This is a genomic window from Gemmobacter caeni, from assembly GCF_003054195.1.
GTDB lineage: Bacteria > Pseudomonadota > Alphaproteobacteria > Rhodobacterales > Rhodobacteraceae > Gemmobacter > Gemmobacter caeni.
In genome coordinates this window covers 1-54,873 of sequence record NZ_QBKP01000022.1, presented here as the reverse complement: position 1 = coordinate 54,873, position 54,873 = coordinate 1, and the positions used below count along the sequence as shown (strand labels likewise).

At 64.8% G+C, this 54,873-nt stretch carries 54 protein-coding genes, 1 tRNA gene and 1 other RNA gene (1 of these 56 only partly in view); 23 read left to right on the top strand and 33 right to left on the bottom strand.

The genetic code is table 11. From position 1 onward, the window contains the following. Both exbB and C8N34_RS22520 read right to left on the bottom strand, forming a co-directional pair. A protein-coding gene (gene exbB, locus C8N34_RS22525) for a tonB-system energizer ExbB (RefSeq protein WP_108130585.1) crosses the window boundary here: on the bottom strand, positions 1 to 204 show its 5' end (the start). Its footprint begins 708 nt before the window's first position; 204 of the gene's 912 nt are visible here — the first part of the coding sequence; its start codon is at positions 202 to 204; the stop codon falls past the left edge of the window. Next, complete coding sequence (locus C8N34_RS22520; RefSeq protein WP_211317740.1) at positions 198 to 2,243, bottom strand: TonB-dependent receptor domain-containing protein; 2,046 nt, start codon at positions 2,241 to 2,243, stop codon at positions 198 to 200. Before C8N34_RS22520 ends, exbB begins: the two co-directional genes overlap by 7 nt. 285 nt (positions 2,244 to 2,528) lie before the next feature. On the opposite strand from C8N34_RS22520, the gene C8N34_RS22515 reads away from it, so the two are divergent. Genes C8N34_RS22515 through C8N34_RS22500 form a run of 4 tightly spaced genes read left to right on the top strand, consistent with a single transcriptional unit; the run spans position 2,529 to position 6,262 of the window. After that, positions 2,529 to 3,584: a hemin-degrading factor gene (locus C8N34_RS22515; protein ID WP_108130583.1), complete on the top strand. Its 1,056-nt coding sequence runs from the start codon at positions 2,529 to 2,531 to the stop codon at positions 3,582 to 3,584. Then, a complete protein-coding gene (locus C8N34_RS22510) occupies positions 3,581 to 4,417 on the top strand; it encodes a heme/hemin ABC transporter substrate-binding protein (RefSeq protein WP_108130582.1) in 837 nt (278 codons plus the stop codon). The genes C8N34_RS22515 and C8N34_RS22510 overlap by 4 nt, the downstream gene beginning before the upstream one ends. A 2-nt stretch (positions 4,418 to 4,419) precedes the next feature. After that, positions 4,420 to 5,478, top strand: a complete 1,059-nt coding sequence (locus tag C8N34_RS22505) for a FecCD family ABC transporter permease (protein ID WP_108130581.1) — start codon at positions 4,420 to 4,422, stop codon at positions 5,476 to 5,478. A gap of 1 nt (position 5,479) precedes the next feature. After that, positions 5,480 to 6,262 (top strand): heme ABC transporter ATP-binding protein, encoded by a 783-nt coding sequence (locus C8N34_RS22500; protein ID WP_108130580.1) that lies wholly within the window; start codon positions 5,480 to 5,482, stop codon positions 6,260 to 6,262. 15 nt (positions 6,263 to 6,277) lie between these two features. On the opposite strand, the gene C8N34_RS22495 is transcribed toward C8N34_RS22500, so the two are convergent. From C8N34_RS22495 to C8N34_RS26495, 6 genes are all read right to left on the bottom strand, one after another. Further along, entirely contained in the window at positions 6,278 to 6,736 is a 459-nt protein-coding gene (locus C8N34_RS22495; RefSeq protein WP_054304223.1) for an Lrp/AsnC family transcriptional regulator, read from the bottom strand. A 5-nt stretch (positions 6,737 to 6,741) separates the two neighbouring features. Further along, positions 6,742 to 7,461, bottom strand: a complete 720-nt coding sequence (locus tag C8N34_RS22490; RefSeq protein ID WP_054304224.1) for a sulfate/molybdate ABC transporter ATP-binding protein — start codon at positions 7,459 to 7,461, stop codon at positions 6,742 to 6,744. Between the two features lie 10 nt (positions 7,462 to 7,471). Continuing rightward, the gene (cysW, locus tag C8N34_RS22485) at positions 7,472 to 8,335 is read right to left on the bottom strand and encodes a sulfate ABC transporter permease subunit CysW (protein ID WP_108130579.1); all 864 of its coding nucleotides are present in this window, start codon (positions 8,333 to 8,335) and stop codon (positions 7,472 to 7,474) included. Further along, a complete protein-coding gene (gene cysT, locus C8N34_RS22480) occupies positions 8,328 to 9,164 on the bottom strand; it encodes a sulfate ABC transporter permease subunit CysT (protein ID WP_054304226.1) in 837 nt (278 codons plus the stop codon). The genes cysW and cysT overlap by 8 nt, the downstream gene beginning before the upstream one ends. 7 nt (positions 9,165 to 9,171) lie before the next feature. After that, on the bottom strand, positions 9,172 to 10,293 hold the full coding sequence (locus C8N34_RS22475; RefSeq protein ID WP_108130578.1) for a sulfate ABC transporter substrate-binding protein: 1,122 nt from the start codon (positions 10,291 to 10,293) through the stop codon (positions 9,172 to 9,174). Positions 10,294 to 10,530: 237 nt separating this feature from the next. Continuing rightward, positions 10,531 to 10,701, bottom strand: a complete 171-nt coding sequence (locus C8N34_RS26495) for a hypothetical protein (protein ID WP_158640786.1) — start codon at positions 10,699 to 10,701, stop codon at positions 10,531 to 10,533. A 179-nt stretch (positions 10,702 to 10,880) separates the two neighbouring features. Between C8N34_RS26495 and C8N34_RS22470 the strand changes: the two genes are divergently transcribed. Beyond that, positions 10,881 to 11,771 (top strand): cation diffusion facilitator family transporter, encoded by an 891-nt coding sequence (locus C8N34_RS22470; RefSeq protein ID WP_108130577.1) that lies wholly within the window; start codon positions 10,881 to 10,883, stop codon positions 11,769 to 11,771. A gap of 130 nt (positions 11,772 to 11,901) precedes the next feature. Here C8N34_RS22470 and C8N34_RS22465 read toward each other — a convergent pair whose 3' ends face one another. Continuing rightward, positions 11,902 to 12,786: a LysR family transcriptional regulator gene (locus C8N34_RS22465; RefSeq protein WP_108130576.1), complete on the bottom strand. Its 885-nt coding sequence runs from the start codon at positions 12,784 to 12,786 to the stop codon at positions 11,902 to 11,904. A 95-nt stretch (positions 12,787 to 12,881) separates the two neighbouring features. Between C8N34_RS22465 and C8N34_RS26490 the strand changes: the two genes are divergently transcribed. Further along, the gene (locus C8N34_RS26490) at positions 12,882 to 13,031 is read left to right on the top strand and encodes a hypothetical protein (protein WP_158640787.1); all 150 of its coding nucleotides are present in this window, start codon (positions 12,882 to 12,884) and stop codon (positions 13,029 to 13,031) included. A gap of 84 nt (positions 13,032 to 13,115) precedes the next feature. On the opposite strand, the gene ccoP is transcribed toward C8N34_RS26490, so the two are convergent. Genes ccoP through ccoN form a run of 4 tightly spaced genes read right to left on the bottom strand, consistent with a single transcriptional unit; the run spans position 13,116 to position 16,560 of the window. Further along, positions 13,116 to 13,997: a cytochrome-c oxidase, cbb3-type subunit III gene (ccoP, locus tag C8N34_RS22460; protein WP_054304230.1), complete on the bottom strand. Its 882-nt coding sequence runs from the start codon at positions 13,995 to 13,997 to the stop codon at positions 13,116 to 13,118. Positions 13,998 to 14,000: 3 nt separating this feature from the next. Then, positions 14,001 to 14,207: a cbb3-type cytochrome c oxidase subunit 3 gene (locus tag C8N34_RS22455; RefSeq protein ID WP_108130575.1), complete on the bottom strand. Its 207-nt coding sequence runs from the start codon at positions 14,205 to 14,207 to the stop codon at positions 14,001 to 14,003. A 10-nt stretch (positions 14,208 to 14,217) separates the two neighbouring features. Further along, entirely contained in the window at positions 14,218 to 14,943 is a 726-nt protein-coding gene (ccoO, locus tag C8N34_RS22450; RefSeq protein ID WP_054304232.1) for a cytochrome-c oxidase, cbb3-type subunit II, read from the bottom strand. 12 nt (positions 14,944 to 14,955) lie between these two features. Next, on the bottom strand, positions 14,956 to 16,560 hold the full coding sequence (ccoN, locus tag C8N34_RS22445; RefSeq protein WP_054304265.1) for a cytochrome-c oxidase, cbb3-type subunit I: 1,605 nt from the start codon (positions 16,558 to 16,560) through the stop codon (positions 14,956 to 14,958). A 208-nt stretch (positions 16,561 to 16,768) separates the two neighbouring features. Between ccoN and C8N34_RS22440 the strand changes: the two genes are divergently transcribed. Then, a complete protein-coding gene (locus C8N34_RS22440; protein ID WP_108130574.1) occupies positions 16,769 to 17,614 on the top strand; it encodes a universal stress protein in 846 nt (281 codons plus the stop codon). Between the two features lie 39 nt (positions 17,615 to 17,653). Here C8N34_RS22440 and catB read toward each other — a convergent pair whose 3' ends face one another. Next, the gene (gene catB, locus C8N34_RS22435; RefSeq protein WP_108130573.1) at positions 17,654 to 18,289 is read right to left on the bottom strand and encodes a type B chloramphenicol O-acetyltransferase; all 636 of its coding nucleotides are present in this window, start codon (positions 18,287 to 18,289) and stop codon (positions 17,654 to 17,656) included. A 192-nt stretch (positions 18,290 to 18,481) separates the two neighbouring features. Continuing rightward, the gene (fnrL, locus tag C8N34_RS22430; protein WP_054304235.1) at positions 18,482 to 19,228 is read right to left on the bottom strand and encodes a transcriptional regulator FnrL; all 747 of its coding nucleotides are present in this window, start codon (positions 19,226 to 19,228) and stop codon (positions 18,482 to 18,484) included. 63 nt (positions 19,229 to 19,291) lie between these two features. On the opposite strand from fnrL, the gene hemN reads away from it, so the two are divergent. Further along, a complete protein-coding gene (gene hemN, locus C8N34_RS22425; protein WP_108130572.1) occupies positions 19,292 to 20,647 on the top strand; it encodes an oxygen-independent coproporphyrinogen III oxidase in 1,356 nt (451 codons plus the stop codon). Positions 20,648 to 20,864: 217 nt separating this feature from the next. Continuing rightward, on the top strand, positions 20,865 to 21,017 hold the full coding sequence (locus tag C8N34_RS26485; protein ID WP_158640788.1) for a hypothetical protein: 153 nt from the start codon (positions 20,865 to 20,867) through the stop codon (positions 21,015 to 21,017). 26 nt (positions 21,018 to 21,043) lie between these two features. On the opposite strand, the gene C8N34_RS22420 is transcribed toward C8N34_RS26485, so the two are convergent. The 6 genes from C8N34_RS22420 to C8N34_RS22395 all read right to left on the bottom strand — a co-directional run bounded on the left by C8N34_RS22420 (position 21,044) and on the right by C8N34_RS22395 (position 28,748). Beyond that, positions 21,044 to 22,270 carry a glycosyltransferase family 4 protein gene (locus tag C8N34_RS22420; protein WP_108130571.1) on the bottom strand — a complete coding sequence of 409 codons (1,227 nt, stop codon included), beginning with the start codon at positions 22,268 to 22,270 and terminating at the stop codon, positions 21,044 to 21,046. A gap of 11 nt (positions 22,271 to 22,281) precedes the next feature. Further along, entirely contained in the window at positions 22,282 to 23,865 is a 1,584-nt protein-coding gene (locus C8N34_RS22415; protein ID WP_108130570.1) for an ABC transporter ATP-binding protein, read from the bottom strand. Continuing rightward, positions 23,862 to 24,968, bottom strand: coding sequence for an ABC transporter permease (locus C8N34_RS22410; RefSeq protein ID WP_108130569.1), 1,107 nt, complete (start codon positions 24,966 to 24,968; stop codon positions 23,862 to 23,864). The genes C8N34_RS22415 and C8N34_RS22410 overlap by 4 nt, the downstream gene beginning before the upstream one ends. Positions 24,969 to 24,970: 2 nt before the next feature. After that, positions 24,971 to 26,137: a microcin C ABC transporter permease YejB gene (locus C8N34_RS22405; RefSeq protein WP_054304240.1), complete on the bottom strand. Its 1,167-nt coding sequence runs from the start codon at positions 26,135 to 26,137 to the stop codon at positions 24,971 to 24,973. 1 nt (position 26,138) lies between these two features. After that, a complete protein-coding gene (locus tag C8N34_RS22400; RefSeq protein ID WP_108130568.1) occupies positions 26,139 to 28,046 on the bottom strand; it encodes an extracellular solute-binding protein in 1,908 nt (635 codons plus the stop codon). Between the two features lie 174 nt (positions 28,047 to 28,220). Further along, the gene (locus tag C8N34_RS22395; protein WP_054304242.1) at positions 28,221 to 28,748 is read right to left on the bottom strand and encodes a c-type cytochrome; all 528 of its coding nucleotides are present in this window, start codon (positions 28,746 to 28,748) and stop codon (positions 28,221 to 28,223) included. Positions 28,749 to 28,881: 133 nt separating this feature from the next. On the opposite strand from C8N34_RS22395, the gene C8N34_RS22390 reads away from it, so the two are divergent. Further along, a complete protein-coding gene (locus C8N34_RS22390) occupies positions 28,882 to 29,712 on the top strand; it encodes a prephenate dehydratase (RefSeq protein ID WP_054304243.1) in 831 nt (276 codons plus the stop codon). 36 nt (positions 29,713 to 29,748) lie between these two features. Here the strand turns inward: C8N34_RS22390 and C8N34_RS22385 are convergent, their stop codons facing one another. Both C8N34_RS22385 and nudC read right to left on the bottom strand, forming a co-directional pair. Continuing rightward, positions 29,749 to 30,216 carry a hypothetical protein gene (locus C8N34_RS22385; RefSeq protein WP_054304244.1) on the bottom strand — a complete coding sequence of 156 codons (468 nt, stop codon included), beginning with the start codon at positions 30,214 to 30,216 and terminating at the stop codon, positions 29,749 to 29,751. Between the two features lie 63 nt (positions 30,217 to 30,279). Continuing rightward, the gene (gene nudC, locus C8N34_RS22380) at positions 30,280 to 31,230 is read right to left on the bottom strand and encodes an NAD(+) diphosphatase (protein ID WP_108130567.1); all 951 of its coding nucleotides are present in this window, start codon (positions 31,228 to 31,230) and stop codon (positions 30,280 to 30,282) included. 214 nt (positions 31,231 to 31,444) lie between these two features. Here nudC and C8N34_RS22375 point away from each other — a divergent pair, with 214 nt between their 5' ends. From C8N34_RS22375 to ffs, 4 genes are all read left to right on the top strand, one after another. After that, on the top strand, positions 31,445 to 33,334 hold the full coding sequence (locus tag C8N34_RS22375) for a bifunctional 2',3'-cyclic-nucleotide 2'-phosphodiesterase/3'-nucleotidase (RefSeq protein WP_108130566.1): 1,890 nt from the start codon (positions 31,445 to 31,447) through the stop codon (positions 33,332 to 33,334). Positions 33,335 to 33,379: 45 nt separating this feature from the next. Continuing rightward, positions 33,380 to 34,006, top strand: coding sequence for an HAD family hydrolase (locus C8N34_RS22370; protein WP_054304247.1), 627 nt, complete (start codon positions 33,380 to 33,382; stop codon positions 34,004 to 34,006). A gap of 1 nt (position 34,007) precedes the next feature. After that, a complete protein-coding gene (locus C8N34_RS22365; RefSeq protein ID WP_108130565.1) occupies positions 34,008 to 34,958 on the top strand; it encodes an alpha/beta hydrolase family protein in 951 nt (316 codons plus the stop codon). Positions 34,959 to 35,004: 46 nt separating this feature from the next. Then, positions 35,005 to 35,101: signal recognition particle sRNA small type (gene ffs, locus C8N34_RS22360), an RNA gene on the top strand. A 387-nt stretch (positions 35,102 to 35,488) separates the two neighbouring features. Here ffs and C8N34_RS22355 read toward each other — a convergent pair. The 3 genes from C8N34_RS22355 to C8N34_RS22345 form a co-directional block, all read right to left on the bottom strand. After that, entirely contained in the window at positions 35,489 to 36,613 is a 1,125-nt protein-coding gene (locus C8N34_RS22355) for a site-specific DNA-methyltransferase (RefSeq protein WP_054304249.1), read from the bottom strand. Between the two features lie 87 nt (positions 36,614 to 36,700). After that, entirely contained in the window at positions 36,701 to 37,339 is a 639-nt protein-coding gene (locus C8N34_RS22350) for a ribonuclease HII (protein WP_108130564.1), read from the bottom strand. Between the two features lie 3 nt (positions 37,340 to 37,342). Next, positions 37,343 to 37,522 (bottom strand): hypothetical protein, encoded by a 180-nt coding sequence (locus C8N34_RS22345; RefSeq protein ID WP_054304251.1) that lies wholly within the window; start codon positions 37,520 to 37,522, stop codon positions 37,343 to 37,345. A gap of 201 nt (positions 37,523 to 37,723) precedes the next feature. On the opposite strand from C8N34_RS22345, the gene C8N34_RS22340 reads away from it, so the two are divergent. The 5 genes from C8N34_RS22340 (at position 37,724) to trxA (ending at position 41,692) form a co-directional block, all read left to right on the top strand. After that, positions 37,724 to 38,002: a hypothetical protein gene (locus C8N34_RS22340; RefSeq protein ID WP_054304252.1), complete on the top strand. Its 279-nt coding sequence runs from the start codon at positions 37,724 to 37,726 to the stop codon at positions 38,000 to 38,002. After that, entirely contained in the window at positions 37,974 to 38,678 is a 705-nt protein-coding gene (locus tag C8N34_RS22335) for a response regulator transcription factor (protein WP_054304253.1), read from the top strand. Before C8N34_RS22340 ends, C8N34_RS22335 begins: the two co-directional genes overlap by 29 nt. Positions 38,679 to 38,785: 107 nt before the next feature. Then, complete coding sequence (locus tag C8N34_RS22330) at positions 38,786 to 40,111, top strand: mechanosensitive ion channel family protein (RefSeq protein ID WP_054304254.1); 1,326 nt, start codon at positions 38,786 to 38,788, stop codon at positions 40,109 to 40,111. Beyond that, complete coding sequence (locus C8N34_RS22325; RefSeq protein ID WP_108130563.1) at positions 40,108 to 41,277, top strand: TIGR03862 family flavoprotein; 1,170 nt, start codon at positions 40,108 to 40,110, stop codon at positions 41,275 to 41,277. Before C8N34_RS22330 ends, C8N34_RS22325 begins: the two co-directional genes overlap by 4 nt. Before the next feature lie 88 nt (positions 41,278 to 41,365). Further along, the gene (gene trxA / locus C8N34_RS22320) at positions 41,366 to 41,692 is read left to right on the top strand and encodes a thioredoxin (protein ID WP_054304256.1); all 327 of its coding nucleotides are present in this window, start codon (positions 41,366 to 41,368) and stop codon (positions 41,690 to 41,692) included. Positions 41,693 to 41,751: 59 nt separating this feature from the next. Here the strand turns inward: trxA and C8N34_RS22315 are convergent, their stop codons facing one another. The 5 genes from C8N34_RS22315 to C8N34_RS22295 form a co-directional block, all read right to left on the bottom strand. Next, entirely contained in the window at positions 41,752 to 42,666 is a 915-nt protein-coding gene (locus tag C8N34_RS22315) for a hypothetical protein (RefSeq protein WP_170120572.1), read from the bottom strand. Then, positions 42,632 to 43,348 (bottom strand): 3'(2'),5'-bisphosphate nucleotidase CysQ, encoded by a 717-nt coding sequence (locus C8N34_RS22310; protein WP_108130589.1) that lies wholly within the window; start codon positions 43,346 to 43,348, stop codon positions 42,632 to 42,634. The genes C8N34_RS22315 and C8N34_RS22310 overlap by 35 nt, the downstream gene beginning before the upstream one ends. 52 nt (positions 43,349 to 43,400) lie before the next feature. After that, complete coding sequence (locus tag C8N34_RS22305; RefSeq protein WP_108130561.1) at positions 43,401 to 44,741, bottom strand: TldD/PmbA family protein; 1,341 nt, start codon at positions 44,739 to 44,741, stop codon at positions 43,401 to 43,403. A gap of 56 nt (positions 44,742 to 44,797) precedes the next feature. Further along, positions 44,798 to 46,330 carry a M24 family metallopeptidase gene (locus tag C8N34_RS22300; protein WP_108130560.1) on the bottom strand — a complete coding sequence of 511 codons (1,533 nt, stop codon included), beginning with the start codon at positions 46,328 to 46,330 and terminating at the stop codon, positions 44,798 to 44,800. Between the two features lie 66 nt (positions 46,331 to 46,396). Next, on the bottom strand, positions 46,397 to 47,908 hold the full coding sequence (locus tag C8N34_RS22295; protein ID WP_158640789.1) for a DUF2125 domain-containing protein: 1,512 nt from the start codon (positions 47,906 to 47,908) through the stop codon (positions 46,397 to 46,399). Between the two features lie 117 nt (positions 47,909 to 48,025). Between C8N34_RS22295 and C8N34_RS22290 the strand changes: the two genes are divergently transcribed. Together C8N34_RS22290 and C8N34_RS22285 are read left to right on the top strand one after the other, a co-directional pair. After that, positions 48,026 to 48,778, top strand: a complete 753-nt coding sequence (locus tag C8N34_RS22290; protein ID WP_054304260.1) for an SDR family oxidoreductase — start codon at positions 48,026 to 48,028, stop codon at positions 48,776 to 48,778. Further along, a complete protein-coding gene (locus tag C8N34_RS22285) occupies positions 48,775 to 49,398 on the top strand; it encodes an enoyl-CoA hydratase/isomerase family protein (protein ID WP_108130558.1) in 624 nt (207 codons plus the stop codon). The genes C8N34_RS22290 and C8N34_RS22285 overlap by 4 nt, the downstream gene beginning before the upstream one ends. Positions 49,399 to 49,416: 18 nt before the next feature. On the opposite strand, the gene C8N34_RS22280 is transcribed toward C8N34_RS22285, so the two are convergent. Continuing rightward, the gene (locus tag C8N34_RS22280) at positions 49,417 to 51,900 is read right to left on the bottom strand and encodes a DEAD/DEAH box helicase (RefSeq protein ID WP_108130557.1); all 2,484 of its coding nucleotides are present in this window, start codon (positions 51,898 to 51,900) and stop codon (positions 49,417 to 49,419) included. Positions 51,901 to 52,547: 647 nt separating this feature from the next. On the opposite strand from C8N34_RS22280, the gene C8N34_RS22275 reads away from it, so the two are divergent. Further along, positions 52,548 to 53,090, top strand: a complete 543-nt coding sequence (locus C8N34_RS22275) for a peptidoglycan-binding protein (RefSeq protein ID WP_054304263.1) — start codon at positions 52,548 to 52,550, stop codon at positions 53,088 to 53,090. Between the two features lie 19 nt (positions 53,091 to 53,109). Here the strand turns inward: C8N34_RS22275 and C8N34_RS22270 are convergent, their stop codons facing one another. After that, positions 53,110 to 54,144 (bottom strand): LacI family DNA-binding transcriptional regulator, encoded by a 1,035-nt coding sequence (locus C8N34_RS22270; RefSeq protein WP_054304264.1) that lies wholly within the window; start codon positions 54,142 to 54,144, stop codon positions 53,110 to 53,112. A 261-nt stretch (positions 54,145 to 54,405) separates the two neighbouring features. On the opposite strand from C8N34_RS22270, the gene C8N34_RS22265 reads away from it, so the two are divergent. Next, a tRNA-Arg gene (locus C8N34_RS22265) sits at positions 54,406 to 54,482 on the top strand. Positions 54,483 to 54,873: the final 391 nt, after the last annotated feature.

Below are 54,873 nucleotides of genomic sequence, written 5' to 3'. Positions count from 1 at the left end.
AACGGCGGCGGTATCCGGCGCCGGGGCGGCCGCAGCCCCGGCACCGGGTTCGGCCTGCGGCAACCCTGCCCGGTCCAGAGGATCGGACAAGGGGGCCACGGGCTGCGCCGGTGGCTCTGCCAGCCCCGAGCCAAGGGGAGACGTCTGCCCGAAAGCAGGGCCCGCCAGAAGCGCCAGAACCAGCAGAAGCCGCGCGGTTACCATGTGAACGCCTTGCTGATCGACAGTTTCGCGTTCCGTCCCGGCGCCGCATCCAGCGACAGGTTGTTGCGATAGCTTTGGTCGAACACGTTCTCGACCGCGAAGTTCACATCCATCCCGGCAAGGACACCGCTGTCCGGCGTCCAGGTGACGAAGATGTCATGCGTGTCATAGGCCCCGGCCGAGGTGGTGGCGGAAGAGGTGGTGATCCCGTCGAAGTAGTAGCCGCGCCAGCCAAGCACCAGATTGTGCTCGGGCAGTTTGGCACCCAGCGTCAGCGCAACATTTTCGGCAGGCGTGTCGGCCAGAGTCAGACCAGTCGCCGAATCCTTCGATTTCACATGGCTCCAGGCCAGGCTCCCGAACCAGCGCTCCGCGTCATAGGCCGCCTCCAGTTCGGCGCCCCAGATCTTTGCCGCCGCGATATTGCGGTAATACGGTGTTCCGGGGGTGGAATCACGCGCGATAAGGTTGGTCAGGTCATTGTGGAAGGCGGTGGCTTTCAGTTGCAGGCTGTCGCCCTCTGACAGCAGGTTCTGGCGCTGGAAGGTGAAGCCCAGCTCCACCGTCTCGGCCTCTTCCTTGTCCAGGTTCAGACTCGGAGTTTCCCCGGCGGAATAGCTGTAAAGCTCGTCCAGCGTCGGCATCCGCTCGGTCCGGGCCCAGGTGCCGAAGACGCCCCATTGTTCATTGATCTCGTAAAGCACCGAAAGCTTGGGTGAGACGGCGGTATCGTCCGCGGCACTTGCCCCCGCCGCAACCGAGGCCGCCGACGGCGTGCGCTGGCCGAAATCGGCGCGCAGGCCCGGCATGATGGTCAGGCGGTCGTTCCAGGTGAATTCACCCTGCACATAGACGCCGGTCTTGCGGTCTGTACCTTCGGGGTGGAAGCCCAGCGCGCCGACCGACGAGGTGGCGACGCGCTTCTGTTCCGACACCTGGACGCCGAAAGTGACGAAGTTGTCCCAGTTGCCCGCCGAAAGCTCGGCGGTGTTTTCCACCCGCAGCGTCGTGGTCTGATAGGCGAAATCACTGTCACACAGCACCTGCATCGTGCCCGGCGCACACATGAACCCGAACGAGAAGTTGCGCTTCTTCGCCGTGGTATCGGTGTAGGAAAGCTGCACCGTCAGATCGAGGAACGGGTTGTCGGCAAAACCGTGATGCCAGGTCAGCGTGGCGGTATCGTCGATGGTGTGCACATCGGCGGTGCCAAAGCCCGCCATCGCCGCGCCGCCGGTCTGCGCCACCGCCGTATCGTCAAGATCGCTGTCGGTGCGCGAGAAAGACAGGGTGACGCTTTGCTCATCGCCCTCGCCGAGGTTGAACTTGCCTTTCACAAGGCCCGACATCGCCTCGTGTTCGGTGCCTTGCAGCGCATTGCCAGCACCGTCCTTCATCTGCCCGCCGCGCGAGCTGTTCAGCGCGCCAAGAAATTCGGCATTGCCGCGCCGGGTGGCCCAGATCAACCCCAGCCGCGAGCTGTCACCGTTGGAGCCATAGCCCGCCTTGAAGCGCAGGGCATTGTTTTCCTCTGCCGTCAGGAAATCCGACGCATCCTTGGTGGTGAAGGACACCACGCCACCGATCGTGCCCGAGCCATAAAGCGTGGACGAGGCCGGGCCGCGCAGCACTTCGACGCGCTTGAACAGTTCCGGGTCGCCGAAGAACGAGCCCATGCGATACTGTTCAAAGAATTTCGGGGCACCATCCACGACGACCTTGATCCGCTCTTCCGAAGCGGTCTGTTCGGTATTGCCGATACCGCGGATGTTGAACGACTGCCCCATGGGCCGGGCCGAAGCCCCGGTGGCCTGCACCCCCGGCACCCCCTTGAACAGGTCACCCACACTCAGGGGCTGGGCGCGGTCGATGTCCTGCTGTTCGATCACGCTGACGGCCTGCGGGGTGTCGATGGCCACTTTCGCCGTGCCGGTGCCAAGAATAATGCGGCCAAGCATCTGGAAGAAACCGCCCGCCTCGGTGGCATCCTGTGCGGCGACGGGTTGGGCGGTCAGCGCCATCGCGGTGGCGGCGGTCATGAGAAGTGCGCGTCTTGCGCGGGTGTGAATAGGCATGGCTGTCCCTTCGGTGACATTCTTGTTTTTGAAGGGCTGGCCGTGGTCGTTTCCACTGCTGGCGGCGCAGGGTCGGAAAATCCGACTTGATCTGTCAGTTTTTGGCTTCTAGAAATGCCGAGTGTAATTGTCAAGTATCCTCTTCCGGCTGCCTGACACCAAATCGCGCCCCAGCCCGGCCCTTGGGTTTCACCCGGCCTCCGCCAGACATGCGCCCCGTCCAGATTCGCATGACGAAAGGATGCCGCCATGGCCGACGGCCAGACACTGCCTCTTGATGCCCCCGCCATCCGTGCCCTGCGCGCGGAATCTCCCAAGACCCGCGCCCGCGATTTCGCGGCGGCGCACGGTCTGACCGAAGCGGCGCTGGTCGCTGCCCATATCGGCCATGGCACGGTCGCCATTGATGCGACGCCCGACCGGCTGTTCCCGCTGATCCGCGATCTGGGCGATGTGCTGGCGCTGACGCGGAACGAAAGTTGCGTGCATGAACGGCGCGGCACCTACAGCGACTATCGTGGCGGCCCGCATGCTGCCATGGTGCTGGACCCGGAAATCGACATGCGGATCTTCCCCTCGCACTGGCTGCATGGTTTCGCGGTCGAGGAAACCGCCGCGGATGGCACGGTCAAGCGCAGCCTTCAGGTCTTTGATGCGGCAGGCGATGCGGTTCACAAGGTGCATCTGAAGCCTGAATCGGATGCGGCGGCCTTTGCCCGTCTGGTCGATGCGCTGCGCCTGCCCGATCAACAGGCCGAGCGGAGCTATGAGGCCCGCAAGCCGGTGGAACCGGCGAAATCCGCCCCCGACCGCGCCGCTGCCCTGCGCGCCGACTGGGACCGCATGACCGACACCCACCAGTTTCTGAAACTGGTCAAGGCACAGAAGATGAATCGTCTGGGCGCCTATCGCGTGGCCGGGGCGCCTTATGCCGTGGCGCTGGAGCCGCGTGCGGTGACGGAAACGCTGACCCGCGCCGCAGAAGAACGCGTGCCGGTGATGATCTTCGTGGGCAACATGGGCTGCATCCAGATCCATGGCGGCCCGATCGAACGGGTGGTGCCGATGGGGCCGTGGATCAACGTCATGGACCCGCGCTTCAACCTGCATCTGCGCAGCGACCATATCGCCGAGGTCTGGTGCGTGAACAAGCCCACCCGCACCGGCGCCGCGATCAGCATCGAGGCTTTTGACGCCGAAGGCGGGCTGATCCTGCAAATCTTTGGCTATCGCAAGGATACCCCGGCAGATGCGTGGAACGCGCTGGCCCATTCGCTGCCGCGCCTGGAAGCGGTGCCGGCATGAAGGCTCTGACGCTGTCTGCACTGCTTCTGGCCAGCCCCGCGCTGGCCGGGGGCGAGCGGGTCATCACGCTTGGCGGCTCCGTCACGGAAATCGCCGTGGCGCTGGGCGCGCAGGACCGGCTGGTGGCGCGCGACACCACCTCGAACTTCCCGCCCGAGATCGAGGCTTTGCCCGATGTCGGCTACATCCGCGCGCTGTCAGCCGAAGGGGTGCTGTCGCTCGACCCTGACCTGATCGTGGCCGAAGGTGATGCCGGGCCGCAGCAGGCGGTGGATGTGCTGAAGGCGGCGGGTGCGCCCTTCGTGCTCGTGCCCGAAGACCCCACGCCGCAGGGGATAGCCGACAAGATCACCGCCGTCGCCGCCGCGCTGGACATGCCCGAGGCCGGTGCTGCGCTCGCGGCACAGGTGCAGGACGGGCTGGCCGCCGCCGAAGCCCGCGCCGCCGCCGTGACCGACCGCAAGCGTGTGCTGTTCATCCTGTCGCTGCAAGGCGGGCGGATCATGGCGGGTGGTGAAGGCACCGAAGCGGAGGGTATCATCCGTCTCGCGGGCGGTGAAAATGCCGCGACCGGATTTCAGGGCTACAAGCAGATCGCGGACGAGGCTGTCCTGACCGCCGCGCCCGATCTGATCCTGATGATGGCGCGCGAGGGGGATCTGTCCATCGCCGATGCCGATATCCTGGCCCATCCCGCGCTGGCCGAAACCCCGGCCGCGCGCAATGGGGCGCTGGTACGGATGGAAGGGATGCTGCTTCTGGGCTTCGGTCCCCGCACGCCCGAGGCAGCCCGCGCACTGTATGACGCGCTGTACGGCCAGGCAGGGGGCTGAGGATGGTGGCCCTCTCCCCCGTCGCCCATGGCCTCGCCCGTCCTGACCCGCGCCGCGTTACCTTGCTGCTGGCGCTTGGCACGCTGTTGCTGGCCCTGTTGTCGCTGGGCACCGGCGCGGCGGGGCTTGGCCCGACCGAGCTTCTGTCGGCGCTGACCGGCGAAGGGCTGGACCGGCGCGCGCAGGTGATCCTGTGGGACATCCGGCTGCCGCGTCTGGCGCTGGGATTGATGGTTGGCGCCGCGCTGGCGGTGTCAGGCGCGCTGATGCAGGGGCTGTTCCGCAATCCGCTGGCCGATCCGGGTATCGTCGGCGTCGGCGCGGGCGCGGGGCTGGGGGCGGTGCTGGCCATCGTGCTGGGCGGGCTGTTGCCCGCCGGGGTCGCCGCCTTTGTCGGCGCGCATCTGGTGCCGCTGGCGGCCTTTCTGGGCGGCTGGGTCGCCACGCTGCTGCTTTACCGCGTCGCCACGCGCGGCGGGCGCACCTCGGTTGCCACCATGCTGCTGGCCGGGATCGCGCTGGGGGCGCTGGCAGGCGCGCTGACCGGCATCCTCGTCTATCTGGCTGACGACCGGCAATTGCGCGATCTGACCTTCTGGGGCATGGGTTCGCTCGCCGGGGCAAGCTGGCCCCGCATCGGCGCCAGCCTGCCGCTGATCCTGCCGGTTCTGGTGCTGTCGCCGCTGCTCGCACGCGGGCTGAACGCGCTGGCACTGGGCGAGGCGCAGGCTGCCCATATGGGCATTGCCGTCGAGCGGGTGAAGCGCTTCGCCATCCTTGGCGTCGCCGCAGCGGCGGGCGCGGCGGTCGCGGTGGCGGGCGGCATCGGCTTTGTCGGCATCGTGGTGCCGCATCTGCTGCGCCTGCTGGGCGGGCCGGATCACCGCCATATCCTGCCACAGGCCGCGCTGCTGGGCGGCGGGCTGCTGGTCGGCGCCGATATGATCGCGCGCAGCCTCGTGGCCCCGGCCGAACTGCCCATCGGCATCGTGACGGCCTGCCTCGGCGCGCCGGTCTTCCTGTGGATTTTGCTGCGCCGCAAGGGCGGGATGGGGTTGTAGGATGCTGGAAACCCAAGACCTTCATGTCACGCTGGGACGGCGCGAGATCCTGCGCGGGCTGGACTTCACCGCCAGCCCCGGAACCGTTACCGCCATCATCGGGCCGAACGGATCGGGCAAAACCACCCTTCTGCGTGCCCTGACCGGCGAGGTACCCTATCGCGGGCGTGTAAACCTGAACGGGCATGACATCGCCCGCACACCGGGACCAAGGCTGGCCGGGTTCCGCGCCGTTCTGGCGCAGGAAACCCATGTCGCCTTTCCCTTCACCGCAGCCGAGATCGTGCGGCTGGGGCTGGAGGCCGGGATCGGTGCGCATGACCCGACCCTGCCCGAGCGCCTGCTGACCGAAGTCGACCTGCCCGGCTATGGCCCCCGCCCCTATCACGACCTGTCAGGGGGCGAACAGGCGCGGGTGCAACTGGCCCGCGTTCTGGCGCAGGCCCGCCAGCCGGTCACGCCGTCAGGCCCCGGCTGGCTGATGCTGGACGAACCCGTCGCCAGCCTCGACATCGCGCATCAGCTTCTGGTGATGCGGCTGGCGCAGCGGTTTGCCCGCGCGGGCGGCGGGGTGATCATGGTGCTACATGACCTCAACCTGACAGCCATGGTGGCGGACCGGGTACTGCTGATGGCGGGCGGGAGGCTGGCTGCACAGGGCGCCCCGGCAGAGGTTCTGGCCGATACGGTGCTGCAAACCGCCTTTGGCTGCGCCATCCGCGCCAATACCGCACCGGCAGAGGGGCCATGGGTCTTGCCGCAATCGGTGCTGACCGGAGCCTGACCCCGCGACGCGCAGTCAGGCCTCCGGGATCGGCAGCACGTCTCGGCGGCGCAATGTCTCCATCACAAAGCGGGAAATGATGGCGCGCAGGCGGACGGTCTGCGTCAGTTCCTGGTAGAAACGATCAAAGGCCGCCATATCAGGCACCACGACACGCAGCATGTAATCCATCGACCCGCCCAGACGATGAACCTCCATCACCTCGGGACGGGGATCGAGGGCGGCCAGAAACTCTGCCCGCCATTCATCACTGTGTTCGATGGCGGCAATTTCGACAAAGACCGTCAGCCCCAGCCCGACGCGCGCCGGATCGACCAATGCGACCCGGCCCGTGATGATGCCTGCCGCCTCCAGCTTCTGCACCCGTTTCCAGCAGGGGGTCTGTGACAGACCAACCTGATGGGCAAGCCGGGCCAGCGACTGGCTCGCGTCGCGCTGCAGTTCGGTCAGGATCTGGCGGTCGATCCGGTCCATCGCGGTCAGGCGGCGATGAAATCGCGGACGAAGGCTGTGGCGGGACGGGCACGGATATCCTGTGGTCGCCCGACCTGTTCGATCCGGCCCATCGACATGACGACGACCAGATCGGCCAGCTCCATCGCCTCTTCCTGATCATGCGTCACGAAGACCGAAGTCAGCCCCGTCGCATCGTGAATGTCGCGCAGTCCCTGTCGAAGTTCCTTGCGAACCCGCGCGTCCAGTGCCCCGAAAGGTTCGTCCAGCAACAACATGCGCGGCTCGATGGCCAGCGCACGGGCCAGCGCCACCCGCTGCCGCTGCCCGCCCGACAGTTGCGCAGGATAGCGCGCAGCGATGTCAGGCAACTGAATCAGGTCGAGCAGGCGTTGCACCCGGCGTGCGATTTCCGCCGCGGGGGGCCGCGTGGCACGGGGACGGGCCTTCAGGCCATAGGCGATATTCTCGAACACCGTCATGTGCCGGAACAGCGCGTAGGACTGGAACACGAACCCGGCCCGCCGCTCCTGCACTGTCAGCCCGGTGGCATCCTCGCCGTCAAACAGAACCCGACCGGAATTGGGGTATTCCAGCCCCCCCAGAATGCGCAGCAGGGTAGTCTTGCCCGATCCCGAAGGCCCGAGCAGCGCCACCAGCGCCCCCGAGGGGATGGACAGGCTGACCGGATGCAGCGCGGCGGTGGTGCCGAAGCTTTTGGCGATTTCGTCGATCTCGATATGCATGGCAGCCTCCTCAATGGCGGTGGGTTGCGGCGATCTGGTCGGCGTGGCGCCGCTCCAGCACGGTCTTGGCCAGCAGCGTGACCAGGGCGAGCAGTGTCAGCACGGCGGCAAGCGAGAAAGCCGCGACCGAAAGATATTCGTTGTAAAGCATCTCGATGGTGATCGGCATGGTCGCTGTCTGGCCCCGGATCTTGCCCGACACCACGGCCACCGCGCCAAACTCGCCCATGGCGCGGGCGTTGCACAGCAGCACGCCATACAGCAGCGCCCAGCGGATGTTGGGCAGCGTCACGGTGCGGAAGAGGTGCCAGCCACCCGCCCCCAGAGTCAGCGCCGCCTCCTCCTCGGCCCGGCCCTGCTCGATCATCACCGGGATCAGTTCGCGCGCGATGAAGGGGAAAGTGATGAACACGGTCGCCAGAACAATGCCCGGCAGTGCGAAGACGATGGGGAAACCCTGCGCCACCAGCCAGCCACCCAGCAGCGAATTGGCGCCGAACATCAGCACGATGCACAGCCCCGCCACCACCGGCGACACCGAGAACGGCAGGTCGATCAGTGTGATGAGGAACGCCTTTCCCCGGAAATCAAACCGGGTGATCAGCCAGGCGGCGGCGATGCCGAAGACCGCGTTCAACGGCACGGAAATCGCCGCAATCGTCAATGTCAGCCAAATCGCGGACAGCGCGTCCCGGTTGCCAAGGCTTTTCAGCGCCGCAAGCCAGCCCTGTTTCAGCGCCTCGGCAAAGACCGCGACCAGCGGGGCGCCGACCAGCAGGCCAAGGCCCAGCACAGCGACACCGATCAATGCGCGGCGGACCAGAGGCGACTCGTCGGTCGGGGCGCGAAAGGAAAAAGCGGACGCATCAGACATAGCCAATCCTCCGGCGGCTCCAGATCTGGATGAGGTTGATGGCCAGCAGCATGGCAAAGCTGATGGTCAGCATCGCGATGCCGATGGCCGCCGCCGCGTCATAGTTGAACTCTTCAAGCTGGATGACGATGAGCAGCGGCGCAATTTCGGTTTTCAGCGGGATATTTCCGGCGATGAAAATGACCGAACCGTATTCCCCCACCGCCCGCGCCAGCGCCAGTGCGAAGCCGGTCAGCGCGGCGGGGGCGAGCATGGGCAGGATGACCCGGCGCAGGGTCGTGAGACGGCTGGCCCCCAAAGTGGCGGATGCCTCTTCCACCTCGCGCTCGATCTCCTCGACCACGGGCTGAACGGTGCGTGCCACGAAGGGCAGGCCCACGAAGACCAGCGCGATCAGGATGCCGGTCTGGGTATAGGCGATCTTCCAGCCGATCTGTTGCGCCAGACCGCCCAGCACCCCGTTCGGCGCGTAAAGCGCGGTCAGGGCGATCCCCGCCACCGCTGTTGGCAGGGCGAAGGGCAGATCCACCGCCGCATCCAGCAGCCTGCGACCCGCAAAGCGGTAGCGCACCAGAACCCAGGCCAGCAGCGTGCCGAACACCAGATTGAAGATTGCGGCAAAGAATGACAGCCGGAACGACAGGAACAGCGCCGACCAGACACGCTCACGGTTCACCACATCCCACAGGTTGCCCGGCCCGAAGCTGACGCCCTTCGCAAGAAGGGCGCCCACCGGCAGCAGCACGACGATGGACAGCATCGTCAGGGTGATCCCCGCCGACAGGCCAAGGCCCGGCATCGGGGATCGTTGATACAGGGGCCTGCCCATCACCGCCTCACTTCGCCGTATAAATCTGGTCGAAGGTGCCGCCATCCCCGAAATGTTCGGGCTGCGCCTGTTTCCAGCCCCCGAAATGGTCGATGCCAACCAGATCGAGCTTCGGGAACCGCGCCACATCCGCCGGATCGGCCGCCGAACTGTCCCAGGCGCGATAGAAGTTGCGGAAGGCGATGGCCTGCCCTTCCGGCGAATAGAGGTATTCCAGATAGGCCGTCGCCAGCGCGCGCTGTTCGTCCGAAGCGATATTGCTCTCGACAAGGGCCACAGGCGGCTCGGCAAGGATCGAGACCGAGGGCACCACGATATCGAACTGATCGTCGCCCAGTTCCTTCAGTGCCAGATAGGCCTCGTTCTCCCACGCGAGCAGCACATCCCCGATGCCCCTCTGTGCGAAGGTCGTGGTCGCGCCCCGCGCGCCGCTGTCCAGAACCGGCACATGAGTGAACAGATCATGGACGAAGGTTTTCGGATCTTGCCCGTTCTTTTCGGCCCAGGCCCAGGCCGCCAGATAGTTCCAGCGCGCCCCGCCCGAGGTTTTCGGGTTCGGGGTGATCACCTCCACCCCGTCCCCGACCAGATCGCCCCAGTCCTGAATACCCTTCGGATTGCCCTCGCGCACCAGAAACACGATGGTCGAGGTATAGGGCGACGAATTGTGCGGCAGTTTCGATTGCCAGTCGGAGGGCAGCTTGCCAGCCTCGGCGATCTTGTCGATGTCCGAGGCCAGTGCCAGCGTCACCACCTGCGCGCCAAGGCCGTCGATGACCGACCGCGCCTGACTACCCGAACCGCCATGGCTGGTCTCCAGCGCGGGCGCCGGATGGCCCAGCCCGGTCCAGTGCTTTGCGAAGGCCGCGTCAAATTCGCGATAAAGTTCCCGCGTCGGATCATAGCTGACGTTCAGCAGGTTTTCGGCATGCAGAGGCGCCGGACCGACGAGCACGCCGGCGGCGAGCGTGACGGCAGCGAGGGTTGAGGCCAGCCATGCCCGCAACGAGACCGGCTGCCCGCGCACCGTTTTCAGGCCCGTGGAAATCGTGACCGTGCCATCACCATGCTCGGCCACCACAGGGCCCTGGGCGATGATATGGCGGGAAAGAGCAACAGAGCTGATCATGACGTTCTCCTGTCAATAGAGGCGGTCGATCCGCCGACACCTCAATCACGATCTATCTTATCGTTATTTGCAACAGAAAAATAACGCCTTAATTTGTCGTGATTATAGAATGATCTTCTACATGCCAATTTTTGTTGTTTTACTTCAAATATATAGACGAAGTACTCATGCGAGAAACTGACCCGGATCAGGCAGGGTCAGGCAGCATCCTCGGATAGTCAGCATCAAAACAGTGACTCACAAGCGATCAAAAAACAGGCAAATGATGCAAACGGCACCAGAACCCACCCCGGCATCCCCATCGGCAAAGGTGCCGGGCACAGGTGCAACACCCGCTCTGACCCCGCCAACTGACAGCTTGCGATTCTGCGGGAAATCCCGTTTAAGCGCGCCCGACAGCGCAAGCATCCGGCAGCCTTCGCACAGCGACCCCGGCCACGCGCAGCAACCTTCAGGGCGGCGTCCGCAGGACGCTTCCCGCATGATCTGGACACGTTTCACCTATACCGTGCCGCAAGGCATGGCGCGGCATCTCTGGTGGCCTTTGCCGCCAATCGCCCGACACGACCCTTGCCAGGAGCCTGCCTATGAACACGACCCTCAAGCTCGCCATCGGCAGCGTCATCGTCGGGGCAATCGTGCTGGCCATCAAGGCACTGGCCTGGTGGATCACCGGCTCGGTCGCGCTTTATTCCGATGCGCTGGAAAGCACGGTGAATGTCGCAACGGCCATCGCCGCGCTGATCGCAATTCGCGTGGCCTCGCGCCCCGCCGATGCCTCGCACCCCTACGGGCACCACAAGGCCGAATTCTTCAGTGCCGTGCTGGAGGGGGTGATGATCATCATTGCCGCCCTGCTGATCCTGCGCGAGGCGTTTCACGGCTTCATGAATCCGGTCGCGCTTGACCTGCCGATCGAGGGTCTGCTGATCAACGGGGCTGCGACCGTCATCAACGCGTTCTGGGCCTGGCTTCTGGTCACGCGCGGGCGCAGCGGCAAGTCACCGGCGCTGGTGGCCGATGGCAAGCACCTGTTCACCGATGTGATCACCTCGGCCGGGGTGGCCATTGGCGTGCTGCTGGCCATCGTAACGGATTGGTGGGTACTCGACCCGATCATGGCGGCGCTGGTGGCCGTCAATATCCTGTGGTCAGGTGCGAAAGTCGTGCGCGATTCGCTCAGCGGTCTGATGGACGAGGCCGTTCCGCAGGATGTACTGGACCGCGTGCGCAGCATCATCTCGACCGAAGCGGGCGGCGCGGTCGAGGCGCATGACCTGCGCACCCGCCACGCCGGCAAGGCGACCTTCATCGAATTTCACCTTGTCGTGCCCGGCGAGATGAGCGTTTTCGATGCCCATGAAATCTGTGACCAGGTGGAAGAAGCCCTGAAGACCGCTGTTCCGGGCGCACGGATCACCATTCATGTGGAGCCCGAACACAAGCAGAAACATGCTGGGATTGTCGTTCTGACCTGACATCGGAAGAAGAAGGCACCGTCACTCCCAGGAAACGCGCGAACAGGATGGAGCGACGGTGCCAATGTCCAGCTTTGGACCCGGACAAGCTGACTCTGCCCCGGAAATCGCCCCCGCGCCTTGACCTGCATCAAATGGCCGTGCGCACCCCTGCGTCCGCCTGTCGCAGCAGCCAGCGCACAAAAGCCGCCAGCGGCGCACGCATGGTGCCCGGACGATGCACGATGAAATAGCCCTCGCGGTCGGAATCCTCGTGCAACTGCCGCAACCGGCCGGCGGCAATGTCACGCTCGACAAAGGCGCGGGCGATCACCGCCACCCCCTGCCCGTCCCGTGCCGCGTCCAGCATCAGATTGCCCGGCAGCGAGATCATGCCCGCGCGACGGATCAGACCATGTTTCTCCAGAAACGCACTTGCCTCGGTGGTGCCCAGTTCCTGTAGCCATGGCAGGGCCGCCAGATGGGCCATATCCGACGCCATATGTTCGGGCACCAGCGCGGGCGCAGCCACCACCACGACCGAGGAGCGCAGCAAAAGCCGCGATTCAAGTCCGGGCCAGTCGCCGTTGCCGTAGCGCAGCGCGATATCGGCATCGCGTCCCAGTTCGCGCAGTTCCGAGGCCGGGTCGATCATCAGGTCGACGCCGGGATGGCGTGACCGGAAATCCGGCAGACGCGGCAACAGCCAGCCCCCGGCAAAAGCGGGGGTGGTGGTCACCCGTAACGGGCGCGTAGCCTCCGCCCCGGTGAGTTCGGCAATGATGGCCGCGATCTGGCCAAAGCCAAGCTCCAGCACATCGGCCAGCCGCCGTCCTTCGGTGGTCAGCACCAGCCGCCGCCCGCCGCGATCCACCAGCGCGATGCCCAGATGGGTTTCCAGCCCGCGGATTTGCTGGCTGATCGCAGCATGGGTCACGCCAATACGGGCGCCAGCCTCCTCCAGCCCGGAGGCAGAGGCAAAGGCTGAAAACGCCCGCAGCGCCGAGAGAGGCGGAAGATCACGCCATTCCGTCATGTAAGACTGACTTTCAAATCCAAAGAATCGCTGCCTCGCGAGACAGCATATTTTCAGGCACATTAAGGCATATAGAGAAGCCGGAGGTCAAAGAAATGCTTAACCTGATTGCACAAAGCCTGCTGATCGCGACGCGAATGGATCGCGGCACCGGGCGCGAAAAGCTCGCGGAGCAGCGGCGGCTGGAGGATGAATGGTTCTGGCAGGGGCGGAACACGCCGCAACAGGACCGGCACCGGGACTGAGGGACATGATATCCCCACAGTTCTGCCGTCCGAAATGAAAACCCCCGCCGGTGGCGGGGGTTTGTCGTTGCAGGGAACCTGCGATTACTCGCCGCCACCCAGGCTGTGCACATAGACCGACACCGCGCGGATCTGGTCTTCCGTCAGACGGGCGTTCCAGTTGGGCATCACGCCAAATCGCGCGTTGGTCACCGTTTCAGTGATCGTCGCCCGGTCACCGCCGTAAAGCCACACGGCGTCCGTCAGGTTCGGCGCGCCCTGCGCCCGGTCTCCGGTGCCGTTTTCCGCGTGGCAAGCCGCGCAGTTGTCGGCAAAGACCGTCGCCCCGGCAGCCGCCTTGGTCGCGTCATGTTCCTGCCCCGAGATCTGGAGGACGTATTCAACGACCTCCTCGATCTGCGGTTTTTCCAGCAGGCCATCAGCGCCGAACTTCGGCATTTCCGAATAGCGGGCATCGGCGTCGGTGGTGTTGCGGATACCATGGGTGACAGTCGTATGGATGTCCTCCATGGTGCCCCCCCACAGCCAGTCGTCGTCCAGCAGGTTGGGATAACCCTTGTTGCCGGCCGCGCCTGCCCCGTGGCACTGGGCGCACCAGGTCTTGAACACGGCGGCACCCGCAGCCTTGGCATAGCCGTCCAGTTCGGGATCGGTCGAGATCGCGTTCAGATCGGCGGCCACCAGCTTCGCCTTGATCGGTGCATTGGCGTCGTCGAACCGCTTGATCTCTTCCGCCACGGCGAGACGGGTATCACCCGCCGCGGTTTCGCCCGTCATGCCCTGCGTGGCGCTGCTGATCAGCGGCCAGGCCGGATAGGCGATGGTATAGCCGATCGCCCAGATGATCGTCAGGTAGAAGGTCCACAGCCACCAGCGCGGCATCGGGTTGTCATATTCCCGGATGCCATCCCATTCGTGCCCGGTGGTCGGAACCTCACCCGGTTTCTTTACTTGCTTGGCGCACATGTCTTACGCCTCCTTCAGTTTGCTGGCGTCCGGTTCCGCCCCGGACGCGGCGGGCCGCCTCTCGTTGCGGAAGATCGACATGGCGGCTTCGTTCTGTGCCTTGCGACTGCCGGGGCGGAAGGCGTAGAAAACCACGCCCACGAACACCAGCGTCATGAACAGAAGCATCCAACTGTCGGCGAAGTGGCGGAGAAGGCTATAAACGTCCATATCCCCCTCCTTACCGCGCCGGATCCGGCTGGAAGGTCGAGAAGTCGACCAGCGTGCCCAGCATTTGCAGATAGGCGATCAGCGCATCCATCTCGGTCAGCTGCGGCTGGCCGTCGAAGTTGCGGGTCTGCGCCTTGGGATACCGTGCCAGAAGGCCCTCGGTATCGGCATCGGGCGAAGCCTGCGCCGCAAAGTCGGCCTCGGCATTCTCCATCATCTCGTCGGTATAGGGAACACCGACCAGACGGTTGGCCGACATCGAGTCCTTGATGTAGCGGGCGTCGATGACGTTGCCCATCAGGAACTCATACTTCGGCATCACCGATTCCGGCACCACAGATTGCGGGTTCTTCAGGTGGTCGACATGCCATTCGTCGGAATAGCGGCCACCCACGCGGGCCAGATCCGGCCCGGTGCGCTTGGAGCCCCACTGGAACGGATGGTCATACATCGATTCCGCCGCGAGGCTGTAATGGCCATAGCGTTCGACCTCGTCGCGCATCGGACGGATCATCTGGCTGTGGCAGACATAGCAGCCTTCACGGATGTAGATTTCACGCCCCGCAAGCTCCAGCGGGCTGTAGGGGCGCATCCCCTCCACCTTCTCGATGGTGTTTTCGAGGTAGAACAGCGGCACGATCTGCACCAGACCGCCAATCGTCACCACGAGGAAGGACAGCACGAGCAGCAGCGTCGCATGCGTCTCGATGGCCTTGTGTTTGTCAAGAAAAGCCATTGCAGTCGCTCCTCATTCTGCCGGGACGAAGTTGTTCGCGTTGACAGCCGCCTTGGCAGGCTGGGCACGAACGGTCATCCACAGGTTGTAGCACATGATGATTGCCCCGGAGAGGAACATGACCCCACCCAGCGCGCGCACCACATACATCGGGAACTTCGCGGCCACGGTATCGGCGAAGGCGTTGACGAGGAAGCCATTGGCATCCACTTCGCGCCACATCAGGCCTTCCATGATGCCGGTCACCCACATAGACGAGGCGTAGAGCACGATGCCGATGGTCGCCAGCCAGAAGTGCCAGGACACGAGGCTCAGGCTATACAGCCGTTCGCGGTTCCACAGGCGCGGCACGAGGAAGTAAAGCGCGCCGAAGGTGATCATGCCGTTCCAGCCAAGCGCGCCGGAGTGGACGTGACCAATGGTCCAGTCGGTGTAGTGCGACAGCGAGTTCACCGCCTTGATCGACATCATCGGACCTTCAAAGGTCGACATGCCGTAGAAACCGATGGACACCACCATCATGCGGATGATCGGATCGGTGCGCAGCTTGTCCCAGGCGCCCGAAAGCGTCATCAGGCCGTTGATCATGCCACCCCACGACGGCATCCACAGCATGATCGAGAACACCATGCCCAGAGTCGAGGCCCAGTCCGGCAGCGCGGTATAGTGCAGGTGGTGCGGACCGGCCCAGATATACAGGAAGATCAGCGCCCAGAAGTGGATGATCGACAGCTTGTAGCTGAAGACCGGACGTTCAGCCTGTTTCGGCACGAAGTAATACATCATGCCCAGGAAGCCAGCGGTCAGGAAGAAGCCCACGGCGTTGTGGCCATACCACCATTGCGTCATCGCATCCTGCACGCCCGAGAACAGCGAGACCGATTTCGACGACAGGAAGCTGACCGGGATTGCGAGGTTGTTCACCACATGCAGCAGCGCCACGGTAACGATGAACGACAGGTAGAACCAGTTCGCCACATAGATATGCGGCTCTTTCCGCATGATCACCGTGCCCAGGAACACCAGCAGGAACGAGACCCAGACCACCACGATCCACCAGTCGATGTACCAGACGGTTTCGGCATATTCCTTGCCCTGCGAGCCGCCCAGTACATAGGAGGTCGCCGCGAGCACGATCATCAGTTGCCAGCCCCAGAACACGAACCACGCCAGATTGCCGCCCCACAGGCGCGCGGCGCTGGTGCGCTGAACGACGTAGAAGGCGGTACAGATCAGGGCGTTGCCCCCGAAGGCGAAGATCACGGCCGAGGTGTGAAGCGGACGCAGGCGTCCGAAGTTCAGAATCCCCTCGACGCCGGGAATGTTGAGTGCGGGGAAAGCCAGCTGGAAGGCGATGACCACCCCCACCAGAAAGCCCACGACGCCCCAGAAGGCCGTCGCAATGACGCCGGCGCGCACCACACCGTCGTTATATTCATTCACGGCTACCGTGACCGGCTCACCCATGCGGCGTGCCACCCAGATAAAGGTGATGGCTGCCGCAAGCATGACGACGATCGCGTTAACCTGATAAGGCAGGTCGTGCGCGTAATTGGCGGCGATCGCGGCGAAGACCGCGACCACGCCAAGCACGACCAGTTTAACGTAATCCCACATTTTGCGTCCCTTCGTCTTGGCCCGGTCCATCCCGCTGGTCGGCGAGTCGCCCGGACGCTTTTCGACTGTCCCGCTTTCGCAGATGCGGCGACAGGTGGCATTGATCCATGTCAACCCAAGGGACCCCGCAGGTTGATCGAAGTCAATGCGGCATGCTGCCCGCGCGGCTATAGTGTCCATTATCCAAACGCGCGAGGAGATTGAGAAAATGAGCTACAAGACCCTCACAACCGTCGTCACTTCGGCAGAGGAGGCGCAAGCCACCATAGCCCCGGTGGCACGGCTTGCGGATGCGCTGGACGCGCATCTTGATGTGCTGGCGCTCGGGGTTGACCGGACCCAGGTCGGCTATGCCTATATCGGGGGTGGCAGCGTCATCCTTCAGGCCGCACTTGACCAGGCCGAGGCCGAGGCCCGTGCCACCGAAGCCGCCGCACGGGCGGCGCTTGAGGAATATTCCGCCGACCAGCGGTGGGCGGTTGAAAGTGCTGTCGCCCAGTTGGGCGCGCTGTCCGATCTGGTATCGCTGAAGGCACGTTTCTCGGATCTGGTTGTTCTGCCCCCGCCCTATGGCAAGGGCAAATCCTCCGAGGCGGAAGCCGTGGTCGAGGCGGCCCTGTTCGAAAGTCAGGCCCCCGTTCTGGTCCTGCCCGAAACAGTCCGCGAAGTCACGATGCCGCAACGCGTGGTCATCGGCTGGAACCAGAGCCGCGAGGCCATGGTGGCAGTGCGCCGCGCCCTGCCCTTCCTGAAAGGCGCGCAGATGGTTAACATCGCCATCATCGACCCGCCGCAGCACGGTCCCGAACGGTCCGACCCCGGCGGCGCGCTGTGTCAGATGCTGGTGCGCCATGGCGTGAAGGCAGAGGTTTCGGTGCTGGCCCGGACCATGCCGCGCATCTCGGACGTGCTGAACCGCCATGTCCGCGACATCGACGCCGACATGCTGGTGATGGGCGCCTATGGCCATTCGCGTTTCCGCGAGGCCATTCTGGGCGGCGCCACCCGCAATATGCTGGAACACGCCGAAGTGCCGGTGCTGATGGCCCACTGATCCCGGCCGCGCCCGCTTTGGCGGGCGCGGGCCTTTTGATCACGCGGAACGGATCTGCCTCTGCCAGTAGGCGTGCAATTCCTCAACCTTCGCGCTTGTCAGCAATGGCATCGCGGGCCGGAGCTGATCTTCCGACCAGTCCCACCACTTCATCTCCAGCAGAAGCGCGACGGCGCTCTCATCGAACCGGCTTCGAATGGTCTTCGCCGGATTGCCCGCCACGATGGCATAGGGCGCGACGTCGCGGGTCACCAGAGCCCGCGTGCCGATCACGGCGCCATCGCCGATCGTCACCCCCGGCATGATGATGGCCTCTGACCCGATCCAGACATCATTTCCAATGACCGTATCCCCTGCGGGACGATAGCCATTTTCCGCGCCATCGAAGGCAGCAACCTCTGGCATCCAGAAAAAGGGAAAGGTGCTGACCCAATCATTCCGGTGGCCCTGATTGCCCGCCATGATGAAGGCCGCCCCCGACCCGATGGAACAGAAGCTGCCGATGACCAGGCGGTCAGCCCCTTCATCCGGCAACAGATATCGCGCACAGTCGTCAAAGCTGTGGCCGTGATAGTATCCTGAATAGTAGCTGAACCGCCCGACAGTGATGTTCGGGTTCGTCACCTGCCGGTCGAGTGTCACCCCGCGGAAGGGGCTGTCAAAATAGTTCTTCATTTGCAGTTCTCTGAATGGACAAGGGTAATCGCGCTCAGGCGAAGAAAGCGCAATCGCGAGGGCGATGCGCTATGGCCCTGCCACAAGGCGCAGGGCGTCCTTCAGATGGTTCGGTCCGCAGATTTCACGGGGTCCTCGAAGACGCTGCACGGAACGCCCGGCAATCATAGGGAAGATGCCGCCGGGCGCAAGTCAGCCCAGCACGCCGCCGTCGCTGTCGTCGCCCGCCTCTTCCAGCAGGAGGTCGAAATCGGGGATGGTGACGTGGCGCTTGCCATCCAGCAGGATGATCCCCTCACGCCGCAGGGCCGAGATCTGGCGGCTGACGGTTTCCAGAGTCAGGCCCAGATAATCGGCCATTTCCTCGCGCGTCAGCGGCAGGTCAAACACCAGCGGCCCCTTCGCCGCCTTCAGCTTCAGCGTCGCGTCGCGCCGGGCGATGATGGCCAGAAGCGAGGCGATCTTTTCCCGCGCCGTCTTGCGCCCCAGAAGCAGCATCCATTCACGCGCGGCGTCCAGCTCGTCCAGCGTCATCTCCAGCAGGCGCTGGCCGATGTGAGGCGTGGACAGCATCATGTCCTCGAACGGCTTCTTGCGGAAACAGCACATCACCAGATCGGTGGTCGCCGTCACATCATAGGCCGCAGTGGACCGGCCGGGCCGCCCGACGAAATCCGATGGCAGCAACAGCCCGACCATCTGGCGACGGCCATCTTCCATCGTCTGCGTCAGTGTGGCGATACCGCTGACAACGGACGCCACGAAATCCATCCGGTCGCCCGACCAGACAACCGTCTGACCGGCCTGATAGGAGCGGTAATATTTGATCTGCTCCAGCCGCGACAGCTCATCCGCCTCGCAGCGGGCACAGACCGCACGGTGTCTGATGGGGCAATCCCCGCACTCGTGATGCACTGGGTGCATGTCCTGCATCGGCATCCCGGTTTCCTGGTCTTGATCTGGGTCAAGGCTGTTGCGCGTTACGCCTTCTAATCTAGTGGCATGGACAAGGAATCGCAACTCACCCGGCTCGGTCTTTTCGACGCGCGTGTGCCCCGCTACACCAGCTACCCCACGGCCCCGCATTTCGGAAACGACGTCAGCCCTGCGCTGTTTACCCGCTGGATCGAGACGATTCCGGCCGGATCTGCAATCTCGCTCTATCTGCATGTGCCGTTCTGCCGGCGCCTGTGCTGGTTCTGCGCCTGCCGCACGCAGGGCACGTCCAGCGACGAGCCGGTGCTGGCCTATGTGCAGACCCTGAAGGCAGAAATCGCGCTCTTGAAGGCGCATCTGCCGCAGGGCGTGCATCTGAGCCGCCTGCACTGGGGCGGTGGCACGCCGACACTGCTGAAGCCCGACATGATCCGCGATCTGGCAGCAACGGTGTTCGATGCGGTGCCGATGGGCGAAGGCGCGGAGTTTTCGGTCGAGATTGACCCCGACGAGGTGGATGCTGTGCGGCTGGACGCGCTGGCGGCAGCGGGGATGAACCGCGCCTCGATCGGCGTTCAGGATTTTGACCCTGAAATTCAGGCCACCATCGGCCGTATCCAACCTTACGATCTGACCAAACGTGTCGCTGACATGATCCGTGACCGTGATGTTCGCAGCCTCAATGCCGATATCCTTTACGGGCTGCCGCACCAGACCCAGGCACGGATTGCCGACAGCGTGCAGAAATTGCTGACACTCTCCCCCGACCGGGTGGCACTTTACGGCTACGCCCATGTGCCTTGGATGAGCCGTCGCCAGCAACTTATCCCCTCGGATGCCATCCCAACCCCGCAGGAGCGGCTGAAGCTGTTTGAAACAGCAGCGCAGCTGTTCGACTGGGACGGATACGAATCCATCGGCATCGACCATTTCGCGCGTCCTGATGACGGGCTGGCGGTAGCGGCCCGGAGCGGCGGCTTGCGGCGGAATTTCCAGGGCTATACCGATGACCGTGCCGATGTGCTGGTGGGGCTTGGTGCCTCCAGCATCTCGCGCTTTCCGCAGGGCTATGCGCAGAACGCCTCGGGCACCTCGGATTACACCAAATCCGTGCGCGCCGGGCATTTCACCACGCATCGCGGCCATGTGTTCAGCGGTGAAGACAAGCTGCGCGGCCGCATCATCGAGGCGCTGATGTGCGACTTCCACGTCTCGCGGGCAGAGTTGCTCCGCGATTTCGCTACCGATGACGCCGCGCTGTCGGCCATGTTCGCGGCGGCGAAGGCTCAGTTCGGCGAAATGGTGCGTGTCGATGCGGACGGCCTGTCCATCCCGGTGCCCGCCCGCCCGCTGACCCGGATGATAGCCCGCACCTTCGACGCCTATGACCATAGCAAGGCCCAGCATTCCGCGGCGATCTGAGGGGGCCGGACCGCCGCTGCAAAGAGGCTGCGCTCCGGCATGACGGGATCGCGCTGCGCTGTGCGGCCACCGCACCGCAGGGCGGTGTTGAAACCCAGACGAGTGCCGAGGGCTGGACGGTGGTTCTGCCCGGCACCGCGACCTCGGGCGAGGCGGCGGGGACGATCAGGATTGACAGCACCCGCTTCACCGGAACTTTTTCGGCGGTGAGGACGGCTTGATCTGGTTTCTCGACCCCGAACAGCAGGCCGCACTGCGCAACGGCACACACCTGACCGCCCTGGCAGGAACGCTTGCGGCGCTGACGGGCTTGGCGGCGGCGATGCGGAAGGTGCAGGAATGCCTTGAGCGCGAGGGCGTGGCCCCCTGAACCCCGCTCCCCTCGATTCCTGACCCTCAGGCCGAAGGGCCGAAGCTTTCCACCCACTCCACCATCTGCGGCAGGCAGACCGTGCGCAGGTCATAGCCTTTGACAATGGTTTCACGCGCGGCGCGTCGAAGGTCCATGAACCGTTCGGGCCGCGCAAGCGCACGGGTGATCATCTTCGACCAGCCCTCGACATCGAAGAAATCGACCAGACGGCCATTCACCCCGTCTTCGATCAGTTCGGCCACCGGCGCGGTGCGCGAGCCCACGACCATGCATCCGGCGCCCATCGCCTCCAGCATCGACCAGCTCAGCACGAAAGGATAGGTCAGATAGGCGTGCACGCGGCTGACCTGCATCATGCTGACAAAGGTGGGATACGGCACCTTGCCCATGAAATGCACCCGCGACATATCCAGCCGGTCCTTCACCTGATCCAGATAGATGTTCTTCCAGCTTTGGCCCTCGGGCGCGGGACGGCCATAGCTGACCTCATCACCGCCCACGATCACCACCTGCGCCTCCGGCCGTTCGGCCATGATGGCGGGCAGCGCCCGCATGAAGGTGTGATAGCCGCGATAGGGTTCCAGATTGCGGTTCACGAAGGTCAGCACCTCGTCCCCCGCCTTCAGAACCCTGCCATTCGGAAGCGTCAGCGTTGCGGTCGGATCGGGCTTCATCACGCCGGTATCCACACCGTCGAAGATGACCTTGATCCGTTCTCGCAGGATCGGCGGATAGGTGCTGGCCTGCCAGCGCGTCGGCGACAACCCTGCATCGGCATGCAGCAGCGCCTGCCCCAGATGCGTGGTGCGGCCCTGGGCGATGATGACCTGATCGAAATTCGGGCGGTCGAATTCGGGATCAAACCCGACATCCGCGCCACGGCCCTTGTAGTAAAATTCGGCATAGACCAGCAGCTTCGCCTCGGGCCAGACCTCTTTCAGAAACAGCGTCTCGCCCCAGCCGGAATGGCCGAAGATCACGTCGGGAACATAGCCCTGCTCGCGCATCTGCATCGCGGCGCGGGCCACGGTGACGCCGCGGTCGCTCATCTGTGTGTAGTTGCGGCCCAGACGGCAGGCCTGCGGATCGGGCGCCGGGCTGTTGTGGCGATATTTCACAACCCGGATTTCAGAGCTTCGGTTGTTGGTCGTATCCGTCAGCGCGATGCAGTCATGGCCACGCCGCTGCATTTCCGGTGCCAGATGCAGGAACTGGGCAGGGAAATTCTGGTGAACGAAAAGAATTTTCATGCAATGCCTCGTCACGCGCCGAAAGCGGCGGCCATCAGGGCACGGGTATACTCGGTTTGCGGTGTCTCGAACACCGCCTGCCCGTCTCCGGCTTCCACAACGTCGCCATTCCGCATCACCAGAACCTTGTGCGACAGCGCCCGCACCACCCGCAGGTCGTGGCTGATGAACAGATAGGCAAGGCCGTATTTGCGCTGCAACGCGCGCAGCAGGTCGACGATCTGCACCTGCACCGTCATGTCCAGCGCCGATGTCGGTTCATCCAGCACCACCAGTTTCGGCCGCAGGATCATGGCGCGTGCCACCGCGATGCGCTGGCGCTGCCCGCCGGAAAATTCATGCGGGTAACGCCCCATGGCGGCCGGGTCCAGCCCGACCTCAACCATGATGTCGCTGACCATCTCGCGCCGGTTGCGACCCGGTTCAAGACCGTGAACGCCCAGACCTTCGGCAATGATCTCCTCCACCGTCATCCGGGGGCTGAGCGATCCGAAAGGGTCCTGAAACACGATCTGCATGTCACGGCGCAAGGGGCGCAGCTGGCGGCTGTGCCAGCCCGAGATTTCCTGGCCCATGAACACGATCCGCCCTTCCGAACCGATCAGCCGCATGATGGCCAGCGCCAGCGTCGTCTTGCCAGAGCCGCTTTCACCGACGATGCCCAGCGTCTCGCCCGCGCGGACAGAGAGGCTTGCGTCGTTCACCGCCTTCACATGGCCGGTGACCTTGCGCATGAGGCCGCTGTGGATCGGGAACCAGACGCGCAGGTTTTCGGTGCGCACCAGTTCGGGCGCACCCTCGGGCACCGGATCGGGGCGGCCCTTCGGTTCTGCCGCCAGCAGCTTCCGGGTATAGGGGTGCTGCGGATTGGCAAAGATTTCGGCTGCGGGCCCCTGTTCGACAACCTCGCCGTCCTTCATCACGCAGACACGGTCGGCGATGCGCCGCACGATCCCCAGATCATGCGTGATGAACAGCATCGACAACCCTTCGCTGCGCTTCAGATCCGCCAGAAGGTCAAGGATCTGCGCCTGAATCGTCACATCGAGCGCGGTGGTCGGCTCATCCGCGATCAGCAGTTCCGGCCCGTTGGCCAGTGCCATGGCGATCATCACGCGCTGCCGCTGCCCACCCGAAAGCTGATGCGGATAAGATCCCAGCCGGCTTTCGGCATCGCGGATACCGACCTTGTTCAACAGATCGACAACCCGCGCCCGCGCCGCCTGTCCCCGCAGCCCCTGATGCAGCGCAAGGCTTTCGGTCAGCTGCTTTTCGATCGTGTGCAGCGGGTTCAGGCTGGTCATCGGCTCCTGAAAGATGAAGCTGATGTCATTGCCCCGGATACGGCGCAGATCCGCCTCGGGCGCGCCCACCATTTGCGTGCCCTGATAGGTGATGGAGCCCTCCATCATCGCGCTGTCAGGCAAAAGTCCCACGGTGGACAGCGCCGTCACCGACTTGCCCGACCCGCTTTCCCCCACCAGCGCGACCGTCTCGCCCCGGTCGACGCTGAAGCTCACATCCCGCACCGCATGGACGATGCGGCCGTCCTGCCGAAAGCGCACGTTCAGCTTTTCAACGGACAGAACGCTCATCGGAAGGTCTTTCTGGGGTCGAAAGCATCGCGCACGCCTTCAAAGATGAAAACCAGCAGCGACAGCATCAGGGCGAAGGTGGTGAAGGCGGTAAAGGCCAGCCAGGGTGCTTGAAGGTTGTCCTTGGCCTGTTGCGTCAACTCGCCCAGCGAGGGGGCCGAGGCTGGCAAACCAAAGCCCAGAAAATCCAGCGCGGCTAGCGTGCCAATGGTGCCGGTGACAAGGAAGGGCAGCATGGTCAGCGTCGCGACCATCGCATTGGGCAGCACATGGCGCACCATGATCACCCGGTCAGGTACGCCCAGCGCCCGCGCCGCGCGCACATATTCAAAATTGCGCGCGCGCAGGAATTCGGCCCGCACCACGCCGATCAGCGAGGTCCAGCCAAACAGCACCATCAGCCCGATCAGGAGCCAGAAGCTCATCTGCCAGATCGCGCCGACGATGATGATGATGTAAAGCGAGGGCGTGGCGCCCCAGATTTCAATCACGCGCTGGAAGGTCAGATCGACCCAGCCACCAAAATAGCCCTGCACCGCCCCTGCCGCGATACCGATGACACTGGTCAGCGCGGTCACGATCAGGGCGAAACTGATCGACAGGCGGAAGCCATAGATCACCCGCGCCAGCACATCGCGCGCGGTGTCATCAGTGCCCAGCCAGTGCTGCGCATCGGGGGCCGAAGGCGCAGCCCCGCCCAGATCGTTGATCGTGTTATAGCTGTAGGGGATCGGTGCCCAAAGCAGCCAGCCGGGCACCACCGGCTGCCCGTCCACCGCACCGGCCCTGGCCTGCGTCAGCACCCCTTCAGGATCGTCCCAGCAGGCTTCCGCCCCCTGCGCGACGATCAGGCATTGCACCTCGGGGTCTCGATAGGCGGCTTCGGTCTGGAAGTCGCCGCCGAAGGTGGTTTCGGGGTAGAACTTCAGGAAGGGCGTGTAATACTCCCCCTTGAAACTGACCAGCAGCGGCTTGTCATTGGCGATCAGCTCCGCTCCCAGTGACAGGCCGAACAGCACGGCAAAAATCCACAGCGACCAGAAGGCCCGGCGATTGGCCTTGAAATTGCGCCAGCGGCGCTGGTTCAGCGGCGAAAGCGCCATGGTCAGCCCCTCCGCTCAAAATCAATGCGCGGATCGACCAGCACATAGGTCATGTCAGAAATGATCCCGACCACCAGCCCCATCAGCCCGAAGATGAACAGCGTCCCGAACAGCACCGGATAATCGCGGTTCACCGCCGCCTCGAAGCCAAGGCGACCAAGGCCATCCAGCGAGAAGATCGTCTCGATGATGATGGACCCGCCGAAGAACACGCTGATGAAGACCGCCGGAAAACCGGCGATGACGATCAGCATGGCATTGCGGAACACATGGCCATACAGCACACGGCTTTCCGTCAGCCCCTTGGCCCGTGCCGTCATCACATATTGCTTGCGGATTTCATCCAGAAAGCTGTTTTTCGTCAGGAGCGTCAGTGTGGCAAAGCTGGAAATGGTGGAGGCGGTGACCGGCAGCACGATATGCCACAGGTAATCCGTGATCTTGCCCCAGAGGCTCATCTGGCTCCATCCATCCGAGGTGAGGCCCCTGAGCGGGAACCACTGCCAGTAAGAGCCGCCCGCGAACAAAACCAGCAGCAGGATGGCAAACAGGAAGCCCGGAATCGCATAGCCCACGATGATCATGGCCGAGGTCCAGGTGTCGAAAGCAGACCCGTCGCGCACCGCCTTGCGGATGCCCAGCGGAATGGAAATCAGATAGGCAATCAGCGTGGACCACAGGCCCAGCGTGATCGAGACCGGCATCTTTTCCAGCACCAGATCGGTGACGCTGATCGACCGGAAGTAGCTTTCGCCGAAATCGAAGCGCAGGTAATTGCCCATCATGATTCCAAAGCGTTCCAGCAGCGGGATCGGCTCCTTGTGGCATTCGGGCGCGCGGGTGCTGACCGGGCCGGTATAACCCTCGGCACAGATGATACGGGCAAAGCCGAACTGCGCCTCCAGATCATCAATGAAATCGGCGGGCAGACCGCGCGCACCGATATAGCCGGACTCGTTGCCCGCCCCCGCTGCGGGCGCCCCGCCCGACCCGGCATCTCCGCCCCCGCCGGAAATCGACTGAAAGGCATCGCCCGCGCCATCCAGCCGGGCCAGAACCTGTTCCACCGGCCCGCCGGGCACGAACTGGGTCAGCACGAAATTGATGACCATGATCCCGAGCAGGGTCGGAATGATCAGCAGAAGCCTGCGCAGCAGATAGGCGCCCATGTCAGCGCAGCGCCCCCTGGGCCTTCATGACGCCCAGCTTCGCCTCGTCCATCCACCACAACCCGTCGCCGCGCGAATAGGGCGGCTGCTCCGGCGGGCGGCCGAAGACATCCCAATAGGCGACCAGATACTTGCCGCTGTACCAGTTCGGCACCCAGATCTGCTTGAACCGCAGCACCCGGTCCAGCGCCTTGGCGCGCACAGTCAGTTCCTCGCGGGTTTTCGAGGCGATGACCAGTTCGACCAGGTCGTCCAGCACCGGATCGGCAACCCCGCTGAGATTGGCCGAGCCCTTGGCATCGGCGGATTCGGTGGTGAAGAACTGGCGCAATTCGACCGAAGGGGTTTGCGACATCACGAAACGACCGCTGATGATGTCGTATTCGAAATCCTCTTGCCGCTGCTGCATCTGCGCCGCGTCGATATGGGTCAGCCGTGCGTCGATGCCCAAGGCCCTGAGGTTGGCGATATAGGGGTTCAGCACGCGATCGAACGAAGGCTGATCCTCGATGAATTCCAGCGTGAACACCTGCCCCTTGTCATTGCGGCGCAGCCCGCCCTCGCCCACTTTCCAGCCCGCCTCGTCCATCAGGGCAGAGGCCTGGCGCAGGATCTTGCGATCAAGCTGCCGCAGCTTGCCGGTCGCGGGGTCTGTCGCCTCGTAAACCGGCGGCTCGTAGGCCGGTTCGGTGAAGATTTCAGGCGGCAGCCGGTCGCGGAATTGCTCCAGCACCGCAAGCTCCTCGCCCTCTGGCAGGCCCTCGGCTTGCAGGGGCGAGTTTTCAAAGAAGCTGTCGGTGCGTTTGTAAAGATCGAAGAACAGCGTCTGGTTCGACCATTCGAAGTTGAACATCATGCCCAGCGCCTGCCGCACCCGCGGATCGGCAAACTTCTCGCGCCGCAGGTTGAACCAGAAGCCCTGCGTGCCCGAGGGGTTGTTGTCGGCCAGTTCCTCGCGCTTGACCCAGCCCTTCTTCAGCGCGGGAAAATCATAGGCCGTTGCCCAGATCAGCGAGGAAAACTCCTGCTGCAACAGATAGCCACCGGATTTGAACGCCTCGAAGGCCGCCGTGGTATCGGCGTAGTATTCGTAGGTGTAGCAGTCGAAATTCGCACCCCCGATGTTCACCGGCAGGCTGGCACCCCAGTAATCGGGGTTACGGCAATAGGTGATCGACCGTCCGGGCTTCACATCCTTCACCACAAACTGACCCGAGCCGACCGGCGGCACCAGCGTCGAGGCGGTGAAATCCACCTTATCGTAATAATGTTTCGGCAGGATCGACAGCCCCCCCGCCAGTGCGGGCAGGTCACGGGTGGCGACGCCGGGCCGGAAGGTGAACTTCACGCGATGCGGGTCCAGCGCCTCGACCTTTTCAATGTCCTTGAGCGCCACCTTGTAGCTGGGCGCGCCCTTGTCCAGCAGCACCTCGTAGGTGAATACCACATCCGCCGCCGTGATCGGCTCACCATCCGAAAAGGTTGCCTCGGGGCGCATGTTGAAGATCACCCACGACCTGTCTTCGGGGTATTCGAGGCTGGACGCCACCAGCCCGTAAGAGGCATCGGGTTCGTCGGGCGAACCGCTCATCAGGCTGTCATAAAGCAGCCCAAGCCCCTGCGCAGGTTCGCCTTTCAGGATGAAGGGATTCAGGCTGTTGAAGGTAGAGCTGGCGCCGGTGCCACGAAAGCTCATGGTGCCGCCCTTGGGCGCATCCGGATTCACATAGTCGAAATGCGCGAAATCGACCGGATATTTCAGATCCCCGAAGGTCGAGATGCCATGCGCATGGATCACCTTTTCCTCGGCCGAAACAGGCGCTGCCGCCACAACCGCCAGCAACCCCGGCCCGATCACCCGCATCGGATGAAACTTGCGGCGGATCGGGCGGGCTGGGGTGTGCGGCATGAAACTCTCCTGCGGCCTTCTTGGCGTGCGTTTGGCCTGAGAGTAACGGAAATTCCCCTGCCCTCAAGGCGCGTTTGCGTTATCCGGGGCGCGTTTGCGTTATCCGTCGTGAATGCCGCAAATGAAAAGGCCACCCGCAAGGGGTGGCCCGACCATTGCGCAAGAAGCGCGGGATCACGGATGTGCGGTCGCCAGCCAGGCGATCAGATTCGCACGGTCGTCGATCTTCGGCAGACCGGCGAAGGACATCTTGGTGCCCGGCGCATAGCCTTTCGGGTTGGTCAGGAAATGTTCCAGATTCTCGGGGGTCCAGGTGTCGCCCGCCATCGCCTTCAGCGCGTCCGAATAGCCGAAGCCCTCGACCGAGGCTTTCGCACGGTTCACGACGCCGTCCAGATGCGGGCCGGTGCTGTTGGTGCCATCGACCTTGTGGCAGGCCTTGCACTTAGCGAAAACCTTCTCGCCCTTGGCCGGATCGGCGGCGGCATAGACTTCGTCCCACGAGGGGCCGGCCTCTGCGCCTGCGTCACCTGCGCCGCCGGCATCGGCGACCTCGATCACATAGCTTTGCGATTCTTCGCCTTCGCCATGGCCACCTTCCATCGAATACAGCGCCGTGGCAGCCCAGTTGCCCAGAAGGAACACGAGCAGCGACCCGCAGACCGCACCCAGCACCTTCGTGAAAGTCATCGTGTCGAACATGTCGCGTCCCGTTTTGGCATGAAGCTGAGGGGGCTTCTATCCGCTTCCCCGCACGGGTTTCAAGGTGTAGTAGCACCTCCGGCCCCGTAAATGCGGCGATTTGACCACGCGAGGGGCAGGAAGGAAAGCAGACATGACCGGACGCATCGCTTTTCAGGGGGAACTGGGCGCCTATTCGCATCAGGCCTGCGCACAGGCGCGCCCCGGATTCACCCCGGTGCCCTGCACCACCTTCGAGGATGTGGTGGAGATGACGCGCGCGGGCGAGGTGGATCTGGGGATGCTGGCGGTGGAAAACTCCACCTACGGCCGGGTCGCCGACGTGCACAGCCTGCTGCCCAAGGCCGGGCTGCATATCGTGGACGAGGCCTTCGTCCGGGTGCACGTCAACCTTCTGGGTGTCAGGGGCGCAAAGCTGGACGAGGTGCGCGAGGCGCATGGCCATGTGGTGATCCTGCCGCAATGCGCGCAGTTCCTGCGCGAGCGTAGCATCCGGGGCGTCGTCAGCAGCGACAATGCCCGCGCCGCCCGTGAAGTGGCCGAGGCAGGCAATCCGGCCCGCGCCGCGCTGGCCAGCGAGCTGGCGGCCGAAATCTATGGTCTGGACGTGCTGGCCCGCCATATCGAGGATCAGGCCAACAATACCACCCGCTTCCTTGTGATGAGCCGCACCCCCGACCACAGCCGCCGCGCCGCGCGGATGATCACGACCTTCACCTTCCGCGTCCGCAACATTCCCGCCGCACTGTACAAGGCAATGGGCGGCTTTGCGACCAACGGCGTCAACATGACCAAGCTGGAAAGCTATATGGTCGGCGGCAGCTTCACGGCGACCGAGTTCTATGCCGACATCGAGGGCCATCCCGAGGATGCGCATGTGGCCCGCGCGCTGGAAGAGCTGCGCTATTTCACCACGAACATGAACATTCTGGGGGTCTATCCGGCCGATGAAAGCCGGGTCTGATCCGGGACCGGGGCCGCATCCGGCGGCCCCCTGCTCTCAGCGGCGGATGCGGTAGCGCTCTTCGATCTCGTTGCAGATCAGACCAACCCGCGCCTCGTATTTCCGTTCGATCTTGTTGCGCGCCAGTTTCATCGACTGGATGAACACCCGCGCCGCCAGCGTGCGCGGCTTCACCTCGGAGGTGATGGTCACGCGGGTGCGGCGCGACGACAGTTCGACGAAATCCAGCGTGACGCCTGCGTCAAAGGTGGTGGCGATGATCTGGAAACCCAGATTGTTTGGCTGGTCCACCGAGACCAGCTTGACCGCCACACGGCGCGGGCGGCTGCGATAGACGAAGCTGACATTCCACACCATGCCTGGCGCGAAGCCCTGAATCCGGTCGGACCGCACCACCTCGGCCCCGCGGCGCATGGCAGACCGTTCCCAGTGTCCGGTATCGGCAAAGGCGCCATAGACGAAATCCAGCGGCGCCTCGATGTCCTCGCGTGTGGTCAGCTTCATTCATTCCTGCCTCTCCGGGGCTGCCGCTTGTCCCCTTTTGCCTGTTATCGTGTAAGTTTCCGATTAAAAAAGTCGGTCTGCAAGCCAGTTCGACAGCAGAAAATGCGCAATCGAGCCCTTGCGGGCCGGATGTATCACAGGATGCGCGCCAGCCATCGCCTCCATCAGTTCCTCGCGGCTTACCCACAAGGCATCTTCCAGTTCGACCGGGTCCAGCGTGATCGTCTCGCTGAGCGCCTCGCCCGCACAGCCGATCATCAGCGAGGCCGGAAAGGGCCAGGGCTGACTGGCAAGGTAGCGCACCGCACCGACGCGGATGCCGGTTTCCTCGGCCACCTCGCGGCGCACGGCGGCCTCGACCGTCTCGCCCGGCTCCATGAAACCGGCAAGGCAGGAGTACATTCCCTCGGGCCAGCCCGGCGAGCGGCCCAGCAGCGCCCGGTTCCCCCGCGTGATCAGCATGATCACCACAGGATCGGTGCGCGGAAAATGCTGGGCGCCGCATTGCGCGCAGGCACGTTGCCAGCCCGCATTGACCATCTCGGTCGCTGCCCCGCAGGCCGCGCAGAACCCGTGAGAACTGTGCCAGCCCAGGATCGCCCGCGCCGTCGCGGCCAGCTCGGCCTCTCGCGCTGTCAGCCGCGTCATCTCGGCCCGCAATTCGGCAAAGCCATGGTCTGCCGCAAGTTGCGGGTGACGGATGCGGCTTTGATCCAGAAAGGCGGGTGTCGGCGCCCCTTCGGCAGGCACCCAGCCCGGCAGGTCGACCGCGAAGCGCGCAATGCCGTCGTCCAGCCCAAGAAAGACCGGCGCCGGAAGGCCTGCGACAAGCGGATGATCGGCAGCCACCCAGACCAATCCGCCCGTATCCGCCACCGGAATGCGCCCGCGCCACAGCACCAGCACCTGCCCGCCCCCGGCGCGCAGCCGGGTCAGCGCCTCGGCATCGCCGCGCAGATGCGCCGCGCGAACCAGCCCCGAGCCGCCGAAAGTCACGGTTTCCGAATGGCGCATCCGATCCTCCCGCGCGCTGCCCTGCGCCGCTTTCTGGCACGAGCCGGGGCATGACGCAAACCCGCAACGACAGGACTGCGCCAATCGCAACCCAGAGTGGAAATATTCTCGTTGCAAGATTGACAGCCGCAAAGTCCCACCGGCTAGATAGGCCGTTAGACAGACCCAAAGACATTTCCCGCATCCGCTATCATGCGGAGAAAACAGGAAAAGCATGCCCTCAGACCGCAACGCGCCGGTGCCCGCGCCTGCTGCTTCGCCCCTCACCGCACGGCTGCGCATTCTGGCCACGACCGATGTGCATTCGCATGTTCTGGGCTATGATTATTACGCGGATCAGGAGCGGGACGATATCGGGCTCGCTCGGGTTGCGACCCTGATCGCGCAGGCCCGCGCCGAGGCGCCGGACAGTCTGCTGTTTGACAATGGCGATTTCCTGCAAGGCAATCCGCTGGGCGATTTCGCGATGCAGCAAGTGCTCACGCCCGACAGCGGCCCGCATCCCGCGCTGATCGCGATGAACCACCTTGGCTATGACGCTGCCACGCTGGGCAATCACGAATTCAACTTCGGGCTGGAGCGGCTGATGGCGGCGCTGAAGGCCGCACGGTTTCCGGTCGTGACCGCAAATGTGACCTGCAGGCAGCCCACCGCGCCGCTGCTGCCGCCGTGGTGTCTGCTGCGGCATGAACTGACCGGGTCGGATGGCCAGCGACATGCGATCCGAATCGGAGTCATCGGTTTCGTGCCCCCTCAGATCGTGCAATGGGACCGGAATGTTCTGGAGGGGCGCGTAGAGACGCAGGATATTCTCGCCTCTGCGGCCGCGCAGGTGCCGGAATTGCGTGCGGCCGGGGCGGATATCGTGATCGCGCTGGCGCATTCCGGGCTTGGCCCCGCCGATGCCGGGTTCAATGCCGAGCATGCCGCGACCGACCTTGCGCGTTTTCCGGGGATAGATGCGATCATCGCGGGGCACAGCCATCTGCCCTTTCCGGGGCCGGGATATCCTGTCGCCCCCGGCATGGATCTGAAGCGCGGGCTGGTTTTCGGGCGGCCTGTGGTGCTGCCGGGCCACTACGCCTCCCATCTGGGGGTGATCGACCTTGACCTTGCGCATGACCCGAGGCGGGGCTGGCAGGTGACGAAGGGCCATGCGCACCTGCGACCCTCCGCCGGAATATCCCCGGACCCATCCCTCACCGCTGCGGTTGCGGCGGATCATGCCGCGATACTGACCCATATCCGTCGCCCCGCCGGTCAGACCGCCGTGGCCCTGCACAGCTACTTTGCCACGATCACGCCCTCGGCCGTACTGGATGTTGTCGCCGAGGCGCAGGCCAGCTATGTGCGTCACCAGCTTCGGGACCAGCCCGAGGCCGATCTGCCCCTGCTGTCTGCCGCCTCTCCGTTCAAGGCGGGTGGACGCGGCGGCCCCGGTAACTATACCGACATCCCCGCAGGCCCGCTTGCCCTGCGGAATATCGCGGATCTTTACATCTACCCGAACACGATTGCCGTCTTGAAGCTGAGCGGGGCGGAAATCGCTGACTGGCTGGAAAACGCGACCGGCATCTACCGCGAGATCGCGCCCGGCAGCCGGGATACCCCACTGATCGACGAGGATTTCCCGAGCTATAACCATGATCACATCCTCGGCCTGAGCTATCGGATCGACCTCAGCCAGCCCGCCCGTTACGACCGCCATGGCGCGCTGGTGCATCCCGGAGCCCGGCGCATCCAGGACCTGTGCCATCAGGGACAGCCGGTGCGGCCCAAACAGACATTCCTGCTGGCGACCAACAGTTACCGCGCGGCAGGCTGCGGCGGCTATCTCGCGGCGCGGCCCGAACGTATGGTGCCCGAACGTCTGGTGGATGTGGGCCACGCCATGATCCGCGACATCCTGCTGCGCCATTTCGCCAGCCCCCCTGCCACTGCCAGCCAGACGACTTCCTTCAGCTTTCTGCCGCTGCCTGGCACCAGCGTGACCTTCGACACCGCACCCGAGGCCACCCGTCATCTGGCAGAGGTGGCCCATCTGCACCCGGAACCTCTTGGCACCACCCCCGAAGGCTTCGCCCGCTTCCGTCTGCACCTGTGATCGGCTAGACCTCGGACGCGAAACGGGCCAGCGACGGGGAATGCGATGTTCGATGCGGTGATCTTCGATCTGGACGGCACATTGATCGACACGGAATCCGTCGCCATGCGGACCGGGCGCGGCGTTCTGTCCGATATGGGGCTGATCGCGGGTGACGATCTGTTCCACGATCTGATCGGCAAGGACGGCCCCAGCGGCCAGCTTCTGCTGCAGGCGTGGTTTCCGCAGACGGATGTCGCCGATCTTGTCCGGCGCTGGGATGCCGCCTTCCACGCCGCCCTCGACGGTGATGTGCCCCTGAAGCCCGGCGCCCGCGAGATTCTGGAGCTTATCAACCTGCCGATGGCACTCTGCACCTCTTCGGCGCGCGAAAGCGGCCTGCGCAAGCTGGAGATGGCGGGCCTGTCGCGCCATTTCCGCCATGTCATCACCCGCGATGACGTGAGCGCGCCAAAGCCGCATCCCGAGCCATATCTGCTGACCGCCGCGCGGCTGGGTGTCGCCCCAGCGCGCTGTCTGGTGTTCGAGGACAGCGAAACCGGCGCCCGCTCCGCCCGCGAGGCAGGCTGCGTAGTGGTGCAGGTGCCTGACATCCTGCCGACTGAGGGGGTTCATGCCAATCATGTGGCCGAAAACCTGCTGGAAGGCGCACGTCTGGCCGGGGTGATCTGACATGAGCAGCCGCTGGATCAGGCGCCTTCTGACTGCCGCCGCGCTCCTTGCCTTGCTGGCGGTGCTGGGGTCGGCATGGTTTGCGCATCGGCTGATGGTCGAGGTACTGACCGGCCGCGCCTTCTCGGCGCTGGCTCAGCCTGAAATAGACGATCCGCTGAAAATCGGCTATCGCGGCGATCCGGGGCGCGCTTTCGGGATGGCGTGGCAGGGCGTCGAACTGGAGACGCCGCTGGGCCCCGCCCCCGCATGGTTAATCCCTGCCCCCGGCGCAGATGGCAAACGGCTTGCTATCTTCGTTCATGGGATCGGCGGCGCGCGCGAGGACGGCTACCCTTTCCTGCCGCAACTGCATCAGGCGGGTCTGCCCGTTCTGCTGATCACCTATCGCAACGACGCGGGCGCCCCGCCCGCCCCTGACGGCCTGCATGCCTTCGGCCTGACCGAATGGCGCGACCTGGAGGCGGCTTATGACTGGGCGAAAAGTCAGGGCTATGACTCGGTACTGCTGGTCGCAGCCTCGATGGGGGGCAGCATCGCCGGACAGTTTCTGGCCCGGTCCGACCGTGCCAGGATGACCGCTGGCGTGGTTCTGGATGCCCCCGCGCTGGATTTTCCCGCCACACTGCGCCACATCACCCGCCGGATGGCGCTGCCTCTGGGTGGGATCGGAACCGCGCTGGCCCTGCCCGCCTTCGGCTTCAGCCACGGGCTTGATCTGTCACAGGCGCGGGTGACAAATGCCTTTATCGCCTTCAAGGGTCCGCTGCTGATCTTTCATGGCGAGGCGGACCGGATCGTACCACCTGAAACCAGCAAGGCCCTGCTGGCCGCACGCGGCGGCGACACCGTTCTGGTTCTCACCCCCGGCGACCACCTGCAAAGCCGCGACACCGCGCCCGAGCGGTTCAGGACCGCCCTGACCAAGCTGATCGCCGCCCTGCCCCGCTAAACGCGAGGGCTTGCAGAATCCCGCCACCTTGCCTATGTGATGCCTCGAGAGGTTGGCGCGGGCGAGCGCCTCGCCAACCCGGTCAGGTCCGGAAGGAAGCAGCCGTAACGAGCCCCGCTTGGGTCGTTGTCCAGCCTCTCACCCAATTACGCCTAAGCCATTGACGCGAAATAGCGCCCCTGACCTCAGGGGTTTGACGCCATTTGTACCGGCCTCCAGGGCAGGTTCGGGAAAGTGAATGCCTGAACCGCCCTGCACAGATCGCGCATCCAGACGGTTTCGATGCGCCGCTGACGGTCTGCGAGATATCCCCGCCCGCAGCCTGATGGCCCGGATGGTATTCCGCGCAGGCTGCAAAAGCCGGAAGCGGGGTTTCGGACCAACGCATGGCCGCGCAAAGGGATGAAACAGGCCGGGCATGCAGGTTCTGACCGCATGCAAAAAGCCCCGCCATGCAGGCATGGCGGGGAGGTGTGCCCCCGGCGGACCGGGGCACAGGCGTAACTTTTGAGCTTATGGGAAACGGCGCCTCAGTGATGCTGGCGCTCGTCAGCCTCCATCTCGGCGCGGATCTGCTGGCGCAGGATATCAATGGGGATCATCTTGCCATCCCGCTTGAAGTGCCAGTAGGTCCAGCCATTGCAGGAAGGCGCCTTTTCATAGGCCGCCCCGACCTGATGGATCGAGCCCTTGACCTCGTTCCCGATCAGCGTGCCATCGGCGCGGACCTTGGCCTTGAAGCGGTTGCCGACGGAATAAAGCTCTTCCCCCGGACGCAGCATGCCACGTTCGACCACCTGACCAAAGGGCACACGCGGCTCGGCCCGCTTGCTGCCGGTGACTTCCAGCCCCGAGGCATCGAACTTGCGGATACGCGCGATACGTTCGGTGGCAACCTTGCGGTAGCTTTCCTCCCGCTCGATCCCGATGAAATCACGGCCCAGCATCTTGGCCACCGCGCCGGTGGTGCCCGTGCCGAAGAATGGGTCGAGGACCACATCGCCGGGGTTGGTAGTGGCGATCAGGATGCGGTGCAGCAGGCTTTCGGGCTTCTGCGTCGGATGCGCCTTGTCGCCGTTTTCATCCTTCAGCCGTTCATGCCCGGTGCAGATCGGCAGTACCCAGTCGCTGCGCATCTGCACACCGTCATTGAGCGCTTTCAGCGCCTCGTAGTTGAAGGTGTATTTGGCCGCCTCATCGCGGCTGGCCCAGATCAGCGTTTCATGCGCGTTGGTCAGACGTTTGCCGCGGAAGTTGGGCATCGGGTTGGTCTTGCGCCAGACCACATCGTTCAGCATCCAGTAGCCCGCATCCTGCATGGCGACGCCGACGCGGAAGATGTTGTGATAGCTGCCGATCACCCAGATTGCGCCGGTCGGCTTCAGCAGGCGCCGCGCAGCGGTCAGCCAGTCGCGGGTGAAGCGGTCGTAGGCCGAGAAGCTGGAGAACTGGTCCCAGTGATCATCGACCGCATCCACCTTGCTGTTGTCGGGACGATGAAGCTCGCCCTTCAGCTGAAGGTTATAGGGCGGATCTGCGAAAATCAGATCCACCGAGCCGGCCGGAAGGCTGTTCATGGCCTCGATACAGTCACCGGCAATGATCTGGTTAAGCGGCAGGCCGGGGGCCTCCGCACGGGTCTTCTTGATCGTCATTACTGCCTCGGTCTGCGGCCTCTGCGGGCCGTTATCTTGTGTCCCAAGATGAGTCAGAGACGATTCCCCGTCAAATTCTTTTTTGAATCAACGAGTTATAGAAACGTCTTGATACAAGATATTGTGGACCGGGCGGAACGAACGCCTATGATGAGGGGTCACCCCAAAATCTAGAAGCGCCTGAAGGTGGTCCCTGGTCGGGTAACCGGCATTGCGCTCCCAGCCGTAGCCGGGGTGCTGTTGCGCCAAATCCACCATGATGCGATCGCGTGCCACTTTGGCAACAATCGAGGCGGCTGCGATGGACAGGCTGCGCCCGTCCCCCTTCACCACGGCCTGTCCCGCGCAGGGGAGGCCGGGGGGCAGGCGGTTGCCATCGACCAGAACGAAGCCCGGCGCCACGGCCAGCGCGGCGACAGCGCGGCGCATGGCCAGAAAGCTGGCCTGAAGGATATTGAGCGCGTCGATCTCCTCGACGCTCGCGTGACCGATGCCGACCAGTGCCGAAGCCTGAATTTCTTCGGCGAGCCGTTCGCGCGTCGCAGATGACAGGGTCTTGCTGTCGGATATGCCTTCCGGCAGATGCGCGTGATCGAGAATCACAGCCGCTGCGGTAACAGGCCCGCAAAGCGGACCACGCCCGACTTCATCCACGCCGGCAATCGGGCCGGGGAAGCGGGACAGGGCCTCATCCTCAAGGCTCAGATCGGGAACCGGACGAGCCACGGATCAGACGTCACAGGCGCGATGCGCCGGTTCCGACAGTTCCAGCTTGCAGGTCGTCGTGGCATTTCCCTGCCCCGGAAGGGCGGACAGCGTCAGGGCAATCATCACCGCGAGTGCGGCCATCATGGTCAGGGCGAAACGGGTCTGCGGCGAAAGCCGCCCCCGGTGACGGGGTTGGGTCATCTGAAATCTCCTGTTCTTCTGCTCTGCGTCGATGCCGGCGACTCATGGTTCGCCAGTCATTGCAGGCATATTCGCCCGGCGCCGCAGGACAGGCAATGACACGGCCGCGTTATCCGATAACAACGGCCAATCTCCGCTCAGGTTATTGAATTACAGGCGCTTCCCCCTCAGTATGCAAAGACCCTAACCGGAGCCTGCGCCATGATCCGCGTTCTTCTTGCAGCCGCCCTTGCCTGCCTTGTCGCCATGCCTGCGGCTGCCGAATGCTATGCCGATTACAAGGCCAAGCAGGACAACCCGCTGCGCCTGCACTACGGCGTGGCGCAAGTTTCCGCCTGCAACAAGAAAGGCGCCCGCGCCGAACTGGCGCCGCGCCTTGCCGCGCAGGGCTGGAAGCTCTTAAATATCGTGTCCACCTTCGGCCCCGAGGGCCTCAATGAAAGGCGATCGAGTGCCGGAGATTACTTCCTCCGTTACTGAAAGTCTCCGCGCGGGGAACCGCACGGCCGCTTTCGGCGTCGCCGCCATTGTCGCGATTCTCGCCGCGGCGGCGGTGTTCCTGTTTCTCAGCCTGCCTGACGCCAATGCCTTCAATGCGCGGGTGGAAAAGCTCTTCGTCGAAAACGACGACCTGCGCACCCTAGCCGAGATCAAGCTGCTGGAGATCATCGCGCAATCCGGCACCACCTTTCAGGAGGTGCTGTCGAGCTATCGCATGGTCATCTTCGTGCTTCTGGTGTTTTCCGCCGGGTTGCTGGTGGCCTGTCTGGTGTTCCTGCTGACCATCGTGGGGCAAAACCGCCGGATGTCAGCCATCCAGCGGTCGGGGATCACCGTGTCGTCCCTGATGATCAGCCGGGAAAGCCGGGCGGTCTATATCAACGATCTGGAATTCAAGCTGACCGAGGCCGCCATCGAAACCCTGTCGGTGCTGGCCGAGGCACGGATGGATGACGAGGTGCTGACCGGCGCGCAGATCGAGGCGGTGATCTCGGGCCGGACCGAGGCGGATTGCGACGAGGCATCGGGCGCCACGCGGGTCAAGCGGCTGCGCGACGCGCTGGGGAACCAGTTGGTGTCGGAACTTCTGGTCAAGACCATCGCCCGGCGCGGCTATGTGCTTTCGGTCGAGAAAGATACGATCCGCATGATCTGACGTTGGGGCACCCGCCCTGCCGGTGACGAAGGCTTGCACCGGCGGGCGGGTTCTGCGAAGCCTCCGCCATTCCCGGCAGGTCGGACCCGGCGTATTGGGGCATCGCAATGGACAAGCAATCCGAATTCTTCCTCGTGCTGCATGAATGGCTGGACCCGGCGGTCGAGACGGCAAAGCTCTGGCTGCTGTCGCCCGCCGCCTGGTCGCAATTCGCCCTGCTGATCGTGGCCTTCATGGCCGCGCGGCTGCTGACGCTGCGGACCCAGCCGCTGTTCATGCGGCTGATCACCCCGCCGGAGGGCAAGACCGGCTATATGGTCACGGCGCGCCTGTTCGCCAGCCGCTTCCTGCCGCTTCTGCTGCCTCTTTTCGCCTGGGCCTTCACCGCTCTGGGAGAAGAGATCACCCGCTCGCTGTTCGGCTCGGGTGCCGTTATCGCCTTTGGCAAGCGCATCTTCCTGTTCCTCGCCGCCCGGATCTTCGTGCGCGAAGTGCTGCGTGACAGCTTCCTGCGGCTGTTGGGTCGCTATGTCCTGATTCCGGTCGCCGCGCTTTATGCGCTTGGCATCCTGGACGAGATTTCGCTGCGGCTGGAAGAAACCATCATCGCTTTCGGCAACATCCGCTTCTCGGTCATGGCACTGATCCGGGGGCTGATTGCGGGATCGCTGCTGTTCTGGCTGGGCGCCTGGTCGAACCGGCAGAGCGCCGATTACATCAAGAAACAGGAAGAGCTGCGCCCGGCCACCCGCGAACTGGCGGTGAAGGCAACCGAGGTTATGATCTTCGGCGCCTCGTTCCTGCTGCTGATGTCGATCATGGGCATCGACCTGACCGCCGTCGCGGTTCTGGGCGGTGCGCTGGGTGTCGGGATCGGCCTTGGCCTGCAGCAGATCGCTGCGAACTTCGTGTCCGGCATCATCCTGCTGCTGGAAGGCCAGACCACCGTCGGCGATTACGTCGAACTGGACGGCGGCGAAAAGGGCACCATCGTCCGGATGACTGCCCGCGCCTGCATTCTGGAAACCTTCGATGGCAAATGGATCGTGGTGCCGAATGACCATTTCATCACCTCGCGCGTGGTCAACTATTCCGATCAGGGGTCAGCCAACCGTTACGAGGCAGAGTTCTCGGTCAGCTATGACACCGATATCAACAAGGTGCCGGAGATCATCGAGGCGGCAGTCGCCGCGCTGCCCTTCGTGCTGACCGAACCCGACGGGCCCGACTGCGAGTTGCGTGGCTTTGGCGAAAGTTCTGTCGATTTCGCGGTGGAATACTGGGTCAACGGCATTGACGATGGCAAGAACCGCTTCGGATCACCCGTGCTGTTCGCCATCTGGAACGCGCTGAAGGACAACGGGATCGAGATGCCCTTCCCGCAGCGCGTGGTCCATATCCGCAACGCAGGCGCCGAGGCCGCGGGGGCATGAGGGCGCTGGTCATCGGCGCCGGTCCGGCCGGGCTGATGGCAGCCGAGGCGCTGGCCGATGCGGGGCATGCAGTCGTGGTGGCAGAGGCCAAGCCCTCTCCTGCGCGCAAGCTGCTGATGGCGGGGAAATCCGGGCTGAACGTGACGAAGGACGAGCCGCTGCCCGCCTTCGCCGCGCAGTACGATGCCGGATGGCTGGCACCGATACTGGCCGCCTTTGGCCCCGAACAGGTGAAGGACTTCTGTCGCGGGTTGGGGCAAGAGGTCTTCACCGGCTCGTCGGGGCGGGTGTTTCCGGTGGCTCTGAAAGGTTCACCGCTGCTGCGGGCCTGGCTGGAGCGGTTGGCGCGGAAGGGCGTGGACCTGCGCCGCCGTTGGCGCTGGACCGGATTTGATGGCGATGCGCTGATTTTCGACACGCCGGAGGGCCCGCAAGCGCTGCGCCCTGCCGTCACCGTGCTGGCGCTTGGCGGCGCAAGCTGGCCCCGGCTGGGGTCAGATGCGGCCTGGCTGCCCTGGCTGGCCGCGCGGGGCGTGAAGATGACGCCCTTCGCCCCGGCGAACATGGGCTTTTGCATGGGCTGGTCCCCCCATATGGCGCGGCATTTCGGCCAGCCGGTCAAGGGCGCCTGCCTGATTGCGGGCGACCGGCGCGAGCGGGGCGAGTTCGTGATCTCTGCCCGCGGGCTTGAAGGCGGCGGGATCTACACAATCAGCCGCGACTTGCGGTTGGGGGCACCTCTGGCGCTGGATCTGTTCCCCGATCTGACTCTGGCGACACTGCGCGACCGGCTGGTGCGGATGAAGCCGGGCGAAAGTGCCAGTAACCGGCTGCGCAAGCTGGGATTGCCGCCCGCGACGACCGCGCTGGTGATGGAACTGGCCCGGCCCCTGCCCGCCGATCTGGCCCCCCTGCTGAAGCATCTGCCGGTGCCCCATACAGGCCCCCGCCCGCTGGACGAGGCGATATCCTCAGCGGGGGGGATCGCGCGCGCGGCCCTCACCGATGATCTGGAGCTGAAAGCCCTGCCGGGCCTTTTTGCCGCCGGGGAAATGCTGGACTGGGAGGCGCCGACCGGCGGCTATCTGCTGACCGCAAGCTGGGCCACCGGCCTTCATGCGGGGCGCGCGGCGGCGCGGCGGCTGGCGAGCATCCCGATATCGTGAGGTCGGCTATGCCGCAGCCGCTAGTCCTTGACGCTGCGCGCCCGGCTCCTTACGTTTCTTGCCTGACAGATTCCCTTGGAGAACGATCATGGGCGCCGCAACCGTAGCCGTCACCGATGCCACTTTCGATGAAGAAGTCCGCAAATCGCCGATCCCGGTCGTGGTGGATTTCTGGGCCGAATGGTGCGGCCCGTGCCGCCAGATCGGCCCGGCGCTGGAGGAACTCGCCACTGAATATGCGGGCAAGGTGAAGATCGTGAAGGTCAATGTCGACGAAAACCCCGACAGCCCGGCTGTTCTGGGTGTGCGCGGCATTCCGGCGCTGTTCCTGTTCAAGGACGGGCAGGTGGTGTCGAACAAGATCGGCGCCGCGCCGAAAGCCGCGCTGGCGAACTGGATCAGCTCGGCCATCTGATTTTGCGCTGAATTTCGGAAAGGGCGGTCCTTCGGGGCCGCCTTTTTTATGCGGGTGTTCTAGGCGATCGGCCAGCCCTGGGCCTTAAGAAGCGCCGCGATCCGGGCCGGGGCGTCGGGGGCCTGCGCGTCAATCGCCTCGTGCCGGAAGAACCACCACAGATATTCGGCCATGCGGTCTGGCGGCGCGGCCCCACGCGCGAAGGCGGCTTCGATCCCGTCGCGCAGGACCGAACCGGCGGGGTGATGAAAGTCGATCCCGGCAAACAACACCGCCCCCTTGCCCGCGATCATCGCCTGCAAGGCCACGCTGGAGTTTTGCGTGACCACATGATCGCAGCGGGCAAGCAGTTCGGCAGAAGGCGCCTCGACCAGACGGAAACGCGGGTCTGTCACCCCAGCCAGCGCGACGCGCTCGGCCCCGGTATAGGTCTCGCCGGGATGCAGCGTCGCCACCACCGGCAAGGGTTGACGCGCCAGCGTCTCGGCGATCATCGCCATCGGGCTCATGCTTTGGAACGAGCGGTGATCCAGCAGGCGGCCCTGCAAGGGCATGAAGACAAAGCCTTCGCGCGTGGACTCGCGCCCTGCCAGCACACGTTCGCGCAACCGCGCGTGGAAGGCTCGGGCGCGGGGCGGGATGCGGCTGTAATCAGGTGCCTTGCGCGCGACGGCGAAGTTCCAGCGCTCGTTGGTCGGCTCGATCCGCCAGAACGGATAGTAATAGGCGCGGCGCAGACACAACGTGCGCCGGTCCTGCGGTTCTTGCATATGGGTCAGGGTATAGCCGCCACGCGCGGGCGGCTCGGCGCCTTCAGCCTCCGGGTGGTGATGCAGCGCCCAGCCCGGCAGCGCCTCGATGATCCGGCTGAGGATATTGGTCTTGCCCGCTTCGTGATCTGCCCGCAGATGTGCGGGCAGATAGAGGTGGAGCGCCCGATCAGCCATGGCCCAAGCGCGACAGTAGCGCCGCATGCAACCCCGGCGCCGCAGCGATCACCCCCGCCGCCTGCGGATGCGCGATGTTGAACCGCAGGGGTTGGCCCAGCCGGTCAGTCACCGTGGCGCCCGCTTCGGCCGCGATCAGCGCCCCGGCGGCAATGTCCCATTCCCAGGCATCGCGCAGGGTGAGCATACCATCATGCCGCCCCTCGGCCACCAGACACAGCCGATAGGCCAGCGAGGGGCGAAAGCTGCGTTTCAGGTCCGGCACCCCGCCGGGCCAGTGCTCCGGCGCCATGTTCGGCCCGGTGGTCAGCAGCGTCGCCCCTTCGACCCCGGCCCGGCCCGAGGCGCGGATCGGCGCGTCGTTCTTCCGCGCCCCCTGCGCCAGTGCAGCCGTATAGGTGCGGTCCAGCGCCGGCAGATGGACCACACCCGCCACCGGGATGCCCTGCTCTACCACGGCCAGCGAAACGGCGAAGGTATCCTCGCCCGCGATGAAGGCACGGGTGCCGTCGATCGGGTCCAGAACGAACAGCCGCGCGGCGCCCAGCCGTTCGGGCGTGTCTGCGTCTTCCTCGGACAGCCAGCCATAATCAGGACGCGTCTTCAAAAGCAGGTCGTGCAGCAGGGCGTTCACCGCCAGATCAGCCTCGCTGACAGGCCCCTGCCCCGGCTTTTCCCAGGATTTCGGCGCCTGCCGCCAGTATCGCATGGCCAGCGCACCCGCCTGCCGGGCCGCATCGGTGATCAGGACAAGGTCATCCTCATTGACCCGCAAGCGTCATCCCTTCCACCAGCAGGCTGGGCACCCGGGTCGACAGATGCGGCCGCGCATCATTGGCGGCGATCATCGACAGAAGCATGGTCCGCAGATTGCCCGCGATGGTGCATTCATTCACCGGATAGGCGATCTCGCCATCCTCGACCCAGAAGCCGCTGGCGCCGCGCGAATAATCCCCCGTAGTCGGGTTGATGGTCGAGCCGATCATCGAGGTCACCAGAAGCCCGGTCCCCATCTGCCCGATCAGTTGCTTGCGCGTGGCGGTGCCCGGCGTCAGGTCGATGTTCGAGGTCGCGGGCGAAGGCGGCGACGTGGTGCCGCGCGCCGCATTGGCGGTGGAGGCCATACCAAGCTTGCGCCCGGTAGCCAGATCCAGCGTCCAGCCGGTCAGGATGCCGTTTTCCACAATGGCACGGCGCTGCGTCGGCAGCCCTTCGGCATCGAAAGGACGCGAGCCGGAAATCCGCGCGCGATGCGGATCCTCGATCACCGACAGCCCCTTGGGCAACACCTGCTGCCCCAAAGCATCGCGCAGCCAGCTTGAGCCGCGCGCGATGGAAGCGCCATTCACTGCCGACAGAAGATGGCCGATCAGACTTTGCGCGATCCGTTCGTCAAACAGCACATTATAGGTGCCGGTCGCCGGTTTGCGCGCCCCCGCCCGCGCCAGCGCACGTTCGGCGGCCAGGGCGCCGGTTTCCTCTGGCGGCGGCATGTCGGCGATATGGATGCGGGATTCCCCGGCCCAGTCACGCTCCATCCCCGTGCCCTCGCCGGTGAAAGCGACGGCGGAAACCGAGGTGGCGCTGCGGGCATAGCCACCGGAAAAGCCGTTGGTCGCGGCAAGGTGCATGCGGCGGCGCGAATGGCCGGCGGAAGCCTCCACCTGCCGGATGCCGGCGCGGGCCATGGCGGCGTCTTCTGCGGCACGGGCGGCCTGTTCCAGCGCGGCAGGGCTGGGTTCGGGCGCGTCATCGGCAAGATCCAGCGCCGCCAGATCCCAGTCGCGGGCGATCTGGCCGGGATCAGCCAGCCCCGCGTATGGGTCCGCCGGGGCCTCGCGCGCCATGGCGACGGCGCGTTCCGCCACCTCGGCCAACGTGCGCGGTGAGGTATCCGAGACCGAAACACAGGCCTGCCGCCCGCCGATCAGCACGCGGAGACCAAGGTCGATCTGTTCGGCCCGTTCCGCCTGTTCCAGCTTGCCCTGACGGATGTCGATGGACAGCGCCGTGCCCTCTACCGCCAGTGCATCGGCAGCCTCGGCGCCCGCCTTACGGGCCGCGTCGAGCAGGGCATGGGTCAGGGTAGCGAGATCGGTCATGGCATGTCCTTCCTGTGCAGGACCGAGCTAAGCCGCCCGGCGCCTGCGTGCAAGACTTATGCGATATGCAGATCGCGCGGCAGCGACGACAGGATCTCGCATCCGGTTTCGGTGACGACGGCGAGTTCCTCCAGCCGGATGCCGAACCGGCCGGGCAGATAGATGCCCGGCTCGACCGAGAACACCATTCCCGGCGCCAGGATCACGTCAGACGTGCCGCTGATATAGGGTGGCTCGTGGATTTCCTGCCCGACGCCATGGCCCGTGCGGTGGGTGAAGAAATCGCCGTAGCCCGCCGTCGCGATCACCGCGCGGGCCGCTGCATCAACGTCACGCGCCGGGATGCCGGGGCGGATAACGGCCAGCGCGGCCTGCACCGCCGCCTCGACCACGGCATGTACCTCGGCATAGCCTTCGGGCGCGGGGCCACAGGCCGCCATGCGGGTGATGTCGGAATAGTATCCATCCTTGCGGGCACCAATGTCACAGACGAGGATGTCCCCTTCCGCGATGACCCGGTCGCCGGTGTGATGATGCGGGAAAGCCCCGTTCGGGCCGCTGGCGATGATGGTGAACTCCGGCACCGCGCCTTCGGCCTTGAAAGCGGCGCGCGCGGCTTCGGCCACCTGCCGCTCCGTCTGGCCGGGGCGGATCGCGGCGCGCAGGGCCTGTTGCGCCAGATCGGCGATGCGGGCGTTTTCGCGCAGGGCGGAGATTTCGGTCGCATCCTTGCAAAGCCGCAGATGCCCCACGGTTTCCGAGGCAAACATCCGACCGGCAGCGGGCAGCGCGTCCAGCAGCAGCAGGGCATGGTCGGCGCGCATGGTTTCATCCAGACTGACCGTGCCAATGTCACCAAGCGCGGCCAGCGCCTCAGCCAGCGCGGCGGCGGGCCCCTGATCATCCGCCCAGCGCCATTGCGCCCAGTCGCTGTGCGCCGCCACCTCCTCGCCGTTCAGCGCGGGCATCAGCCAGCCAGCGGTACGATGGCCGATCAGCGCGAGGCAGGGCCGTTCATCCGGCATCGGCGCGAACCCGTGCAGCCAGCGCAGATGCGCGCCGGGCGCCAGCGCCACCAGATCCACCCCCGCCTCGACCATCCGCACGCGCAACCGCGCCAGACGCGCCTCAGCCACCGAACCGCCCACCGGCACGGCGCGCATGGCCGCAACCAGCGCCACATGTTGCGCCGCCAGCAAGTCCTGCAAGGCCGTCACCCGATCCGGGGTGAAGTGGTTTTCCACATCCAGAATGTTCACTGTGCCGATCACCTGCCCGCCATCCAGCACCGGCAGGTTGATCGCGGAATGACAGCCCAGCGCATTGATCTGCGCATGATCAAAGAAATAAGGCGCGAACTCCGCCGTGGTATTGGCGATGAAGGGCTTCCCCTCGATCAGCACGCGGCGCGACCAGGCGTCCTGCTGGATCGGCTTTGGCACGGACAGCGGATAGGCCGTATGATCCGAACTGTAGGCCCGGCGCGCCAGCCCCACATCGGGGTCCTGCACACTGATGGTAAAGAGCCGCGCGCCGCCCAGCGCCTCGGCCTCGCGGTGCAACTGGGCGAACAGCGCGTCTGATTGCATAAGGGGCGTTTCCTTTCACGAAAAAGGCCGCCCGATGAGGGCGGCCCAAGGGATGTCGGGTGCAGGTTATTGCAGCTGCATGCCGTTGGCGAAGAAGTGCTTGTCCTTGAACTCCAGCGTGGAGGTCATAGTATCCGGCGCACTGGGATCGACCTTGGCGAACATGCCCAGCATCATCCGGGTGCCCATCATCTGATCCTCAGGGACCAGCCCCATGGCCATCAGCTTGTCCAGCAGCGCGTTGACGCCCACGGCCTTCAGGTCGATCTGGCCGGTCGGCGCCGGAACGCCACCATAGGTTTCCATATCGCTGTTGTCGAAGGTCAGCGCGCCCGAACCCGTGACCTCGGCCCCTGCGGCGGTGACCTGAAGTTCGTTGATGTCCAGCGCATTGATCTCGCCCGGAGCGCCTTCACCCAGCGCGGCCATCTCGGCCTCGTCCAGCAGATTGACGTTCAGCGTGACCTTGCCCTTGGTATCCAGCACCACGTTCATGGGGTCGCGCGGCAGCTGCGCTGTCGGGTCCAGCATGCCCCAGATCTCATCCGAGACGGTCAGCCCGACAAGCTTGGTCAGGAAGGCAAAATCGGCGGGGGCGTCGGTTCGGGAAACCGGCATCACCAGATTGAACGCGCCTTCCTTGTAGCCGAAATTCACCTGCGGGAAGGGGATCTGCGCACCCAAGACCGTGACGCGCGCGTCCTTCGCACCGGCACCATAGGCCAGACGGCTGGCGTCCATCGCGAAAGAAAGGCTGCCGCCGGTATTGGAGGCCGAAATCTGCATCGGGCCTTCCGCGCCATCGACCTTCATGTCCAAGGTGCCCCCGGCATAGGCAAAGCTGCCCTCCATCGCGCTGCCCGCTTTCAGCGCGGCCAGAAAATCATCTGCCACGCCGCCGGTCATCCGCGAAGTCGACTGCCCGGTCAGCGCGGTCATGTCGGCCTTGACGTCAACCTTGCTGTTGTCTGCGGTATCCGTGCCGCTGATCACAATGCCAAGGCTGTCCGCCGCCAGATTGCTGGTCACCACCAAATCGGTCGTGCCCGAGACCAGGTAATTGCCGGAAAGGCCGCGCAGCGTCGCCTCGACCTTCAGATCCTCGGGGACGTCTTTCGGGCCTTCGATGCCGGACAGTGATGCTTTCACGCTGGAGCCGGTGAAATCATACCGGGTTTCCTCGGGCGTGCCCGAGACGATGACGCGCATGCCGGGGGTGGCAATCGTCAGCCCGGTGGTGGTTGCGGGCACCTCACCCTCGGCTTCGGTTTTCACCGTCATGCTGGACGTCTCGCTCATCGTCATCTCGACGGTGCCGTCTCCCTGTTCCTTCAGGCGCACCTCGTCCAGATGCATCACTGCCTCGGCTCCTTCGTTCTTCGACGTAAGGTCGATGCCGCGAATCACCAGCGTATCACCCTCGCGGGCTTCGCTGCCGGTCGTCATCGTCTGGCCGTAGGAGGTGCTGAGCGTCTTCCAGTTCTCCCAGACCTGTTCGGGAGTCACATCCGCCAAAGCGGCATTGCCCGCCAGAAGCGCCACGCAGGCGGTCGAGCACATGAATTTCAATCGGGTCATAACGAAACCTTCCTGCTGTAATGATGCAACAGCATCCGCGAGTGGCATGGGCCGGTCAAGGCTTTCCGGCGCGATGTCACATGAGGTATCAAGCCTGCGTGACGGAGGGAAGAAGGCATGGTGATGAACGGGAAGGTAGTGGCGATTACCGGCGCAAGCCGGGGGATCGGCGCGGCGGCGGCGCGGGTTTTCGCGGCCGCAGGCGCGAAAGTCGCCCTGTTGGCACGCAGCGAAGCGGAAATGGCGGCGCTGACGGCGGATATCGGCGCGGATCGCGCCCTGGCGCTGGCCTGCGATGTGGCGGATGCAGCGGCGGTTTCGGCTGCGGTGGCGCAGATTGTCGCACACTGGGGACAGCTTGACGTGCTGGTCAACAACGCCGGAATGATCGAGCCGATCGCGCGGATCGAAGACGCCGATCCCGCGCTTTGGGCACAGGCGGTGCAGGTCAATCTGGCGGGGGTGTTCAACGGCATCCGCGCGGCGCTTCCGGTGATGAAATCCGCCGGTACCGGCACGATCATCACCATCTCTTCCGGCGCAGCGCACCGGCCACTGGAGGGCTGGAGCGCCTATTGCGCCTCGAAGGCCGGGGCGGCGATGCTGACGCGCGCCCTGCATCTGGAGGAAGGCCAGTGGCTGCGCGTCATGGGTCTGTCGCCCGGCACGGTCGCGACCGGGATGCAGGTGCAGATCAAGGCATCAGGCATCAACCCTGTCAGCCGTCTTGAGGTGACAGACCATATTCCCGCCGACTGGCCCGCGCAGGCCTTGCTGTGGATGTGCAGCCCCGAAGCCGATGACTGGCGGGGCGAGGAAATTTCGCTCAGGGACGAAAACATCCGGCGCAAGGTGGGGCTGTTGGCATGATCGAACTGTCTGTCGACGGCGATGTCTGGACCGTCACACTGAACCGGCCCGACAAGGCCAATTCGCTGACCCGCGCCATGCTGGAGGAACTGGACACTCTCGCGATCCGCGCCGGGGCCGAGGGCGCGCGGGTGCTGGTGCTGACGGGCGCCGGCAAGGTGTTTTCTGCCGGGGCCGATCTGGACGAAGCCAGCGCAGGGCTTGCCACCGCCGATGTCTGGGAACGGCTGTCGGGCCGCATCGCCGCCCTGCCCTGCCTGACCATCGCCGCGCTGAACGGCACGCTGGCCGGGGGCGCCATGGGCATGGTGCTGGCCTGTGACCTGCGGATCGGCGTACCGGGAGCGAAATTCTTCTACCCGGTGATGAAGCTTGGCTTCCTGCCACAGCCGTCGGACCCCGGCCGTCTGGCCGCGCTGGTCGGGCCGTCACGGGCCAAGATGATCCTGATGGCAGGTGTAAAGGCCAGCGCGGAAGAAGCGCTGGCCTGGGGTATGCTGGACCGCATCGTCGCGCCGGAGACCCTGATGGCCACAGCAGCCGAGCTTGCGGAGGATGCGGGCGGGGCAACCCCCGCCCATGTCGCGGCGATCAAGGCAATGGTGCCACTGCGGGGCTGAATGCCCCGCATCTGCGTCTTACTTCTTCTTCGGCGGCACGAAGCGCTTGGAGGTGTCGCGCGCATCCACCGGACGCGGCGCGGGTTTGCCCTTGCCGGACTTCGCCGCGAAACCGCCTTCCGCCTTGTGCGACTTCGTTCCGGCCGCGCGGGCGGGCTTGTCCTTGCCGCCGCCATGGGACTTGAAGCCAGCCGACTTGGCCGCCGGTTTGGCATCGCCGCCCTTCGTGGCACGATCCCCCGCCGACCAGCGCGGCTTGCGGTCGCCGCCCTCGGGCCCGGCACCGCGCGGCGCATAGGGTTTACGGTCGCCCTCGTCCCGCGCTCCGTAAGGTTTGCGATCCCCGCCTTCGCGCGGAGTATAAGGCTTGCGGTCCCCCGTATCGCGGGCGCCATAGGGTTTGCGCTCGCCCCCCTCACGCGGCGTGTAGGGCTTGCGGTCCGCACCGTCGCGCGGGGCGTAAGGTTTGCGCTCTCCCGCCTCACGCGGGGCATAGGGTTTGCGGTCGCCGGAGTCGCGCGGGGTGTAGGGCTTGCGCGCAGGAGCGGCCTCCTCGCCCTGTGCCTTGCGGCCATAGGGCGCGGCTTCGCGCGGCTTGTAGCTGCGCTTTTCCGTCTCGGCACCTTCCGGGCGTTGCGGATACTCACGCTCGCGGCTCGCATAGGGTTTGCGGGTTCCCTCAGCCGCTGCGGGGCGACGATCTTCCCAGGCACGCGCCGGGCGTTCGTCCCGGTCCCGGGCCGGGCGGTCCTCCCGCGCAGGGCGCGGCGCGGCCTCACCCTCATCGACAAAGCGCGACGGTTTCGGCTGATAGGCAGGCTTGTCACGACGCGGCGCACGATCAGTCCGGTCACCACGGTCCGGGCGCGGGGCGCGCTCAGGACGCGGGCCACCGCGTTCCGGGCGGCCAAACTGCGGCTCGCCCTCGACGCGCTCCATGTTCAGGCCGGGCTCAAGCTCCACTTGCGCCCCGATGCGACCAGCCGCCGCCTTGGCGATCTGGACGAAGGTCACGGTCTGCTGCACGCGGATCGCACCGATCTCGTTCTTGGTGATGCCGACACCATCACAGATCTTCGGCAACAGCCAGCGCGCCTCCGCCCGACCCTCATGGCCGACCGTCAGCAGGAACCATTCCGCCTCGCCAAAGGCGTTGCGGTCGCGCGGGGCCGAGGGGGCCGCCGCAGCAGGGGGCGCCATGTCCTGAAGCACCTCGGGCGCCGAACGCGCATCGCGCCACAACCGCACGAAAGCCGCCGCCATATGTTCGGCGCCATAGCGTTCGATAAGATCCCGCGCCAGCGCGGCCTCTTCGCCCGGCCGGTCGGACAGCAGCGGCAGTTCCATAAGCCGCGCGTCGTCACGTTCCTGAACCTCGTCAGCCGAAGGGGCCTTGGCCCATTCCGCCACGACCTTGGCGCCTTGCAGCAGACGCGAGGCCTTGCGGAATTCCGACGGCGGCACGATCAGCGCGGATACGCCCTTGTTGCCTGCGCGGCCAGTGCGGCCCGAACGGTGCAGCAGGGTTTCCGAATTCGACGGCAGATCGGCGTGGATGACCAGCTCCAGCCCCGGCAAGTCGATGCCACGCGCCGCAACGTCCGTGGCGATACAGACCCGCGCGCGCCCGTCACGCAGCGCTTGCAGCGCATGCATGCGTTCGGTCTGGCTCAGCTCGCCCGACAAGGCGACGACCTGGAATCCCCGGTTGCCCATCCGCGCCAGCAGATGATTGACGTTGGCGCGGGTCTTGCAGAACACGATGGCCGTGCGCGCCTCATAGTAGCGCAGCACGTTGAAGATCGCGTGTTCGCGGTCACGCGGGCTGACGTTGAAGGCGCGATATTCGATATCGCCATGCTGCTTGGCCTCGCCCGCCGTTTGCAGACGGATCGCGTCACGCTGGAAGGTGGACGCGAGTTTCTCGATCTCTTTCGGCACAGTGGCCGAGAACATCAGCGTGCGACGGCCTTCCGGCGCGGCAGAGAGAATGAACTCCAGATCCTCGGCAAAACCAAGGTCGAGCATCTCATCGGCTTCGTCCAGCACGGCGACATGCAGCAGCGACATATCAAGGCTGCCGCGCTCGATATGGTCGCGTAGGCGGCCGGGCGTGCCCACGACGATATGCGCGCCGAAGGACAACGCGCGGCGTTCGGTGCGGTAGTCCATGCCACCGACGCAGGTGGCGATCTGGGCGCCGGCCTCAGCATAAAGCCATTCCAGTTCGCGCGCGACCTGCTGCGCCAGTTCGCGCGTCGGCGCGATGATCAGCGCCAGCGGCGCCTCGGCGGGCTTGAGGATGTCCGCGCCGCCCAGCACCTCGGGCGCCATGGCAAGGCCAAAGGCCACGGTCTTGCCCGAGCCGGTCTGCGCCGAAACCAGCGCGTCGCGACCCAGCAATTCGGGCGCAAGAACGGCTTCCTGCACGGGGGTGAGGCTTTCATAGCCCTTGGCGGCAAGCGCCGCTGCCAGCGGGGCCGCAATCGGAAGATCAGTCATGTCTGTTACCTGAAGGGGCGGGAAGGCCCTGTGACGGCCCTGCCATTCCCCTTGCAGCCGGGCCTCCCTGCCCGTGCTGCCCCGGAATCATTCGGAGCCTTGCCGCCGCGCCTACAGCAAATCCCACCCCTTGTATAGCCCTGCGGCGCCTGGCAGGGCACCGATGGGCCAGAAAGCTGCCGATGGCAACCCGCAGCCCCGGCCCCGGCGCCGCGATATATCCAGATGTTCTCCGCCCCGACCATCGGAAGAGTCTCCGCCCGCGTCACCGCCAAATTCATCGCGCCCCTAGCGCGGTTCTGGCAGGTCACGCCCGTCACCGATGTGAAATCGCGGACGATCCGCACGTCGTCTCGCCCCCGTTGCCCGGCCGAAAAGCAGGGTGATGGCACCCGGTAAACCTGCTGTTCTCCGTCAAGTCCAGACGGCCCCGGAGAGCCTTATGCAGGTCAACCTTCTATAGCGTCGCGCCACCCTTCGCTGGCACGGCAACTTCTGGTCCCATCATCGGATTGCCCACCACGCGGCCAGGGTGCCCAAGCTGGTCAACCTGCCTTGTTATCCGATAACAGGCCACCGATTTTGCCTAGCGCGGCAACGGGGTGCATCTGTCGGGACAGCGAATCCGCAAACAGAAAGGAACGGACATGCTGCCCGCTGTCATCTCTGCTCCCGCATCGACTGCACCGCGCCGGTTCGGCCGTGCCGCCATTGCCACCATCACCGCACTGGCCATCGGCCTGACCGCCGCCGCCCCCGCGCAGGCGCTTGGCCGGAATGAACGCAACTTCCTGAAAGGGGTGGCCGCCGCCATGGTGGTCGACCGCCTGCTGGACGAGGCGCGCCGGAACCAGCGGCCGCGCTATGTGCAGCCGCAATATGTGCAGCCCCGCCCCGTCTATCGGCAGGTCTACCGCCCCGCCCCGCATTATGATCGCTATCAGCAGCCCTCGCGCCCGAGCATATGGATGACCCCCTCTGCGCAGGCCTTCAATTCCTACAGCGCCTACGACCGCCGCCGGATCCAAAGCGGCCTGGCCGCGCGCGGCTACTACCGGGGCGGCATTGATGGCGCTTTCGGCCCCGGCACCTATTCCGCCATCGTGGCCTATGCCAATGATCGCGGACGCGGCCGCGACCTTGGCAGCGCTGCAGGGGTCTACGGCCTGTTCGACGGGCTGGTCTACTGAACCTCCGGGCCGGGCGCGATCATCCCTTGCGGATGGTGTCGCCCGGCTCAAGCGTCGGGAACAACTCGATCCGCTCACCGCCGATCACACCCGAGGGGCGCTTGCCCGCGATGATCTCGGCCGCATGTACGCCAATCTCGCGGCGACAGGCATCCATAGTTGCCAGCTTGCGCGGAAGCCCGTCCAGCAGCTCCACCCCGTTGAAGCCCGCCAGCCCCAGCCGCCCCGGAACGTCGATCCCCTTGTCGAGACAGTAAAGCAGGCCGCCCGCACCGATCATATCGTTTGAATAGTAAAGGAAATCGAGATCCGGGTTGCGTTCGAGAATCGCCCCCGTCATTTCGCGACCCTTCAGAAGCGCCGAGCCGCCCGCATAATATTCCTCGCCGGCCAGCGACAGACCCGCAGCCGCCAGCCCCTCTTTGAACCCCTCCAGCCGCTTCCGGGCGCGGTGGTCATCCGGCATCTTGGTGCCCAGAAACCCGATGCGCCGATACCCCGCCGCCACGATGGCTTCGGCCATCTTCAGTCCGGCCCGCCGGTGCGAGATGCCGACCGCGCTGTCAACCGGCGTGCCGTCGATATCCATGATCTCGACGATCGGGATGCCCGCGCTTTCCAGCATGGCCTGCGCCGCCGGGCTGTGTTCAAGCCCCGCGATGATGACACCGGAGGGGCGCCAGCTCAGCATTTCGTAAAGCACAGCCTCCTCACGCTCCGGGCTGTAGTTGGTGATGCCGACCACGGGTTGCAGGCCGGTATCCTCCAGCGTTTCGGAAATGCCCATCATCACTTCGGGAAAAACCATGTTGGACATCGAGGGTATGATGACACCGACCAGATTGACCCGCTGGGACGCCAGCGCACCGGCGATCTTGTTCGGCACATAGCCCAGGTCACGCGCTGCCTGAAGCACACGTTCCCGCGTCGTTTCGGAAACGTCCCCGCGGTTGCGCAGCACCCGGCTGACGGTCATCTCGCTGACACCGGAGGCTTCGGAGACGTCCCGCAGGGTCAGGGTGCGGCGCGGATCGGCAACGGGAGGCTTGGACACGTTTGTTGGACCTTCTGCAAAATTCTCGCAAGAACGTGAATCCTTGTTAGCGCCAAAGCTTCCCCTTGTCCAAGGCCTGTTTCCCTGTTATTGATAGCGCTAACGGCACTCCTGCCGACCAGTATCCACCGCGCCAGCAAGCTCTCAACCGGCGCGAGGGACCAAGGGGGAGCGATGGGCCAAAAGCGCTCCCCCTTTTTCGTTCTGCCAGAACAGGAAAGTCTTGCAAGACCGACGAAATCGCCGCTAGAAGGCCCACAAGGCCCCGTGGCTCAACTGGATAGAGCAGCCCCCTCCTAAGGGGCAGGTTACAGGTTCGAGTCCTGTCGGGGTCACCATTTATTTATTTAAAATCATATGGATGCGGTTCGCCGCCTCGGTGTGGATGCAGCTTCCGTCCGGATTTTCCGTGCCCAGCTGTCGAACGGAGGAGGAGTGCTGTAACGCGACAAAAACATAGGGGTTTTTAAGAGAGTGCGTTGCCCTATCCGTCGCTAGGTGTCGTTACCCGTCGCCAGCCGTCTTTCCTCAATAAAATAAGGCGCTTGCCGGGGCTGTGAGGCTCTGGTGGCGTGTCTGGGCGGCTTCGGGGCGGTCATGGCGGTCGCGACGAAAATATTGCGCCAAACAGGTAGCCAGAGCGTGATCCGCGCCCTCGCTGGCGCCCGGACCCGAGCTGCTAATCGCCCGAAAACATCAATAAAACTTGGCTTTAACGGCTGTTTCAGG

What these genes read in the sequence shown, in the direction of transcription:
- C8N34_RS22520 (WP_211317740.1), bottom strand. Translation starts at nt 2,243, where the DNA reads ATGACCGCCGCCACCGCGATGGCGCTGACCGCCCAACCCGTCGCCGCA.
- C8N34_RS22515 (WP_108130583.1), top strand. Translation starts at nt 2,529, where the DNA reads ATGGCCGACGGCCAGACACTGCCTCTTGATGCCCCCGCCATCCGTGCC.
- C8N34_RS22510 (WP_108130582.1), top strand. Translation starts at nt 3,581, where the DNA reads ATGAAGGCTCTGACGCTGTCTGCACTGCTTCTGGCCAGCCCCGCGCTG.
- C8N34_RS22505 (WP_108130581.1), top strand. Translation starts at nt 4,420, where the DNA reads ATGGTGGCCCTCTCCCCCGTCGCCCATGGCCTCGCCCGTCCTGACCCG.
- C8N34_RS22500 (WP_108130580.1), top strand. Translation starts at nt 5,480, where the DNA reads ATGCTGGAAACCCAAGACCTTCATGTCACGCTGGGACGGCGCGAGATC.
- C8N34_RS22495 (WP_054304223.1), bottom strand. Translation starts at nt 6,736, where the DNA reads ATGGACCGGATCGACCGCCAGATCCTGACCGAACTGCAGCGCGACGCG.
- C8N34_RS22490 (WP_054304224.1), bottom strand. Translation starts at nt 7,461, where the DNA reads ATGCATATCGAGATCGACGAAATCGCCAAAAGCTTCGGCACCACCGCC.
- cysW (WP_108130579.1), bottom strand. Translation starts at nt 8,335, where the DNA reads ATGTCTGATGCGTCCGCTTTTTCCTTTCGCGCCCCGACCGACGAGTCG.
- cysT (WP_054304226.1), bottom strand. Translation starts at nt 9,164, where the DNA reads ATGGGCAGGCCCCTGTATCAACGATCCCCGATGCCGGGCCTTGGCCTG.
- C8N34_RS22475 (WP_108130578.1), bottom strand. Translation starts at nt 10,293, where the DNA reads ATGATCAGCTCTGTTGCTCTTTCCCGCCATATCATCGCCCAGGGCCCT.
- C8N34_RS26495 (WP_158640786.1), bottom strand. Translation starts at nt 10,701, where the DNA reads ATGCTTGCGCTGTCGGGCGCGCTTAAACGGGATTTCCCGCAGAATCGC.
- C8N34_RS22470 (WP_108130577.1), top strand. Translation starts at nt 10,881, where the DNA reads ATGAACACGACCCTCAAGCTCGCCATCGGCAGCGTCATCGTCGGGGCA.
- C8N34_RS22465 (WP_108130576.1), bottom strand. Translation starts at nt 12,786, where the DNA reads ATGACGGAATGGCGTGATCTTCCGCCTCTCTCGGCGCTGCGGGCGTTT.
- C8N34_RS26490 (WP_158640787.1), top strand. Translation starts at nt 12,882, where the DNA reads ATGCTTAACCTGATTGCACAAAGCCTGCTGATCGCGACGCGAATGGAT.
- ccoP (WP_054304230.1), bottom strand. Translation starts at nt 13,997, where the DNA reads ATGTGCGCCAAGCAAGTAAAGAAACCGGGTGAGGTTCCGACCACCGGG.
- C8N34_RS22455 (WP_108130575.1), bottom strand. Translation starts at nt 14,207, where the DNA reads ATGGACGTTTATAGCCTTCTCCGCCACTTCGCCGACAGTTGGATGCTT.
- ccoO (WP_054304232.1), bottom strand. Translation starts at nt 14,943, where the DNA reads ATGGCTTTTCTTGACAAACACAAGGCCATCGAGACGCATGCGACGCTG.
- ccoN (WP_054304265.1), bottom strand. Translation starts at nt 16,560, where the DNA reads ATGTGGGATTACGTTAAACTGGTCGTGCTTGGCGTGGTCGCGGTCTTC.
- C8N34_RS22440 (WP_108130574.1), top strand. Translation starts at nt 16,769, where the DNA reads ATGAGCTACAAGACCCTCACAACCGTCGTCACTTCGGCAGAGGAGGCG.
- catB (WP_108130573.1), bottom strand. Translation starts at nt 18,289, where the DNA reads ATGAAGAACTATTTTGACAGCCCCTTCCGCGGGGTGACACTCGACCGG.
- fnrL (WP_054304235.1), bottom strand. Translation starts at nt 19,228, where the DNA reads ATGCCGATGCAGGACATGCACCCAGTGCATCACGAGTGCGGGGATTGC.
- hemN (WP_108130572.1), top strand. Translation starts at nt 19,292, where the DNA reads ATGGACAAGGAATCGCAACTCACCCGGCTCGGTCTTTTCGACGCGCGT.
- C8N34_RS22420 (WP_108130571.1), bottom strand. Translation starts at nt 22,270, where the DNA reads ATGAAAATTCTTTTCGTTCACCAGAATTTCCCTGCCCAGTTCCTGCAT.
- C8N34_RS22415 (WP_108130570.1), bottom strand. Translation starts at nt 23,865, where the DNA reads ATGAGCGTTCTGTCCGTTGAAAAGCTGAACGTGCGCTTTCGGCAGGAC.
- C8N34_RS22410 (WP_108130569.1), bottom strand. Translation starts at nt 24,968, where the DNA reads ATGGCGCTTTCGCCGCTGAACCAGCGCCGCTGGCGCAATTTCAAGGCC.
- C8N34_RS22405 (WP_054304240.1), bottom strand. Translation starts at nt 26,137, where the DNA reads ATGGGCGCCTATCTGCTGCGCAGGCTTCTGCTGATCATTCCGACCCTG.
- C8N34_RS22400 (WP_108130568.1), bottom strand. Translation starts at nt 28,046, where the DNA reads ATGCCGCACACCCCAGCCCGCCCGATCCGCCGCAAGTTTCATCCGATG.
- C8N34_RS22395 (WP_054304242.1), bottom strand. Translation starts at nt 28,748, where the DNA reads ATGTTCGACACGATGACTTTCACGAAGGTGCTGGGTGCGGTCTGCGGG.
- C8N34_RS22390 (WP_054304243.1), top strand. Translation starts at nt 28,882, where the DNA reads ATGACCGGACGCATCGCTTTTCAGGGGGAACTGGGCGCCTATTCGCAT.
- C8N34_RS22385 (WP_054304244.1), bottom strand. Translation starts at nt 30,216, where the DNA reads ATGAAGCTGACCACACGCGAGGACATCGAGGCGCCGCTGGATTTCGTC.
- nudC (WP_108130567.1), bottom strand. Translation starts at nt 31,230, where the DNA reads ATGCGCCATTCGGAAACCGTGACTTTCGGCGGCTCGGGGCTGGTTCGC.
- C8N34_RS22375 (WP_108130566.1), top strand. Translation starts at nt 31,445, where the DNA reads ATGCCCTCAGACCGCAACGCGCCGGTGCCCGCGCCTGCTGCTTCGCCC.
- C8N34_RS22370 (WP_054304247.1), top strand. Translation starts at nt 33,380, where the DNA reads ATGTTCGATGCGGTGATCTTCGATCTGGACGGCACATTGATCGACACG.
- C8N34_RS22365 (WP_108130565.1), top strand. Translation starts at nt 34,008, where the DNA reads ATGAGCAGCCGCTGGATCAGGCGCCTTCTGACTGCCGCCGCGCTCCTT.
- C8N34_RS22355 (WP_054304249.1), bottom strand. Translation starts at nt 36,613, where the DNA reads ATGACGATCAAGAAGACCCGTGCGGAGGCCCCCGGCCTGCCGCTTAAC.
- C8N34_RS22345 (WP_054304251.1), bottom strand. Translation starts at nt 37,522, where the DNA reads ATGACCCAACCCCGTCACCGGGGGCGGCTTTCGCCGCAGACCCGTTTC.
- C8N34_RS22340 (WP_054304252.1), top strand. Translation starts at nt 37,724, where the DNA reads ATGATCCGCGTTCTTCTTGCAGCCGCCCTTGCCTGCCTTGTCGCCATG.
- C8N34_RS22330 (WP_054304254.1), top strand. Translation starts at nt 38,786, where the DNA reads ATGGACAAGCAATCCGAATTCTTCCTCGTGCTGCATGAATGGCTGGAC.
- C8N34_RS22325 (WP_108130563.1), top strand. Translation starts at nt 40,108, where the DNA reads ATGAGGGCGCTGGTCATCGGCGCCGGTCCGGCCGGGCTGATGGCAGCC.
- trxA (WP_054304256.1), top strand. Translation starts at nt 41,366, where the DNA reads ATGGGCGCCGCAACCGTAGCCGTCACCGATGCCACTTTCGATGAAGAA.
- C8N34_RS22315 (WP_170120572.1), bottom strand. Translation starts at nt 42,666, where the DNA reads ATGCGGCGCTACTGTCGCGCTTGGGCCATGGCTGATCGGGCGCTCCAC.
- C8N34_RS22310 (WP_108130589.1), bottom strand. Translation starts at nt 43,348, where the DNA reads ATGCGATACTGGCGGCAGGCGCCGAAATCCTGGGAAAAGCCGGGGCAG.
- C8N34_RS22305 (WP_108130561.1), bottom strand. Translation starts at nt 44,741, where the DNA reads ATGACCGATCTCGCTACCCTGACCCATGCCCTGCTCGACGCGGCCCGT.
- C8N34_RS22300 (WP_108130560.1), bottom strand. Translation starts at nt 46,330, where the DNA reads ATGCAATCAGACGCGCTGTTCGCCCAGTTGCACCGCGAGGCCGAGGCG.
- C8N34_RS22295 (WP_158640789.1), bottom strand. Translation starts at nt 47,908, where the DNA reads ATGACCCGATTGAAATTCATGTGCTCGACCGCCTGCGTGGCGCTTCTG.
- C8N34_RS22290 (WP_054304260.1), top strand. Translation starts at nt 48,026, where the DNA reads ATGGTGATGAACGGGAAGGTAGTGGCGATTACCGGCGCAAGCCGGGGG.
- C8N34_RS22285 (WP_108130558.1), top strand. Translation starts at nt 48,775, where the DNA reads ATGATCGAACTGTCTGTCGACGGCGATGTCTGGACCGTCACACTGAAC.
- C8N34_RS22280 (WP_108130557.1), bottom strand. Translation starts at nt 51,900, where the DNA reads ATGACTGATCTTCCGATTGCGGCCCCGCTGGCAGCGGCGCTTGCCGCC.
- C8N34_RS22275 (WP_054304263.1), top strand. Translation starts at nt 52,548, where the DNA reads ATGCTGCCCGCTGTCATCTCTGCTCCCGCATCGACTGCACCGCGCCGG.